General features: G+C 41.1%; 61 protein-coding genes (1 of these 61 only partly in view). 38 read left to right on the top strand and 23 right to left on the bottom strand.

Translation table 11 applies throughout. The annotated features are described in order from the left end of the window. From F0361_RS14220 to F0361_RS14185, 8 genes are all read right to left on the bottom strand, one after another. The coding region (locus tag F0361_RS14220; protein WP_154919516.1) for a TonB-dependent receptor at window positions 1–1,437 on the bottom strand (1,437 nt) is incomplete at its 3' end. Between the two features lie 62 nt (window positions 1,438–1,499). Continuing rightward, window positions 1,500–1,802 (bottom strand): hypothetical protein, encoded by a 303-nt coding sequence (locus tag F0361_RS14215; protein WP_154919514.1) that lies wholly within the window; start codon window positions 1,800–1,802, stop codon window positions 1,500–1,502. Window positions 1,803–1,848: 46 nt separating this feature from the next. After that, the gene (locus tag F0361_RS14210) at window positions 1,849–2,169 is read right to left on the bottom strand and encodes a DUF6787 family protein (RefSeq protein WP_154919512.1); all 321 of its coding nucleotides are present in this window, start codon (window positions 2,167–2,169) and stop codon (window positions 1,849–1,851) included. Window positions 2,170–2,199: 30 nt separating this feature from the next. After that, window positions 2,200–2,667 carry a DUF6146 family protein gene (locus tag F0361_RS14205; protein WP_170258007.1) on the bottom strand — a complete coding sequence of 156 codons (468 nt, stop codon included), beginning with the start codon at window positions 2,665–2,667 and terminating at the stop codon, window positions 2,200–2,202. Between the two features lie 67 nt (window positions 2,668–2,734). Next, the gene (locus F0361_RS14200) at window positions 2,735–3,367 is read right to left on the bottom strand and encodes a DUF937 domain-containing protein (protein ID WP_154919510.1); all 633 of its coding nucleotides are present in this window, start codon (window positions 3,365–3,367) and stop codon (window positions 2,735–2,737) included. A 66-nt stretch (window positions 3,368–3,433) separates the two neighbouring features. Continuing rightward, complete coding sequence (locus F0361_RS14195; protein ID WP_154919508.1) at window positions 3,434–4,384, bottom strand: D-2-hydroxyacid dehydrogenase; 951 nt, start codon at window positions 4,382–4,384, stop codon at window positions 3,434–3,436. 187 nt (window positions 4,385–4,571) lie between these two features. Next, complete coding sequence (serC, locus tag F0361_RS14190; RefSeq protein ID WP_154919506.1) at window positions 4,572–5,636, bottom strand: 3-phosphoserine/phosphohydroxythreonine transaminase; 1,065 nt, start codon at window positions 5,634–5,636, stop codon at window positions 4,572–4,574. Window positions 5,637–5,697: 61 nt separating this feature from the next. Continuing rightward, window positions 5,698–6,771, bottom strand: a complete 1,074-nt coding sequence (locus F0361_RS14185) for an acyl-CoA reductase (RefSeq protein ID WP_154919504.1) — start codon at window positions 6,769–6,771, stop codon at window positions 5,698–5,700. A gap of 128 nt (window positions 6,772–6,899) precedes the next feature. Between F0361_RS14185 and F0361_RS14180 the strand changes: the two genes are divergently transcribed. The 6 genes from F0361_RS14180 (at window position 6,900) to F0361_RS14155 (ending at window position 14,982) form a co-directional block, all read left to right on the top strand. Next, window positions 6,900–7,253, top strand: coding sequence for a 4Fe-4S dicluster domain-containing protein (locus F0361_RS14180; protein WP_154919502.1), 354 nt, complete (start codon window positions 6,900–6,902; stop codon window positions 7,251–7,253). Window positions 7,254–7,513: 260 nt separating this feature from the next. Further along, on the top strand, window positions 7,514–8,608 hold the full coding sequence (gene ychF / locus F0361_RS14175) for a redox-regulated ATPase YchF (protein WP_154919500.1): 1,095 nt from the start codon (window positions 7,514–7,516) through the stop codon (window positions 8,606–8,608). A 297-nt stretch (window positions 8,609–8,905) separates the two neighbouring features. Continuing rightward, entirely contained in the window at window positions 8,906–10,768 is a 1,863-nt protein-coding gene (locus F0361_RS14170; RefSeq protein ID WP_154919499.1) for a DNA topoisomerase IV subunit B, read from the top strand. A 23-nt stretch (window positions 10,769–10,791) separates the two neighbouring features. Next, window positions 10,792–13,482, top strand: coding sequence for a DNA gyrase/topoisomerase IV subunit A (locus tag F0361_RS14165; protein WP_154919497.1), 2,691 nt, complete (start codon window positions 10,792–10,794; stop codon window positions 13,480–13,482). A gap of 12 nt (window positions 13,483–13,494) precedes the next feature. Then, on the top strand, window positions 13,495–13,929 hold the full coding sequence (gene mscL, locus F0361_RS14160; protein ID WP_138258112.1) for a large-conductance mechanosensitive channel protein MscL: 435 nt from the start codon (window positions 13,495–13,497) through the stop codon (window positions 13,927–13,929). A 96-nt stretch (window positions 13,930–14,025) separates the two neighbouring features. Next, window positions 14,026–14,982 (top strand): sterol desaturase family protein, encoded by a 957-nt coding sequence (locus F0361_RS14155; protein ID WP_154919495.1) that lies wholly within the window; start codon window positions 14,026–14,028, stop codon window positions 14,980–14,982. 12 nt (window positions 14,983–14,994) lie between these two features. Here the strand turns inward: F0361_RS14155 and F0361_RS14150 are convergent, their stop codons facing one another. Together F0361_RS14150 and F0361_RS14145 are read right to left on the bottom strand one after the other, a co-directional pair. Then, a complete protein-coding gene (locus tag F0361_RS14150) occupies window positions 14,995–16,461 on the bottom strand; it encodes a Gfo/Idh/MocA family protein (RefSeq protein WP_154919493.1) in 1,467 nt (488 codons plus the stop codon). Between the two features lie 313 nt (window positions 16,462–16,774). Further along, window positions 16,775–17,203 (bottom strand): hypothetical protein, encoded by a 429-nt coding sequence (locus F0361_RS14145; RefSeq protein WP_246160898.1) that lies wholly within the window; start codon window positions 17,201–17,203, stop codon window positions 16,775–16,777. Between the two features lie 147 nt (window positions 17,204–17,350). Here F0361_RS14145 and F0361_RS14140 point away from each other — a divergent pair, with 147 nt between their 5' ends. From F0361_RS14140 to F0361_RS14130, 3 genes are all read left to right on the top strand, one after another. After that, window positions 17,351–18,460, top strand: coding sequence for a M14 family metallopeptidase (locus tag F0361_RS14140; protein WP_154919491.1), 1,110 nt, complete (start codon window positions 17,351–17,353; stop codon window positions 18,458–18,460). A 106-nt stretch (window positions 18,461–18,566) separates the two neighbouring features. Further along, window positions 18,567–19,046: an Lrp/AsnC family transcriptional regulator gene (locus tag F0361_RS14135; protein WP_027066901.1), complete on the top strand. Its 480-nt coding sequence runs from the start codon at window positions 18,567–18,569 to the stop codon at window positions 19,044–19,046. Window positions 19,047–19,120: 74 nt separating this feature from the next. Next, the gene (locus tag F0361_RS14130; RefSeq protein WP_138258116.1) at window positions 19,121–19,636 is read left to right on the top strand and encodes a DinB family protein; all 516 of its coding nucleotides are present in this window, start codon (window positions 19,121–19,123) and stop codon (window positions 19,634–19,636) included. Window position 19,637: 1 nt separating this feature from the next. On the opposite strand, the gene F0361_RS14125 is transcribed toward F0361_RS14130, so the two are convergent. Then, a complete protein-coding gene (locus F0361_RS14125) occupies window positions 19,638–19,976 on the bottom strand; it encodes a hypothetical protein (RefSeq protein ID WP_154919489.1) in 339 nt (112 codons plus the stop codon). Between the two features lie 110 nt (window positions 19,977–20,086). Then, window positions 20,087–21,148, bottom strand: a complete 1,062-nt coding sequence (aroB, locus tag F0361_RS14120; protein ID WP_154919487.1) for a 3-dehydroquinate synthase — start codon at window positions 21,146–21,148, stop codon at window positions 20,087–20,089. Window positions 21,149–21,267: 119 nt separating this feature from the next. Between aroB and F0361_RS14115 the strand changes: the two genes are divergently transcribed. Beyond that, a complete protein-coding gene (locus F0361_RS14115; RefSeq protein WP_154919485.1) occupies window positions 21,268–22,434 on the top strand; it encodes a proline dehydrogenase family protein in 1,167 nt (388 codons plus the stop codon). Here the strand turns inward: F0361_RS14115 and F0361_RS14110 are convergent, their stop codons facing one another. The 6 genes from F0361_RS14110 to porX form a co-directional block, all read right to left on the bottom strand. Continuing rightward, on the bottom strand, window positions 22,435–22,824 hold the full coding sequence (locus F0361_RS14110) for a DUF4258 domain-containing protein (RefSeq protein ID WP_317131740.1): 390 nt from the start codon (window positions 22,822–22,824) through the stop codon (window positions 22,435–22,437). 64 nt (window positions 22,825–22,888) lie between these two features. Continuing rightward, a complete protein-coding gene (locus F0361_RS14105; RefSeq protein ID WP_154919482.1) occupies window positions 22,889–24,088 on the bottom strand; it encodes an alanine dehydrogenase in 1,200 nt (399 codons plus the stop codon). Between the two features lie 96 nt (window positions 24,089–24,184). Continuing rightward, on the bottom strand, window positions 24,185–24,469 hold the full coding sequence (locus F0361_RS18900) for a hypothetical protein (protein ID WP_246160897.1): 285 nt from the start codon (window positions 24,467–24,469) through the stop codon (window positions 24,185–24,187). Between the two features lie 481 nt (window positions 24,470–24,950). Next, window positions 24,951–25,091, bottom strand: a complete 141-nt coding sequence (locus F0361_RS18735) for a hypothetical protein (protein ID WP_161598241.1) — start codon at window positions 25,089–25,091, stop codon at window positions 24,951–24,953. Window positions 25,092–25,310: 219 nt separating this feature from the next. Beyond that, entirely contained in the window at window positions 25,311–25,721 is a 411-nt protein-coding gene (gene tsaE, locus F0361_RS14095) for a tRNA (adenosine(37)-N6)-threonylcarbamoyltransferase complex ATPase subunit type 1 TsaE (protein WP_154919478.1), read from the bottom strand. Between the two features lie 5 nt (window positions 25,722–25,726). Further along, window positions 25,727–27,271, bottom strand: a complete 1,545-nt coding sequence (gene porX / locus F0361_RS14090) for a T9SS response regulator signal transducer PorX (protein WP_154919476.1) — start codon at window positions 27,269–27,271, stop codon at window positions 25,727–25,729. Window positions 27,272–27,513: 242 nt separating this feature from the next. Between porX and F0361_RS14085 the strand changes: the two genes are divergently transcribed. From F0361_RS14085 to hisIE, 21 genes are all read left to right on the top strand, one after another. After that, on the top strand, window positions 27,514–28,746 hold the full coding sequence (locus tag F0361_RS14085; RefSeq protein WP_154919474.1) for an HD domain-containing protein: 1,233 nt from the start codon (window positions 27,514–27,516) through the stop codon (window positions 28,744–28,746). 23 nt (window positions 28,747–28,769) lie between these two features. Beyond that, window positions 28,770–29,792: a UDP-3-O-(3-hydroxymyristoyl)glucosamine N-acyltransferase gene (gene lpxD / locus F0361_RS14080; RefSeq protein WP_138258124.1), complete on the top strand. Its 1,023-nt coding sequence runs from the start codon at window positions 28,770–28,772 to the stop codon at window positions 29,790–29,792. Continuing rightward, a complete protein-coding gene (locus F0361_RS14075; protein ID WP_154919473.1) occupies window positions 29,789–31,186 on the top strand; it encodes a bifunctional UDP-3-O-[3-hydroxymyristoyl] N-acetylglucosamine deacetylase/3-hydroxyacyl-ACP dehydratase in 1,398 nt (465 codons plus the stop codon). The genes lpxD and F0361_RS14075 overlap by 4 nt, the downstream gene beginning before the upstream one ends. Before the next feature lie 10 nt (window positions 31,187–31,196). Continuing rightward, window positions 31,197–31,982: an acyl-ACP--UDP-N-acetylglucosamine O-acyltransferase gene (lpxA, locus tag F0361_RS14070; RefSeq protein ID WP_138258126.1), complete on the top strand. Its 786-nt coding sequence runs from the start codon at window positions 31,197–31,199 to the stop codon at window positions 31,980–31,982. Between the two features lie 69 nt (window positions 31,983–32,051). Next, entirely contained in the window at window positions 32,052–32,618 is a 567-nt protein-coding gene (efp, locus tag F0361_RS14065) for an elongation factor P (RefSeq protein ID WP_154919470.1), read from the top strand. 10 nt (window positions 32,619–32,628) lie between these two features. Next, window positions 32,629–33,564, top strand: a complete 936-nt coding sequence (locus tag F0361_RS14060; RefSeq protein ID WP_154919468.1) for a UDP-3-O-(3-hydroxymyristoyl)glucosamine N-acyltransferase — start codon at window positions 32,629–32,631, stop codon at window positions 33,562–33,564. A gap of 160 nt (window positions 33,565–33,724) precedes the next feature. Next, complete coding sequence (sucD, locus tag F0361_RS14055) at window positions 33,725–34,597, top strand: succinate--CoA ligase subunit alpha (protein WP_138258129.1); 873 nt, start codon at window positions 33,725–33,727, stop codon at window positions 34,595–34,597. Window positions 34,598–34,875: 278 nt separating this feature from the next. After that, window positions 34,876–35,625 carry a 3-oxoacyl-[acyl-carrier-protein] reductase gene (gene fabG / locus F0361_RS14050; protein WP_154919466.1) on the top strand — a complete coding sequence of 250 codons (750 nt, stop codon included), beginning with the start codon at window positions 34,876–34,878 and terminating at the stop codon, window positions 35,623–35,625. Between the two features lie 49 nt (window positions 35,626–35,674). Then, the gene (locus F0361_RS14045; protein ID WP_154919464.1) at window positions 35,675–37,699 is read left to right on the top strand and encodes a vWA domain-containing protein; all 2,025 of its coding nucleotides are present in this window, start codon (window positions 35,675–35,677) and stop codon (window positions 37,697–37,699) included. A gap of 10 nt (window positions 37,700–37,709) precedes the next feature. Continuing rightward, window positions 37,710–38,525 carry a prohibitin family protein gene (locus F0361_RS14040; protein ID WP_154919461.1) on the top strand — a complete coding sequence of 272 codons (816 nt, stop codon included), beginning with the start codon at window positions 37,710–37,712 and terminating at the stop codon, window positions 38,523–38,525. Window positions 38,526–38,792: 267 nt separating this feature from the next. Beyond that, window positions 38,793–39,650, top strand: coding sequence for an ATP phosphoribosyltransferase (gene hisG, locus F0361_RS14035; protein WP_154919459.1), 858 nt, complete (start codon window positions 38,793–38,795; stop codon window positions 39,648–39,650). A 93-nt stretch (window positions 39,651–39,743) separates the two neighbouring features. After that, the gene (hisD, locus tag F0361_RS14030) at window positions 39,744–41,036 is read left to right on the top strand and encodes a histidinol dehydrogenase (RefSeq protein ID WP_154919457.1); all 1,293 of its coding nucleotides are present in this window, start codon (window positions 39,744–39,746) and stop codon (window positions 41,034–41,036) included. A 22-nt stretch (window positions 41,037–41,058) separates the two neighbouring features. Beyond that, window positions 41,059–42,105 (top strand): histidinol-phosphate transaminase, encoded by a 1,047-nt coding sequence (gene hisC / locus F0361_RS14025; protein ID WP_154919455.1) that lies wholly within the window; start codon window positions 41,059–41,061, stop codon window positions 42,103–42,105. Between the two features lie 182 nt (window positions 42,106–42,287). Further along, window positions 42,288–43,469 carry a bifunctional histidinol-phosphatase/imidazoleglycerol-phosphate dehydratase HisB gene (gene hisB / locus F0361_RS14020; RefSeq protein WP_154919452.1) on the top strand — a complete coding sequence of 394 codons (1,182 nt, stop codon included), beginning with the start codon at window positions 42,288–42,290 and terminating at the stop codon, window positions 43,467–43,469. Further along, on the top strand, window positions 43,466–44,059 hold the full coding sequence (hisH, locus tag F0361_RS14015; RefSeq protein ID WP_154919450.1) for an imidazole glycerol phosphate synthase subunit HisH: 594 nt from the start codon (window positions 43,466–43,468) through the stop codon (window positions 44,057–44,059). The genes hisB and hisH overlap by 4 nt, the downstream gene beginning before the upstream one ends. Next, window positions 44,056–44,838, top strand: a complete 783-nt coding sequence (gene hisA, locus F0361_RS14010; RefSeq protein ID WP_154919449.1) for a 1-(5-phosphoribosyl)-5-[(5-phosphoribosylamino)methylideneamino]imidazole-4-carboxamide isomerase — start codon at window positions 44,056–44,058, stop codon at window positions 44,836–44,838. The genes hisH and hisA overlap by 4 nt, the downstream gene beginning before the upstream one ends. Then, a complete protein-coding gene (locus F0361_RS14005; RefSeq protein WP_154919447.1) occupies window positions 44,831–45,370 on the top strand; it encodes a DinB family protein in 540 nt (179 codons plus the stop codon). Before hisA ends, F0361_RS14005 begins: the two co-directional genes overlap by 8 nt. Before the next feature lie 40 nt (window positions 45,371–45,410). Further along, window positions 45,411–45,671: a four helix bundle protein gene (locus F0361_RS14000; protein WP_154920278.1), complete on the top strand. Its 261-nt coding sequence runs from the start codon at window positions 45,411–45,413 to the stop codon at window positions 45,669–45,671. A gap of 130 nt (window positions 45,672–45,801) precedes the next feature. Continuing rightward, a complete protein-coding gene (gene hisF / locus F0361_RS13995; RefSeq protein ID WP_154919445.1) occupies window positions 45,802–46,557 on the top strand; it encodes an imidazole glycerol phosphate synthase subunit HisF in 756 nt (251 codons plus the stop codon). A gap of 6 nt (window positions 46,558–46,563) precedes the next feature. Then, window positions 46,564–47,259 carry an aspartate/glutamate racemase family protein gene (locus tag F0361_RS13990; RefSeq protein ID WP_154919443.1) on the top strand — a complete coding sequence of 232 codons (696 nt, stop codon included), beginning with the start codon at window positions 46,564–46,566 and terminating at the stop codon, window positions 47,257–47,259. Between the two features lie 9 nt (window positions 47,260–47,268). Next, a complete protein-coding gene (gene hisIE / locus F0361_RS13985; protein ID WP_154919441.1) occupies window positions 47,269–47,868 on the top strand; it encodes a bifunctional phosphoribosyl-AMP cyclohydrolase/phosphoribosyl-ATP diphosphatase HisIE in 600 nt (199 codons plus the stop codon). A 38-nt stretch (window positions 47,869–47,906) separates the two neighbouring features. On the opposite strand, the gene F0361_RS13980 is transcribed toward hisIE, so the two are convergent. Both F0361_RS13980 and F0361_RS13975 read right to left on the bottom strand, forming a co-directional pair. Next, on the bottom strand, window positions 47,907–48,626 hold the full coding sequence (locus F0361_RS13980) for a 3-keto-disaccharide hydrolase (protein ID WP_154919439.1): 720 nt from the start codon (window positions 48,624–48,626) through the stop codon (window positions 47,907–47,909). 23 nt (window positions 48,627–48,649) lie between these two features. After that, a complete protein-coding gene (locus F0361_RS13975; RefSeq protein WP_154919437.1) occupies window positions 48,650–49,192 on the bottom strand; it encodes a pyridoxamine 5'-phosphate oxidase family protein in 543 nt (180 codons plus the stop codon). A 495-nt stretch (window positions 49,193–49,687) separates the two neighbouring features. Between F0361_RS13975 and F0361_RS13970 the strand changes: the two genes are divergently transcribed. Further along, window positions 49,688–50,293, top strand: coding sequence for an MCP four helix bundle domain-containing protein (locus F0361_RS13970; protein ID WP_154919435.1), 606 nt, complete (start codon window positions 49,688–49,690; stop codon window positions 50,291–50,293). Between the two features lie 142 nt (window positions 50,294–50,435). Here the strand turns inward: F0361_RS13970 and F0361_RS13965 are convergent, their stop codons facing one another. The 3 genes from F0361_RS13965 to F0361_RS13955 form a co-directional block, all read right to left on the bottom strand. Further along, window positions 50,436–50,894 carry a GNAT family N-acetyltransferase gene (locus F0361_RS13965; protein WP_154919433.1) on the bottom strand — a complete coding sequence of 153 codons (459 nt, stop codon included), beginning with the start codon at window positions 50,892–50,894 and terminating at the stop codon, window positions 50,436–50,438. Between the two features lie 7 nt (window positions 50,895–50,901). After that, window positions 50,902–51,807 (bottom strand): bifunctional metallophosphatase/5'-nucleotidase, encoded by a 906-nt coding sequence (locus tag F0361_RS13960; RefSeq protein ID WP_154919431.1) that lies wholly within the window; start codon window positions 51,805–51,807, stop codon window positions 50,902–50,904. Between the two features lie 151 nt (window positions 51,808–51,958). Further along, window positions 51,959–52,675 (bottom strand): 5'-nucleotidase C-terminal domain-containing protein, encoded by a 717-nt coding sequence (locus tag F0361_RS13955; RefSeq protein WP_246160896.1) that lies wholly within the window; start codon window positions 52,673–52,675, stop codon window positions 51,959–51,961. 114 nt (window positions 52,676–52,789) lie between these two features. On the opposite strand from F0361_RS13955, the gene F0361_RS13950 reads away from it, so the two are divergent. From F0361_RS13950 to porD, 6 genes are all read left to right on the top strand, one after another. After that, window positions 52,790–53,323 (top strand): DUF6913 domain-containing protein, encoded by a 534-nt coding sequence (locus F0361_RS13950; protein WP_154919427.1) that lies wholly within the window; start codon window positions 52,790–52,792, stop codon window positions 53,321–53,323. A gap of 3 nt (window positions 53,324–53,326) precedes the next feature. Beyond that, window positions 53,327–54,217: a 4-hydroxy-tetrahydrodipicolinate synthase gene (dapA, locus tag F0361_RS13945; protein WP_154919424.1), complete on the top strand. Its 891-nt coding sequence runs from the start codon at window positions 53,327–53,329 to the stop codon at window positions 54,215–54,217. A 124-nt stretch (window positions 54,218–54,341) separates the two neighbouring features. Then, window positions 54,342–55,166 (top strand): outer membrane protein assembly factor BamD, encoded by an 825-nt coding sequence (locus F0361_RS13940; RefSeq protein WP_246160895.1) that lies wholly within the window; start codon window positions 54,342–54,344, stop codon window positions 55,164–55,166. 12 nt (window positions 55,167–55,178) lie between these two features. Beyond that, the gene (locus F0361_RS13935) at window positions 55,179–55,511 is read left to right on the top strand and encodes a DNA-directed RNA polymerase subunit omega (protein WP_211361175.1); all 333 of its coding nucleotides are present in this window, start codon (window positions 55,179–55,181) and stop codon (window positions 55,509–55,511) included. 5 nt (window positions 55,512–55,516) lie between these two features. After that, entirely contained in the window at window positions 55,517–56,722 is a 1,206-nt protein-coding gene (coaBC, locus tag F0361_RS13930; protein WP_154919418.1) for a bifunctional phosphopantothenoylcysteine decarboxylase/phosphopantothenate--cysteine ligase CoaBC, read from the top strand. Beyond that, window positions 56,715–57,415, top strand: partial view of a type IX secretion system protein PorD gene (gene porD, locus F0361_RS13925; protein ID WP_138258153.1) — the 5' portion only. Its footprint extends 187 nt past the window's final position; 701 of the gene's 888 nt are visible here — the first part of the coding sequence; its start codon is at window positions 56,715–56,717; its stop codon lies off the right edge, out of view. Before coaBC ends, porD begins: the two co-directional genes overlap by 8 nt.

Below are 57,415 nucleotides of genomic sequence, written 5' to 3'. Positions count from 1 at the left end.
ACGCAAACCTGCATCTACTGTCCAAGACTCATTCAAGCTATATTCGGCCACGCTATAGGCACCTAAATCATACTTGTCGTAATCAGGAATAAGTCTTCTAACGCCCGTGTCTGGATTGGCAAAGTTGTTCTGATACCTTCCCATAAGGCCTACCTTAATGTCCAAACCTCGCTTCGCATCAAATTTGATATCCGTTAATAGGGAATGCGTCGTTAATTGTAAATCCAAAGATGCTTTATCGGCATCATCTCCAACCCGAATATCATATTCAAACCTTCGGTTTTTCTGAAAATCATACTGTAGCGTCCATTTACCAAATCCTTCCATTCTGCGATAGTAATTTAGTTTGCCAAGATGGTGTGAAACCTCTTGGTTGGGTCTTGATATGGTATAGGTAAAATCATTGATGACGTTGGGCTGTTCACTGTTTATGGATTGAATCAAATCATCTACGTTGCCAATGTGAGAAGCTCTTAGGATTCCTATTTCAGTATCGAAATAAGAGTAATAAGCTTCCCAACCTTGAATAAAGTCTCGTTTTCCTACATTTAAGGAAATTCCCATTTCACGTATACCTGTATTGGATAAAACATAATCTGATGCTTCCAAATCACCTAAACGCTTAAAAGATCCTTGTCCAGTTATGTAAAGTCCTGATTCATAGGATCTGGTAAGTGAGCTGGTTATATTACCTCCACGACCATTGGAGAAAAGGTTCATTTGGGTTTTTCCAAGAAGGGAATCCCTTCTAACAATGGGTGAGGGGTTTAAAACAATAACACCCCCAACGGCATCTCCTCCGTATTCAAGTGCTGCCGCACCTTTAATAACGCTTATTTCCTGGTTTGCATTGATATCCACGTTGGGAGCGTGTTCATCTCCCCACTCCATGTCCTGCATGCGCACGTTGTTGTTGAGTATCAAGACCCTACTGCCGTTCAACCCTTGAATTACAGGTTTTACAATGTTACCGCCAGTGTTTAGGGTAGATACGCCGGTAATCCTCTTCAATGCGTCTCCCAAGCTACCACCGCTACTACGTTCGATATCCTTTTGGGACAAACGATCTTCCTGACCGGAATTCGTATTTTTAGGAATATTACCAACTACCTTAACCTCTTCCAGTTCCTCCAAATGATGTTCCAAAAAAACCTTCTCAAACGTATCTCCCTTGATTGTTATGATCACAAACTTCGTTGTACATGACGGATGTGAAATCTCCAATTCCAGGACACCATCGCATAGGTTCCTAAAACTGAACTTTCCATCTTCCTTGGAAAGGGTAGTCCTATCCTTGCCGGTTATGGAAACGCTAGCCCCGTCCAAAGGGCGATTGTCATGAAAATCGTAGACCTCTCCAACCAAAATGGAATTACAATCCTGGGCACTTACCCTAAAGCCCGTAAATACAAAAAGTAGTATTAAATAATACCTCATTAAATGATGTTTACGCTAAATAATATCGGTATCTATAGTACACCGATTTGAAAGGACGGAAATTAGCGCAAACTTGGGGGAGGTCTCCCAAAAAGTGTATAAGGTAATATAGGGGACAGCAAAAGTGTAGTGGTCTCTGCTGTAATTTTTCGGTCGATATGAGTCAGCACCAGTGCCGTCAGAATTAGCACCGAAACAGTGCTAAACGCTACTTGCTGATTTTGAAAGGAAAAGTAACAGGTTTCACAGTTCTCAATAGTATCGGAACCATCCTGATGGGTATAAATATGAAAGGAAGACACCTTAAATAGCATCAAGGCGAACAAGACAAAAGCCGCTATATGTGTAAATATCCTACTTCCCATGGCAGCAAAACTAGCAAATGCTACCCTAATAATTGTTAAATAAAACTTAACCCTTAAACAAAAAACCCAATCCCATTCTTTTTAACATCTTTTTTTCAAAGGTCCAAAAGAACTTGAACTGTCCAAACAACCACCCGTAGGCCACCAAAAGTACTTGATAAAAGGGGAATATGAGAAGTATACGTAACGTCCAATAGACAATTGGACTCCACCAAGTATCCGGAAAATTGTCTTGCTCTAGTCCAATTACATCCAAAAATGGTTTTGCCACATACACCGATGACGAACCGGTAATCGCGAAAACGATAAATATTATTATGAGTTGAAAATTAGTGTGTACGCCCCAACGCTCCTTTAGCTTCTGCATTTTTGTTGTTTTGCAGGGCAAAGATAAACCCTAAATCCTAGGTAAAAAAGGCCCTAGTCTTTGATTGTATTTGCGTTGAAAGTAAATAAAGTAATTATAGAGTTTATAATTGACCTCATAGCCGTAATCAATATTATTTTCATAGTTGATCTGCAATTCGTACAGATTTGGATTGAATTGCGCAGGTTGCAGCACCCTTCGATTCCATTCCATGACCATTAAAATATTCCTGTTTTCCAAAAAGGACTGGGAATAATATCCTTCCGGTCTTGCTATGGATTTTAGCCATGTGTAGAAACCGGGGTCAATGATAATAATTTCATATTCCGTTTCTTCATTGGCAATTCTCACCGTGTCCCCCTCGGTTGACTCGAACGCCTGCCTTTCTTGCTCGGAAATGGAAAGTGCCTCCTTGGAGCCTCCACAGTGCGCCAGTAAAAGGCCGAGCGAGAGAACGCCCATGATTTTTAACAATGCATTCAGTATTTTCCTTTTCATAATCATTAAGATACAAAAAAGCCGTTTGAACAATCAAACGGCTTCGTTAAATAAGGTTAAAAATAGCTTATTTGCCAAAAAGACCTCCCAAGAGACCTCCCAGTCCACCTTTCTTTTTATTGCTGCCCATAACCATTCCTGCAACGTCATCCAAAATGCTTCCGTCACCATCGGCATCCAACAATGTGGTAATTAAACTTTGGTTTTGTTGAGGTTGTCCGCCCAGCATACTTCCCAAAAGGGCGTTCATACTATTTGAATCGTTAACACGGTTTTGAGAGGTTTCCCTACCCAAATAGCCCATAACGATAGGTGCAGCTATCTTAAGGATTTGACTTACCGTTCCTGCGTCCAATCCGGATTTCTGGCTTAGGGCATTTTCTACCTGCGGCTGCTTACCACCAAAAACATGGCCTAAAATCCCAGCTCCATCGTTCATTACGGAATCATCTACCCCACCTTGGAACAATCCTCCCAAATTGTCCAAAATACTTCCATCGTGCTTGCTGTTCAAAGCGCTCATCAAACCTTCCGCGCCACTTGGAGATTTTACATTTTTTTTCATAGCGCCCAAAATTAGGGGCATGGCCATGCTCAACACATCCGCCGTTTTACTTTCTGGTTGATTGGTCTGTCCTGCAACACCACTAATAACCTGTTTGCCAATTGGGCTATTCAATAAATCTAATAATCCTGCCATTTTATAGTTAATTTAATGTTCTGCCGGTAATGTACAAAAAGAGTTCAAAAAAGTCGCAATAAAGCACTATTTAAAATGTGAAATTATCTGCTCCGCCAACTCAATCCCAATCCTGTCCTGTGCTTCGTTAGTGGCACCTCCAATGTGTGGTGTCAAGGATATTTTAGGATGCATCAATATCCTGATTTCGGGTCGTGGTTCCGATTCGTACACATCCATCCCGGCAAAGGAAACCTTATCACTCTCCAAGGCGTCCACAAGTGCGACTTCATCAATTACACCTCCTCTGGCTGCATTGATAATTCCAACGCCATCTTTCATCAGGTCGAATTCGTTCTTGCCCAAAACATAGTTTTTCTGTGCGGGAACATGGACCGTTATGAAGTCCGATATCCTTAACAATTCTTCCTTATCCGTTTTTTTTAGATGGAAAGTGACGGATTGTCCGTCAAAAAAGGACAATGTTAGGGAAACATCATCCAACAATGGGTCAAAGAAGACCACTTTCATTCCGGCACCAAGGGCCAATTTTGCAACGGCCTGTCCAATCCTTCCAAATCCAATGATACCCAAAGTCTTACCGGCAAGTTCCTTTCCGTTTCCGTAGGATTTTTTTAGTTGCTTGAACTTGCTATCGCCTTCCAAAGGCATGTTTCTATTGGCATCATATAAAAACCGGACACCTCCGTACAAATGGGCAAATACCAGCTCCGCTACCGACAATGAGGATGCCGAGGGCGTATTGATTACCTGGATACCTTTTTTGTGGGCATATTCCACATCGATGTTGTCCATGCCTACGCCACCACGGCCAACGAGCTTTAGGTTGGGACATGCATCGATCAGATCTTTGTTGACCTTTGTGGCACTTCGTACTAAAAGTCCCATTACCTCGTTTTTATTTATAAAATGGCCCAGTTGTTCTTGGGCCACATTGGTAGTAATTACGTCAAATCCATTCTTCTCAAGAAGCGAAATGCCCTTCTGGGATATTCCGTCGTTCGCCAATATTTTCATCTGTTTATATTTAATATTATTAAAAGGTCAGATGCAATTCACCAATAACCATCAAGGTGGGTATCAAGACTTGTTATGGCTCATTTCATACGTTAATTATGTGGTCAATAGCCTGATTATTAAATATTCAATCTGGAATAAGTATTTTACTTACCATAACAACTCCCTCGATGAGGGTTTCATTTTGTTATGCTTTCCGTTCCATTTCGCTCATTACGTCCACCAGGACTCCAACACTTTCCAAGGAAAGGGCATTGTACATACTGGCCCTATATCCACCAACCGAGCGATGCCCGTTCAAACCGTTGATTCCGGCTTCTTTCAGCATGGCGTCAAACGTATCCTTAAGACCTTCTTCCGCCAAATTAAAGGTGGCGTTCATATTGGAACGGTCATTTTTGTTGGCATACCCCTCGAAAACGGGATTCAAATCGATTTCCGAATACAGTAACTGGGCCTTTTTCTCGTTGATTTCCTCAATGGCGGCGATGCCTCCCATATTCTTTAGCCATTCCAAGGTGAGCATGGACGTGTAGACGGCAAAAACGGGTGGGGTGTTGTACATGCTTTCCTTATCGATATGTAATTGATAGTTCAGCATGGATGGAATTTTCCGAGACACCTTGCCCAATATTTCCTCTTTGATAACGACCAATGTGGTACCGGCAGGGCCCATATTCTTTTGTGCGCCGGCATATATCAAATCGAATTTAGAAAAATCCAGCACCCGTGAGAAAATATCGGAACTCATATCGCAGACCAACGGAGCATCGGTCGTAGGAAATTTTTTAAACTGTGTTCCAAAAATGGTATTGTTGGATGTAAGGTGTAAATAATCCAAACCAGAAGGAACCGCATATCCCTTTGGTATGTAGTTGAAATTTTCGTCCTTAGAAGACCCGACTTCCACTACCTCCCCAAAAAGTTTGGCCTCCTTGATGGCCTTATCGCTCCAAGTTCCAGTATTTAAATAGCCCGCCTTCGTTTCCAAAAGATTGTAGGCCACCATTAAAAACTCCATACTGGCACCCCCTTGTAAAAATAGGGCCTGATACCCCTTTCCCTCTAGATTTAATAATTCCAACACAAGGGAACGGGCACGTTCCATTACGGCCACAAAATCCTTACTTCGGTGAGAAATTTCTATTAAGGACAGGCCAGATCCGTTAAAATCCATAACGGCCTCAGAGGCTTTAAGGAGTACTTCCCTAGGAAGGACACAGGGACCGGCACTAAAATTATGTTTTTGCATTTTTCAATTGATTAAGGGGATAAAGGTCAGAAATTTCTATTGATTTAAGATAAAGATGGATTTAATTCTTGAGGGATGTTTTTAACAGGAATTCAACAGTATCCACTCCATCCGCATAATCCCAGAGTGCGGGTTTTTGGGATTCTCCAAAGGCGATATGGCCTGGACGGGGTTTGGAAGAAACGATGCACTGGATTTTATCGGCATCCCTCGTCAAGGTAGTTTCTAGAGACTCCCAAGTTTCATAATATTCGTAAAAAAGAGTCGCAATGGGAGAGGCATAGCCGTCATCTTCCTTCAATAGTAGGAAACCGTTGTCCAAAAACTTGAATTCGCTCATAAGGTACACGGCCTTGTTGTAATCATAGTTGTTGGCGTATTTATTCTCGTGTATAATAGGATTAATGGGATAAATGGCTTTGTAGAGCCGGTCAAAATCGAACCCATGGGGGACAAAGATTTTGGATACGCTTCTACATCCTAAGCCATAATACAGGAAAATATCCTCACCTAATAGCGAAAGTGTTTCGGGTGTTTCGTCGCCCTGGATTATTGCAACCGAATTTCTGTTTCTTCGGATAATATTTGGCTTCTTACCGAAATAGTACTCAAAATAGCGGGCGGTATTGTTGCTTCCCGTAGCGATGACCACATCATAATCGGTCAGGATTTCATCTGAAAATGAAATACGGTCTGAAAGTAAGGGCGCAACCGATACCAGATATTCTGCCAAAAAGGGTATCAAAAGCCTATCGTTGCTGGATAACTTTACCAAGGCGCGGTTTCCGGTTACCAGCACGGATAAAAAATCATGGAACCCTACCAAGGGAATGTTTCCGGCCATAATGATGGCAACTGTTAAGGGACTCGAATTTTGAATATCATACCGATCTAGCCATTTTTGTAAGTTATCGGCTTGCAACGCGTTGGACCACTGTTCAAAGGCGAATAAGATGTTCGCCTCAGTGAACCAGCCGTTATGACTGGTAGCTCTATCTACCACGGCCTCCAGTTTGTGGAACCAAGTTACCTGGTCTCCTTTAATTTCATTGTTCCCTTTGGTAAATCGGCAAAAATCACCCAAAAATTCTCCGAGTTTAACAAAAGCTTTTATGCTTTCTGGTTGTTCTGCCATTATATTTGTATACAAGTTTACTAGGGTTTACTTTTGTGCAAAAGTAAGATTCTCAATTGAAAAAGTGTGGGGCAGAAGTACCCAAAGGTGGTTTTAATTTTGAATCGAAATTAAATAAAAATTGAATTATGGCTATTATTATAACAGACGAATGTATAAACTGTGGGGCCTGCGAACCGGAATGCCCCAATACGGCAATTTATGAAGGAGCCGATGAGTGGCGCTATGGAGATGGCACGTCATTGAAGGGAGACGTGGTTTTGCCCAATGGTAAGGCCGTGAACGCAGAGGATGCCCAAGAACCTATTAGCGATGAAGTCTATTACATTGCACCCGATAAGTGTACGGAATGTATGGGCTTTCATGAAGAGCCGCAATGCGCGGCCGTATGTCCTGTGGATTGTTGTGTGCCCGATGAGGACCACGTGGAATCAGAGGAGATCCTGTTGGCGAAACAGGCTTTCATGCATCCGGAAGGTTAGCGAATGGACCGCTTTGCTTCCAAAAAGTAGAAAATAGACTTTTCCCGAACCTCGTTCGGGTTTTTTTATTTCATGCGTTTAAAATTTAGGTTAATAGCTTGATTTTTAAGCATTTCCTTTTGTGAAGGTATTTTACTTACCATAACAAATCCCTCTATGTGGGTTTCATAGGAATAATAACAGCGTAAAAGCTATCTTTGCGCCCCGAAATAAAAGTCTATCATCTAATATTTAGTATCTAGTATCTAACTTTTAAAATAATGAAAGCAGGAATCGTAGGATTGCCCAATGTGGGAAAATCGACCCTATTTAATTGTTTGTCCAATGCGAAGGCACAAAGTGCCAATTTTCCGTTTTGTACCATAGAGCCCAATATTGGTGTGGTAAACGTCCCTGACACACGGTTGGAAAAACTGGAGGAGTTGGTAAAACCGGAACGTGTGGTGCCTGCGACCGTGGAGATTGTGGACATTGCCGGTTTGGTAAAAGGAGCCAGCAAGGGTGAAGGTTTGGGAAACCAGTTTTTGGGAAATATCCGTGAGACCGATGCTATCCTACACGTATTAAGATGTTTTGATAACGACAACATCGTCCATGTTGATGGAAGTGTAAATCCGATCCGGGATAAGGAAACCATTGACATGGAACTTCAATTAAAGGATTTGGAGACGGTGGACAAAAAATTGGACAAGGTAAAAAGAGCGGCCAAAACAGGAAATAAGGAAGCACAAAAGGAAGAGGCGGTTTTAATGGCGATTAAAAATGGCCTGGAATCCGGGGTTTCAGTTAGGGCCATCGAAATATCCAAAGAAGATAGGACGGAATTCGTGAAACCACTACAGTTCATAACAGACAAGCCCGTAATGTATGTGTGCAATGTGGATGAGGAGTCGGCATCTACAGGAAATGCCTACGTAGAAAAGGTAAAGGAGGCAGTTGCCAACGAAAATGCCGAAGTGATTTTTTTGGCCGTAGGTACAGAGGCCGATATAACCGAGTTAGAGACGTACGAAGAACGGCAAATGTTCCTGGAAGACCTAGGTTTGAAAGAGCCGGGATCTGCAAAATTGATACGGGGTGCATACCGACTCCTAAATCTTGAAACCTACTTTACCGCCGGTGTAAAGGAGGTGCGTGCTTGGACTATTCCAGTAGGAGCGACGGCTCCCCAAGCAGCCGGAGTCATTCATACCGACTTTGAAAAAGGTTTCATCCGCGCCGAAGTAATCGCCTTTGACGATTATGTAAAATTCGGCAGTGAGGCCAAGGTGAAGGAAGCAGGTAAAATGCGTGTGGAAGGCAAGGAATATATCGTTAAGGATGGCGATGTAATGCACTTTAGATTCAACGTATAGGCCACCTAACTCCAAAACCGGGAATCCCTTTTTATAAAACTTGCTTTAAATTGGTTTCATTGGCTGTTCTACTCAATATGAATACTTCAATTTACACCAATACATCACATTTCAGGATAAAAAATTGGATTGTGGGCATGTTGAAAATCATGGGCTTTATAATTTTCCCTTTGGAGGACAGGTAGCTACTATATCAACAATACGGGGCCATCTATTGTTAATTACTTTACTGCTAAGGGGTTTTATCTTTATGCGAGTCATGCTATCTTTAGCCACGCTTTCATAAATTTTAGTTAAATGTCCCAAGAATCGCAGTATACCGAAGATAACATACGCTCGCTCGACTGGAAAGAACACATCCGATTGCGGCCTGGGATGTACATCGGAAAATTGGGGGACGGCTCTTCGGCAGACGACGGAATCTATATTCTGCTCAAGGAAGTTATCGATAACTGTATTGATGAGTTCGTTATGGGCGCCGGAAAGACCATTGAGATTACTATTAAGGACAAAACCGTGAAAGTGAGGGATTACGGTAGGGGCATACCTTTGGGAAAGGTGGTGGACGTTGTTTCCAAAATGAACACCGGCGGTAAGTATGACAGTCGGGCATTCAAGAAATCCGTAGGTTTGAACGGTGTCGGTACAAAGGCTGTGAATGCCCTTTCCAGTTTTTTTGAGGTCCAGTCCTCAAGGGACAATCAGGTAAAGACCGCACAGTTCAGTTTTGGGAATTTGGATAAGGAGGAAGGCCCTGAGGATACTTCAAAAAGAAAGGGAACCAAGGTTACTTTCGTTCCGGACGAAAGTATTTTCAAAAATTACAAGTACCGAAACGAGTATGTGGAGCGCATGCTCAAAAACTATGTATACCTAAATCCAGGGTTGACCATCGTTTTTAATGGGGAGAAATTCCATTCGGAAAACGGGCTAAAGGACCTGTTGGAGGACAATAACAATATGGATGACATGTTGTACCCCGTTATCCATTTGAAAGGGGACGATATAGAGGTCGCGATTACACATAGCAAGACCCAGTATAGCGAGGAATACCATTCCTTTGTCAACGGACAGCACACCACCCAAGGAGGTACCCACCAAGCGGCTTTTAGGGAAGCCATCGTAAAGACGATTCGTGATTTCTATGGGAAGAACTATGATGCTTCGGATGTGCGCAAATCGATTATTTCGGCCATCTCCATCAAGGTGATGGAACCCGTCTTTGAAAGTCAGACCAAAACGAAATTGGGCTCCACGGAAATGGGGGGCGATTTTCCAACGGTTAGAACCTATATAAACGACTTTTTAGGTACGCAGTTGGATAATTATCTACACAAAAATCCCGAGACCGCTGATAAACTCCAGCGTAAGATTATTATGGCGGAGAAGGAACGGAAGGAACTTTCCGGAATTCGAAAATTGGCCAGGGACCGAGCCAAAAAAGCCAGCCTACACAATAAAAAATTACGGGATTGCAGGGTGCATCTGGGGGACATGAAAAATGAGCGAAGGTTGGAAAGCACCCTATTTATTACGGAGGGGGATTCGGCTTCCGGTTCTATAACAAAATCCCGGGACGTAAATACCCAAGCCGTTTTCAGTCTTCGTGGCAAGCCATTGAATTCCTACGGCATGTCCAAAAAAATCGTTTATGAGAACGAGGAGTTCAACTTGCTTCAAGCTGCACTGAATATCGAGGAATCCATGGAGGACCTTCGGTATAACAATATTGTAATCGCTACGGATGCCGATGTGGACGGGATGCACATCAGGTTATTGCTCATCACTTTTTTCCTGCAGTTTTTTCCCGAATTGATCAAGGAAAATCATCTGTACATTCTCCAAACCCCATTGTTCAGGGTTCGGAACAAGAAAGAGACCATATATTGCTATAGTGACGAGGAGCGTCAATTGGCCATTCAAAAACTTTCCGGCAAACCTGAAATAACGCGGTTCAAGGGTTTGGGCGAAATTTCCCCAGATGAATTCCAACATTTTATTGGGGACGACATACGGTTGGAACCGGTAATGTTGGACAAGGCCATGTCCATAGAGGAATTGCTGAATTTTTACATGGGCAAAAATACGCCGGATAGACAGGAATTCATCATAGAAAACTTAAAAGTGGAGATTGACCTTGTGGAGGAAAATCAAAAATAAATTAGAAATACGATTGCTTCTGAATGGAAGAAAATGAAGATTTGAACGACGGTCAGAACGATAATCTATCTGAAGGTCAACAACCAAACAAAGACGAATCGTCCGAGGCCCTAACGAGGGTTACCGGTATGTATAAGGATTGGTTTTTGGACTACGCTTCTTATGTTATTTTGGAACGTGCCGTTCCCGCCATTGAGGACGGATTTAAGCCTGTTCAAAGGCGAATCATGCATTCGCTCAAGGAATTGGATGACGGTAGGTATAACAAGGTCGCCAATGTTGTGGGCCATACGATGCAGTATCACCCCCACGGGGATGCCAGCATCGCCGATGCCATGGTGCAATTGGGGCAAAAGGATCTATTGATCGATACCCAAGGAAACTGGGGTAATATTCTTACTGGAGATAGTGCCGCAGCATCAAGATACATAGAGGCCAGATTGTCCAAATTTGCCTTGGAGGTCGTTTACAGTCCTAAGATCACCGAGTGGCAATTAAGTTATGACGGTAGAAAAAAAGAACCTGTAAACCTACCGGTAAAATTTCCGCTTTTGTTGGCCCAAGGGGCGGAAGGTATTGCTGTGGGGCTTTCGACCAAAATCCTGCCGCATAATTTCATCGAGCTGATAGATGCCTCCATAAAACACCTAAAAGGAAAGCGTTTTACGTTGGTTCCAGATTTTCCGACCGCCGGGATTATCGATGTAAGCAATTACAATGACGGATTACGTGGAGGGAAGATTCGGGTGCGGGCCAGAATCTCCCAATTGGATAAAAATACTCTGGTTATCAATGAAATACCTTACGGAACCAATACCTCTACGTTAATCGATTCCATCCTGAAGGCGAATGACAAGGGGAAGATCAAGATCAAGAAAATCGAGGACAATACCGCTGCAGAAGTAGAGATTTTGGTCCACCTGCCATCCGGGATTTCGCCCGATAAGACCATAGATGCACTGTATGCCTTTACGGCCTGCGAATCCTCCATTTCTCCTTTAGGCTGTATTATTGAGGATAATAAACCATTGTTTATCGGAGTAACGGAAATGCTGAAACGTTCTACGGATGCTACGGTAGAACTGTTGCGGCAGGAATTGGAAATCCAGCTTTCTGAGTTGGAGGAACAATGGCACTTCGCTTCGCTTGAAAGAATCTTTATAGAAAATCGGATTTATCGGGATATCGAGGAAGAGGAAACTTGGGAAGGCGTCATCACTGCCATTGACAAAGGCTTAAAACCCCATACCACGCATTTGAGGCGTCCCGTTACGGAAGAGGACATCGTTCGCCTGACCGAAATCAGGATCAAACGGATTTCCAAATTCGATTTGGACAAGGCCCAACAACATTTGGAAAGCCTAGAGGACAAAATCGCCCAAGTGAAGCACCATTTGGAACATTTGATCGAATTTGCCATAGACTACTTTAAAAACCTAAAGGAGACCTATGGTAAAGGCAAGGAGCGAAAATCCGAGATACGCATTTTCGATGATATCGAGGCCACAAAGGTGGTTATTAGAAATACCAAACTCTATGTTAATAGGGAGGAAGGTTTTGTGGGGACTTCATTAAAGCGCGACGAATATGTGACGGACTGCAGCGATATTGACGATATCATAGTATTTACTAGGGATGGTTCCATGCAGGTAACCAAGGTAGACGCCAAGACTTTTGTGGGTAAGAACATTATCCACGTAGCCGTTTTTAAGAAAAAGGACAAGCGCACTATTTATAACATGATTTATAAAGATGGTAAAGGAGGCCCCTCCTATATTAAAAGGTTCAATGTCACTTCCATTACAAGGGACAAAAGCTATGATTTGACGGCAGGCACCCCAAATTCACAGGTATTATATTTTTCAGCCAATCCTAATGGGGAAGCCGAAGTGGTTACCGTGAATCTGAGGCAAGCTGGAAGCATCAAAAAATTGAAGTGGGATATCGATTTTGCCGATGTGCTTATTAAAGGCAGAAGCTCCAAAGGGAATGTGGTGACCAAATATACCGTGAAGCGTATAGAGCTCAAGGAAAAGGGCGTTTCAACGTTAAAACCCAGAAAGATCTGGTTTGATGATGTCGTCCGAAGATTGAATGTTGACGGTAGGGGAGAACTCATAGGGGAATTTAAGGGAGATGATCTTTTGCTGATTATTACACAAAAAGGGGTCGTGAAAACCATTCAGCCCGTATTGACTTCCCATTTTGACGAGGATATGATCGTTCTGGAAAAATACAATCCCAACAAACCAATCTCGGCCATTTATTGGGAGGGTGAAAAGGAACGTTTTTATGTGAAAAGGTTCCATGTTGAAAACGAAAATAAGGAGGAAACCTTCATTACTGATCACTCAAAGTCGTATTTGGAAATCGTTTCAACCGATTGGCTTCCGGTGGTAGAAGTTGAATTCCCCAAACCCAGGGGCAAGGATCCAAAGGAAAACCTGAGGGTGGAACTGGAGGATTTTATAGCAGTTAAGGGAATCAAGGCTATGGGCAATCAACTGACACCTGAGAAAGTAAAAAATATCAACCTGTTGGATCCGCTGCCTTATGAGGAAAAGGAACCCGAAGATGCCGAGGATATTGAAGTGGTGGATGAGGAAAATATTTCTCCAGAAGAAAATGGAAATTATGGCTCAGGGCCTACAAGTAAGTACGACAGTGATGAAAAGGACGGCGAGCAGGGTGAAGGTCAAACTACTTTATTTTAATTTAGGTAATACATGAAAAGTCTGTTCAAAGAGTTCAAGGATTTTGCAGTTAAAGGCAATATGATAGACATGGCCATTGGTATCATCATTGGTACCGCCTTTAATGAAGTGGTAAATACCTTGGTCAAGAAGGTCATTATGCCGCCTTTATCATTGATGACAGATGATGTTAATCTTAGTAATAAGAAATGGATTTTACGGGAAGCAACTGAAGCCATGGAAGAAGTAGCAATTGGTTATGGGGAATTTATTGAAGTTATCCTAGATTTCGGAATCATAGCCTTTACCATCTTTGTAATGCTCAAGTTCATAAATAGGTTCAAGGAAAAATCTGAAGATCCCGCCAATGCGGAGGTGGTGACTCCAAAAAACATCGAGCTGCTGTCAAATTTGGAAAGTTTAATGAAAGAGCAGAATACCATCCTAAAAAATCAACAGCAACGCTAATTTTTTGAATTATTTATAGTTTTATAGAAATGAATTATTTTAATTCGGCTTCATAAGAACCTTTTCTAATTATATTTGGCGAAATCACGGAATTAAATGGATTTAACGAACCCCCTCATTTACGGAGTACCCTGTTTTATTGCTTTCATATTATTGGAACTTACCTATAGTCACACCCATGGTGACGAGGATTTATATGTCTGGAAGGATTTAATGGCTAGCGGGGCGATGGGAATCGGATCCGCCATACTGGGTCCGTTGATCAAGGTTACCGTATTGATTGTGGTTTTCAATTTTACCTATGAACTATTCAACCCTATGGTGGATGGGGTTAGAATGAATATCATGGGATATAAATCCTTTGGCTATGAATGGTATATTTTCCTACTGTGCCAACTGGCTGATGATTTTACGTACTATTGGTTCCACAGGGCCAATCATGAAATTAGGATACTTTGGGCAGCCCACATTGTGCATCATTCTTCGGATCATTTTAATTTGGGTACCGCCATTAGAAATGGATGGTTCACTTTATTGTACAAACCCTTTTTCTATATGTGGATGCCGGCCATAGGATTTCCTGTGGAAGTGGTGATATTTTGTTTGGCGATAGAATCTTTTTGGCAATTTCAGCTACACAGCAAGTATGTACCCAAAATGGGTTGGATAGAAAAGATTTTCAATACCCATACGATGCATCAGGTGCACCATTCGCAGAATGTAGAGTATTTGGATAAAAACCACGGGGGGTTCCTCAACATATTTGATAAAATATTCGGGACTTGGAAGGAATTGGATGATGATATAGAGGTGAAATTCGGGGTGATTCACGCACCAAATTCCTATAATCCCCTAGTTATTTTAACGCATGAGTTCAAGGATATATGGAACGATGTGAAGAAAGCGGACAAATGGTCCCATAAGTTCATGTATATATTTGGACCTCCAGGTTGGAGCCATGATGGCAGTACCTTAACGGTAAAGCAACAACAGCGTCTTTTTAACGAACATAAAAGCGCCAACCCAGAGGTTGTCTTTAATAGACCTAATTGATAGTTCAAAAATCTATACTTCCCACCCATCCCTGTAGGTCCTACCTACAAATTGATTGGCTTCCTCCAAGTTGGTGATTCTCATATTTTCACCGTCCCATAATAATTTTTTGCGGGCATAGAAGTCCATTTGGCCTTTTTCATTTTCTTTTCTAAGCATGTAGCTTCGTATGGCGAGATTCCCCATAAGTACGGTTTCCGTCATTGGGCCCGCATAATCAAAGGAAGATGTTAAGGCCAAGTGTTCCTCACTTCCAAATCCCGCTTTACAAGCGTCTACCCATTTTCGCTGGTGCCCATACTCAGGTTCTAAATTTTCTTCCACTTCTGGACCAAATTCCGTAGTGCCATCGTTTAGATACAGTTTTGGCATCAATGGTGAACTGTCGTTGATATTGGTGGATATGATTCCCTTTTCTCCAATAATCAGAACGCCATTGGCACTGTTTTTCCCTCCTATATCATCATTTGCCGGAATGATATCTGGATGGGCCGGCCTGATGCCTCCATCACTCCAGGTCATTTCAATGGGCGACTTGGTTTTCTCCGTTGCATCAAAATTCAATGTGATGAATGAGGATGGAGGACAACCTTCTGGATAATAATCCGGTGTCCACATCTGTGTATAAACAGAACCGACACTACACTCAGCGGCCGTTGGATACTTCAAGTTTAGGGTCCTAAAAGGAATATCCACCAAATGGCAACCAACATCACCCAATGCACCTGTACCAAAATCCCACCAACCTCGCCAATTGAACGGATGCAAATTAGGAATGAAAGGTCTCTCTTCGGCTGGTCCCAACCATAGGTCCCAATTGAGATCCTTTGGTTTAAGACTGGCATCGGCCTTGGGCATCTGGATTCCTTGGGGCCATACGGGTCTGTTTGTCCATATCTGTACTTTGCTGATAGCACCTATTTTATCGTCGTCTATCCATTTTTGGACCATTCCCAATAGAGGATTGGAACCACCTTGATTACCCATTTGGCTAACAATTTTGTTCTCCCTGGCCATTTGCGTGAGCTTTCTGGCTTCCTTTATATTATGGGTCATCGGCTTTTGAACATACACATGGATACCTCTTTCCATGGCATATTTGGCGGCAGGTCCATGTACGTGATCCGGGGTCGAAATGGTAACTGCGTCTATATTCTTTTTCTTATCAAGCATCACCCTAAAGTCATCGTAAAGTTTTGCTTTTGGAAAAGCTTCAACAGCCTTGGACGCAGAACCGGAAAAATCTACATCGCAAAGGGCCACTACACGTTCCCTACCATTAACTGATGCGTTAGTGATATCGCTAAATCCCTTACCTCCAGAGCCAATGGCCGCTAAGTTGAGCTGATCACTTGGGGCTATGAACCCAGGCCCTCCAAGAACGTTCCTTGGGACAATGAATATGGAAGAGGCCATGGCACTTTTCTTTACAAAACTTCTTCGGCTAATTGATTGATTTTGTTTACTTGATTTTTTCATTTTATTTAAAAGGTTGATTTTATGAATTTCGTAATGGAATTTCAATGTACTAATTAAATTCGGTGTGAATCCAGCAAAATTTCAAACAATTGATAAAACTGCTTAAAATTCAAGAATTTGATTTGATAAAATCCGGGATGATGGGATTCGTAACCTATGTAAACCTAAAAAAATAATGAATTGGTGAAATAGTGTATTGGTGAGATAGTGAAACAGTTAGTTTGTGAAATGGTAAAATAATTAAAAAGGAACCGGTAATCTTTTGTTGAAATTTTGCACTTGAACTTGATTCTTGCACTTGAGTTTAAACTTTTTACCTTAACCTGATTGCCGTACCAGTTTTTACGACGACTTTTCGATTAGGGTCCTTAACAGCATTTTTATATTCAAAGGTGTAAGAACTATCGGTCGTTTTGATGATTTTATAGTGGATGCCTACTTTGCTCTTCAAGTCCTGAAGTACAAACTCACAATCATTGATCCATCGAATGGATGCACTATCAACTTTGTTCTCATAATAATCCACACTGAAATTTTCACCTCGTATAAACCGCCCTTGTTTCAGAGAATCCCCAATTTGATAATCGAATAAAAATTCCCCTGTTTTAAATGCCTGACAATCCCTACTTGGACCATAACAGGAGACCAAAGCAATGAACAAAATAAAAACAAAAAGTACTCTTTTAAACATGGGTGCAAAATAACCAAAATCGTCCTTTTTATTCACGAAGAATTGAAGCATGCCTACAAAAACTTTTGTTAAATTTTTTCAAGGAGTTTTGCCTTTCACGAATTGTCCATTAGCTATAAACATATAGGTAGGGGGCGGTAGTAAATTTGGGATTTCTAAGATAGTTTGTATTATTTTCGTTGAGCGAAATTAAAAATTATGCCGGACAAAGACGACTATCTAAATTTCAAGGTAACATCCGTTCAAGGTAGGTACGTAACCAATCAACATATCGAAGCATTCCTAAATGGTCTGGGCAATTCGTTTAATTTAAAGGTTTTGGGACGTTCCGTAAAAGATAGGCCAATTTATGGAGTTAGAGTTGGTCAAGGGCCAAAGCGTATATTGATGTGGTCACAAATGCATGGTAATGAATCTACCACTACCAAAGCAGTACTTGATCTTCTAAACCTATTAAAGCAAAGCCCCTCACTGGTCGGGGATTTTCTGGGGAAGGTTACTTTACAGATTATTCCAATTCTCAATCCGGATGGCGCTAAGGCCTACACCAGGTCAAATGCCAACCAAATTGACTTAAATAGGGACGCACAGGATAGGTCGCAGCCAGAAAGTAGGGTTCTTCGCAAAGTCTTTGAAGAATTCAAACCGGACTATTGTTTTAACCTTCACGATCAACGGACCATTTTTAACGTAGGCAGCACAATAAGTCCAGCCACTGTGTCCTTTTTGGCGCCATCATTTGACGAGGCTCGAAATAATTCCGATTCAAGAGGCATCGCCATGAAAATTATAGTGGCCATGAATGAGGAACTACAAAAATCGGTTCCAGGTCAGGTAGGTCGGTTTGACGATTCTTTCAATCCTAATTGTGTCGGGGATGCTTTTCAAATGGAAGGAATACCTACGATACTTTTTGAAGCCGGTCATTTCCCTGGTGATTATCAACGGGAGAGAACGCGGGATTTGATTTTTCAGGCACTATACAAAGCTATTTATACAATTGCTAATGACAAAATGGATTCGTACCCATTAGAAAATTATTTTAAAATACCGGAAAACAATAAGCTATTTGTCGATATTCTTGTTGAAAATGCCCATATATTGGATGAATCCTTACAGGAAGGGGAATGCATTTCCTTACTATACAAGGAAGTTTTAGAGGATAACAATGTGAAATTTGTACCTACGATAACTGAAAAGGGACATAAACGAAATATTTATTTTGGACATGTAACCAAAGATTGTTTAATCAAACAAGATTTGAATTGGCTAAATACCAAGAAAATCATGGATTTGATCAAACAATAAAATTATTTTTGGTTAAGTTTAGACTCATTACGATTTTCGTACAAAAACGTAATATTTATTATAATTCTTTTTAATATTTTTTATTTTTGCATAAAATAAATCAACCATGGGTAAAGTAAAATTAGACGAAATTGATCATCAAATTCTGGATATGTTGATTGACAACACCAGAACTCCTTTTACCGATATTGCTAAAAAACTACTGATTTCCGCCGGTACCGTTCACGTCAGGGTAAAAAAAATGGAGGAAGCAGGAATCATTAAGGGCTCCTCACTCACGTTGGATTATGTAAAGCTTGGATATGCTTTTATAGCCTATGTGGGCATATTCCTTGAAAAAACACATCAAACCAAATTTGTCTTGGAACGTTTGAATCAAATCCCAAACGTGACCATTGCCCATATCACTACGGGCAAGTTTAATATCTTTTGTAAGATTAGGGCGAAGGATACCACACACGCAAAAAACATCATTTTCAAAATCGATGATATTGATGGCATCAGCAGAACGGAGACCATGATTTCGTTGGAAGAAAGTTTTAACGACAAGAAACGATTGATGCATACCATTTTTAATGAATTATAGTATTTATTTGACACTTATTCCAAGCCCGATCAAGAACTGATTGGGCTTTTTTGACCAAACTATCGGCACATATTATGAAGAAATCAGAAATTCCAAACTTAGGTTCCTCCAATTTTTACGATACCTATATCAACACCCTGGAAGATGTCAACCTCATGGATTCGTTTTACGAGGGAAAAGAGTGGTTTCTGGATTATGTTAAGGAACTTCCTTTGGAAAAATTAGGTTATGCCTATGCCGATACTAAATGGACCGTTGCGGAGGTGTTGATTCATATCATTGATACGGAACGCATTTTTCAGTATAGGGCATTTAGATTCTCAAGAAATGACAAAGTTGAGTTGCCCGGTTTTGATCAGGATGCATACATTTTGGAAAGCAATAGCCTTAATAGGACCAAGGAGGAAATACTTGAAGAGTATTTAGCCGTCCGTAATGCGACTATAACACTTTTTAAAAATCTTGGAAATACCCAGTTGGGCAGGGTTGGTACTGCCAGTGGAATTCCTTGGAGTGTTGCGGCATTGGGTTTTGCCATTAGCGGACACCAAAAACATCACGCCAATATCCTGTTGGAAAAATATGCGTAGACTAGTCTAAGTCTGAGTAATCCTCGTCTTCGGATTCGTATTTCATCTCCAATTCAGGGATAATTTGTTCATCTTCCTCAATAGCATCAGCCGCAGTTTTTCTGTCCAATTCCTTTTCTATGATATCTTCAAAATTGGCGATAAAGTTGGAGAGACTTTTACTTATTTTCACTAAGTATAAGGTGTCTTCCGTTCTCAGTTCTACCGCTTCCACAAATTCACCACTTGCATTTTTGAATACGATAATGTCCTCATCCCCATATCCATAAGGGTATTTTTCAATTAATAAAGTGGCTAGATGATGGTCTAACTTTTTGTAATCAATGAGTCGTCTGGTCATAATAGTTTAGGTTGGTTACTGTGATACTTAATTCTTGAACCTAAACTAATTATTTAATGCATTGATATATCTAAAGAGTTGTGAAACAGTAGTTTTAGTATATGTAGAATTTATTCCATGTAGTATGCAAAAGCTTCCTGAAATAATTCGGGTGAAATGGTTACATCTATCTGGGTTTCTCCGATTCCTTTTAAAAGGACAAAATTGATATTTCCATGGGAGTTCTTTTTATCATATTTCAACAGTTCCAGAATGGCGTCAATATCCTTGGCCGTGAATGACACTTTCTCATAATACTTCAAAAAAGTGGATTTTATATCTTCTAATTGTGACAAAGGTAATCCAGTAAGCTTGTGGGAAAGGTAGCCCTCGGTAATCATGCCTATGGCAATGGCCTCACCGTGCAACAAGGTCTCCTTGTTCTCGTTTTCCAAAAAGTAGGATTCAATGGCGTGGCCCAAAGTATGTCCGTAGTTCAATACCTTACGGATGTTTTGTTCGGTAGGGTCCTGTAAGACAATATCATTTTTGAGCGCCACGGATGGCAAAATATGATCTCTTAGTTCATAAAGGGAACTTACCTGCTTTAAGGATTCCCAGTAATCGGCATTTCGTATGAGACCGTGCTTGAGCATTTCCGCAAAACCGCTTGTAATTTGTCGTTCGTTTAAGGATTCTAAAAAGTCGGATACAATTAATACCATTTCAGGCTGATTGATAACCCCTATTTGATTTTTCAAAGGCCCAAGATCTACACCTGTTTTTCCTCCAACGGACGCGTCCACCATAGACAAGAGGGTCGTGGGGACATTTATGAACTTTATCCCCCGCTTGAAAGTCGAGGCCACAAATCCACCCAAATCGGTAAGAACGCCACCTCCTAAGTTGATGAGCAAACTTTTACGATCGGCACCAAGTTCTGATAGTGCTTCCCAAACCCCCACACAGGTTTCAATAGTCTTATTGACCTCTCCCGATTCAATTTCAATAATCTCAAAATTATAGTCCCCTGCAATTTCCGACATAAACTGGGACAGGCACAATTCATGGGTGTTCTCGTCCACCAAAATAAAAATGGTTGAGTAATTGTGCGAGGACAAATGGGAATTTAGGGCTTCAAATGCATTGCTTTCAAAATGGACCGAATATGAATCTGATACTATGGACTGCATGGGATTGGAATTACGAATACACCAAAAATCTTTTATTTAAGAGCGCAAAATAAAGGTTATTTTACTCAATAGAATAGAAATCCTGTCTTTATCTTTGGAGCCTTAAAAATTGTATGCGTATGGACGCTATTTTTGAGAATACTGCAACTGCATTTTCTCTAAAATCAGATTCTGAATTAGAAAGGGCCTATTTTCTTTTTAAGATGATTGCCAACGAGCCCTTGGTCAAAATTGGAACGGCAATGACCAATTTTGCCATCAAGGCGCATCTACCCGTAGAAGGGCTCATTAGGGCCACCGTGTTCGATCATTTTTGTGGGGGCGTCAACGAGGCGGATTGTATGCCTGTGGTGGATAAAATGTTCGAAAAAGGAGTATGTTCCGTATTGGATTATTCCGTGGAAGGAAAGGATGAGGAAGACCCGTTGGACAATGCCACGGAGATGATCCTAAAAATCTTGGATTTTGTAAAGGAAAAGGATGCCATACCGTTTGCCGTTTTCAAACCAACCGGATTTGGAAGGTTTGTCCTGTATCAAAAAATAAGTGAAGGCGGAAAATTAACGGAAAAGGAGGAGGCCGAGTGGCAACGGGTCATCAATAGGTTTGACAAAGTGTGCAAAAAGGCGCATGACCTGGATGTTTCCTTGTTAATAGACGGAGAGGAGAGTTGGATGCAGGATGCTGCCGACCAACTTGCCGAAGATATGATGCGCAAGTACAACAAGAAGAAAGCCATAGTTTTCAATACGCTGCAGACCTACAGATGGGACAGATTGCCCTATTTAAGGGATTTGCACGAAAGGGCACAAAAGGACGGTTTCAAGATTGGAATCAAGGTGGTGCGCGGGGCCTACATGGAAAAGGAAAATGAACGGGCAAGGGAGAAAGGGTACCCAAGCCCCATTTGTGAGTCAAAAGCGGCCACCGATGAAAACTTTGATGCCACCATTGCCTATATGCTGGAAAACCTGGAGGGTATGTCGATTTTTTCAGGTACCCATAATGAAAATAGTTGTTATAAACTTATGGAATTGATGCGGGAAAAAGGAGTGGAGAAAAACCATAAGGACATTTGGTTTGGACAGCTCTATGGTATGAGCGATCATATTTCTTTCAACCTCGCGGCACACGGATATAATGTGGCCAAGTACCTACCTTTTGGCCCCGTGAGGGATGTTATGCCGTATCTCATCAGAAGGGCAGAGGAAAATACGTCCGTTGCAGGGCAAACCAGTAGGGAGCTTTCCTTGCTGAAGAAGGAACGAAAACGAAGAAAAATCTAGTTACTCGATCGAGACCGACTCAATACTGGCTTTCTCGCTACAGTTTTTGACCCAAGCGGACAGTTGCTGGTCTTTTTGTTTTCCTTCGATAAAATAGGTTTTGCAAGGAGTACTTTTTGTGTCGCTCTTTGAGAAATCCACGTTGCCTTCGTTCAAAAGAAAAACAATATCCAAGGTATCCAATTCCTTTTCGGAAAGTTGACGCTGAACGGCGTCCGAGTAGTACAAGGATTTGGACCGAATGTCCTTTAAGGTTCTACAATTGGGGAAGTAACAGAAACTGACTCCTGTTTCGTCCGATTTCTTTCGTAAAAACATGGCCAAGAAAATAATTCCGATGGCAAATCCGCCCAAATAAAATCCCAATCGCTTTAAAAAAGACATGGTCATGGATACAATTAGATGAGCAAAATTAGCGGTTTACTGCCAATACCGAAAGCTTGGAGTCCTATTTCTAAAAAATAAGAAAGTTGATGTCGCTGTAGGAAAGGTCGAACCAATCCCCAACGGATTTATTTGTTAGGATGCCGTGGTACATATAAAGACCGTTTCGCAGCCCTTTGTCAAAACGCAGGGAATTTTCAAGTCCGCCGTCCTCACCAATTTTTAAGAGATATGGGGTGAAAATATTACTGATGGATACAGAGGCCGTTTTAGGATATCGAGATGGAATGTTGGGTACACCATAATGTAAAACCCCACTCTTTTCAATGGTAGGTTTATTGTGGTTCGTGATTTCACTGGTTTCAAAACACCCGCCGGTATCAATGCTTACGTCAATGATCACTGCACCTTTTTTCATATGTTCCACCATGGTCTTGGTTACAATGACCGGAGACCGACCTTTACCTCGGGTGGCTCCTATGGCGACATCGCATCGCTTTAAGGATTTGAGCAGGTTTTTAGGTTGTATGGTAGAGGTGTAGACTGTCTGTTTTAAATTGGTCTGGATATTCCTGAGCCTGGTTATGGAATTGTCGAAAATCTTCACGTTGGCACCTAGTCCAATGGCCGATCTTGCCGCGTATTCCCCAACGGTTCCGGCACCAATGATGACCACCTCTGCCGGTGGAACCCCACTTATATTCCCGAACATGAGTCCGTTTCCCTTATTGGTGGCCGCCATTAATTCCGCGGCAATGAGTACGGAGGCAGTTCCGGCAATTTCACTTAAGGAGCGCACGGCGGGATATTTGCCATCCTCGTCACGAATGTATTCAAAAGCAATGGCCGTTATCCGTTTTTTGGCCAACTCCTCAAAATAACTTTTGTTCTGGGTTTTTATTTGTAAGGCCGATATTACCGTAGTCTGCGGATGGATCAAGGCTATTTCCGATAGAGTAGGTGGCTCCACTTTAAGCAACAGCGGACATGAAAGGACCTTTTTCGTATCGCGGGTTATTTCTCCTCCGGCATCTACGTAATCTTTATCGGAGAAATTGGCACCCTCCCCGGCACCCGATTCCAAAAGTACCCTATGACCATTAGTAGTAATGGCATTTACCGCATCTGGAGTGAGGCAGATCCGTTTTTCCTGATATTGATTTTCTTTGGGAATACCTATAAAGAGTTCCCCTTTTTGCCGTAGGACCTCAAGAGTTTCCTCTTGGGGTATTAATTGCTGTTTACTAAATGGAGAGCTTGGTTGGTTCATAGAGGCATATCTAAAAAAGGATGAATACGTCCTAAATCAAATGTACGATTTTTAGATAAATGGAATTCGTAATAATATAACTGAAAGACCTGATGGTCAAAACCTGAAATGGAACCAGTTTTGCAGTTTGTCCTGGAAGATTTTTAGGCCTTGCTCTATATTGTCTGTGGAAAGTTTTCGGTTTATTTCTTCGGAGAGCGACTCGGGTTTTAAATCTTCCGCTATGTCATTTTCATGGGAAGCTTTTGAGGTATACCCATCTTTACTATTTTTTTCCTTAAGCTCCTCCAATTCCGCCTCCATGGCTTCCAAATCGATACCATGTACGTATTTGTCATAGAGTTTGACCCTAATAAAATAAACAAAAGGAATAATGACCATACATATGGGTATTAACCACCAAATGTTTTCAGTATCGACAATATCATCTTCAGAAAAAATTAATTCGAAAAGCTGGAATGCATAAGTTGCTATGGGAATAATTAAAATATGATACCACCAATCTTTAGAAGAAAAGAACCAAATTACTAATAAAATCAGGGGTATTATTTTACCCATATAAAACCACACATTTGTAGCTACACTATCAAATCCATTATTTCCAATTGAAATTCCTAAAAATGAAATAGGGCCGGACGGATTCTCAGAATTTGGCCCAGGTAAAAAATCATAAAGTTTAAAAAAGAAAGGTACCAGAGCAATTATCACCACTACAAAAGACTCAATGATAATCTTTTTTTTTGCCCTTTTTTTACTGCTATTATTCCTTATCATCTAAACAATACTATTCATATAATGTTTAAACAACAAAAAAAGGGCAAATATATTGCCCTTTAACAGTTAAATAGTTTCTAATCAACTATTATTTCCTCTTCAGCACAACAGATTTTTTATCAATTCCTAATTGCTGACCATTTTCATCTAGAGTTATAATTGGTGCCGCAATTGCTATAAGAAAAGCACCTAACGCCACTGAAGCTAAGAACGTTCTTTTGTTTTTCATTTTCACTAGGGGTTTTAGTTAGTAATCAAATTGTTCTACTGCAAACGTAAGAAATAATGGACAAAAAAAATGCATTTAAACGTTAAAATTGTGCATTTCGTCGTGAAAAATATACATTTTATCGATATACATGTATTTCATCGAAAAAATACAATAATTCCCTTTGCTAAACGATGTTGATTTTATTTGAAAATGGAGGTAATTGTGCGAATGACTTGATCAAACCATGGATATCTTTCTAGTTATTGTATCCAAAATTTCAATTTTTAAGGCCAATACGTTGTCCGGCAAAAGGGATAGGATTTTTTCCGGCCATTCCATAAAAATATAGGCATTGGTGTTAAAATAGTCTTCCAAGCCAAAATCCAAGGCTTCCATTTCATCCTTCAATCGATAAAAATCAAAATGGTAGGCGATTGGATTCCCCTCGCCATCAGCATATTCATTGACCAGTCCAAACGTGGGGCTACTTACTTCGTCAACGGCACCCAATTCCTTTACGAGGGCCTTGATCAGGGTCGTTTTTCCGGCACCCATGGGAGCGTAAAAGGCGAATATGTTTGTAGAAAATTCCGCTAGGATGGCATTTGCCGTTTTCTGAAGTTCCTTTTCGGTATAAATAAGTTCCATGAAGACTATTTTGGCTCCAAAACTACAAAAGGTACAATCATTTCTTCCAAGGAAACCCCTCCATGTTGATAGGTGTTACGGTAATAACTTACGTAATGATTAAAGTTATTGGGATAGGCAAAGAACATATCGTTCTTCGCAAATATAAAGGAACTGCTCACATTGATATTAGGCAGAAAAATGCTTTTAGGGTCTTTGGCGGCGAATACATCCTTTTCCTCGTAGCTAAGACTTCTGCCTGTTTTGTAGCGCAAGTTTAAGCTGGTGTCCCGATCCCCAATGACCTTAGAAGGGGATTTTACATTGATAGTGCCATGGTCCGTCGTAATGATTAATTTCATTCCCAAGCTCTGTGCTTGTTGGATAATTTCCAACAACGGGGAGTTTTTGAACCAACTTTGGGTAAGGGACCTATAGGCCTTATCGTTTGAGGCCAATTCCTTAATGACTTCCATTTCTGTTTTGCTATGTGAGAGCATATCCACAAAATTGTAAACAATCACCGTAAGGTCATTATCTTTTTGGGATTTGAAGTTTTGGGACAATTGCTTTCCCTGTTTCAAACTGCTTATCTTATGGTATTCCCATTTCAAATCGAGTCCCAATCGCTTCAATTGCGCCTCTAAAAATTTATCCTCGTACAGATTTTTCCCTCCTTCATCCGTGTCGTTCTTCCACCAATCCGGATATTTTTTCTCCATGTCCAAAGGTGTCAATCCTGAAAAAATCGCATTTCGGGCATACTGAGTAGCGGTTGGCAAAATACTGTAATAGGATTTTTCCTTGGTCTTTTTGTAGAACGAACCTACTGTATCCTCAAAGGAGTACCACTGATCGTATCGCAAATTGTCCACTACGATCAACAGTGTCTTTTCATCCTTAATTTCGGGGGCTACCCAATTTTTAAAAAGGGTATGGGATAGTACCGGGGCATCGCCTCCGTGGAACCAATCTTCATAATTTTTATCGATGAACTTCCCAAATTGGTTGTTAGCTTCCACTTTTTGGGATTCCAGGATTTCGAACATTCCACTGTCCTCTATTTGTTCGAGTTGAAGCTCCCAATAAATCAATTTTTTATAGAGTTCTACCCATTCCTCATACGAATTCACCATGGATAGGTTCATGGCAATTTTCCGGAATTCCTGCTGATAGTTACTGGTGGTCTTTTCCGATACCAATCTGGAATGGTCCAGACTCTTTTTAAGGGACAACAAAATTTGATTCGGGTTCACCGGTTTTATGAGGTAATCGGCAATTTTGGAGCCTATGGCCTCTTCCATAATAAATTCCTCTTCGCTCTTGGTAATCATCACCACGGGCAATGAGGAATCAATAATCTTGATTTCGCTCAAGGTTTCCAATCCTGAAATACCCGGCATGTTCTCGTCCAAAAAAACAATGTCCACCCGTGTTTTTTCCAATTCTTCCAAGGCTTCCTGTCCACTCTGACAAGTAATTACTTCGTAATTTTTATTTTGAAGGAAGAGAATGTGTGGCTTTAATAGGTCCACTTCATCGTCAACCCAAAGTATTTTTATTTTGTTCATCAAGTATTCTAAGTCGTTATTGGTTTTTCGCTATTCGCTGTTGGCCGTTGGCTGTTCGTTGTTCGTTGTTCATTGTTAAAGAAACTCCTTATCTCTTTTAATTTTTTACATTTTCACTAATAAGTATCTCATCTTACATCTAGATTCTCATATCTCAATTAAATCATCTCAATTCTAAACACAAGGTATTACCTTATTAATTTACATAACTTTGAAAATTGGATGCAACTTCTAATGTTTAAATGAAACCCAAAAAATTCACCATATTCAATGATCCAATTTACGGATTTATTAGGATTCCCAGCGATTTGATTTTTGACCTGATAGCCCATCCGTATTTTCAACGCTTGCGTAGAATATCGCAAATGGGACTTTCTTATATGGTTTATCCAGGTGCGCACCATACCAGGTTCCACCATGCTTTAGGTAGCATGTACCTGATGCAAAAATCGATTCGGGTACTACGATTTAAAGGTGTAGCTATTTCGGAGGCGGAAGAAAAAGGACTTCTGGGAGCGATTCTTTTGCACGATATTGGTCATGGTCCGTTTTCTCATGCTATGGAACATAGTATCGTAAACGGGGTTAGCCACGAGCAAATTTCGCTTCAATTCATGCAAGAACTAAACAAGGTTTTCAACGGAGAATTGGACGAGGCAATTTCCATTTTTACACGGAAACATCCTAAAAGGTTTTTGAATCAGCTGGTTTCAAGTCAGTTGGATATGGATCGATTGGACTACCTCAAAAGGGATAGTTTTTATACGGGCGTATCCGAAGGAAATACCAATGCAGACCGACTCATCACCATGTTAAATGTGGTGGACGGTGGTAATCTCGTAGTGGAAGAGAAGGGTATTTATTCCGTGGAAAAGTTTTTGATGGCCCGCCGATTTATGTATTGGCAAGTATATTTGCACAAGACTGGGGTGGTGGCGGAGCAAATTCTGATCAGTATTCTAAAGAGGGCGCGTTTCTTGATCAAAAATGGCCGGCAATTACAAGGGAGCAACTCTTTACTTTTCTTTCTACAAAATGATATTAATCGGGATAGATTTGACGCTCAAATGCTGGAGCGGTTCTCAAAGTTGGACGATATCGACATTTTATCCGCAGTAAAGAATTGGCAGGAAGAGGATGATAAGGTGCTCTCTACACTTTGCAAAATGTTGATAAATAGAAAGCTGCTGCACATCAAAGTTAAAAAAGAGCCCATCAAAAAGGGAAAATTGACCCGAAGGAAGGAGAAGGTTGCCAAGATGTTCGGGTTATCCACGGAGGATGAAATCTCCTATTTTATATTCACCGGGGAAATTGAGAACAGGGCCTATAATCAAGAAAGCCAAAACATCCACATTTTACGAAAAAATGGGAAAATCGTAGATGTAGCCAAACTTTCGGACCACTTGAATATTACGGCACTGTCAAAAACGGTGACCAAATATTATATCTGTTACCCCAAAGATGCCGTATAACAATTTTTCTTACATTTGTGCCCATGGTGTTTACAGCAGGTCAAATTGCAGGTATTTTAGAGGGTGAAGTCCATGGAAATCCAGAGATAGCCGTTCACAAATTGGCCAAGATCGAGGAAGGAGAAAAGGGCTCTTTGACCTTTTTGGCCAACCCAAAATACACTTCCCATATTTACAAGACCAAAGCTTCCATCACCATAGTAAACAAGGATTTTATTCCGGAGCAGGATTTGGAAACGACCCTTATCAAAGTGGAGGATGCCTATAAGTCCTTTTCCAAATTACTGGAATATTACAATCAGGTCAAGAATAACAAAACGGGCATTGAGCAACCTGTTTATAAATCGGATTCCGCCACATTTGGTGACGATTTGTATTTGGGGGCGTTTTCCTATATTGGAAGTAATGTAACCATTGGAAATAACGTCAAGATTTACCCCAATGTCTATATTGGGGATAACGTGCGAATAGGCAATAACGTTGTGGTTTTTGCGGGGGCCAAAATTTATTCTGAAAGTATCATTGGAAACAATTGCGTCGTGCATAGCGGTGTGATCATTGGTGCCGATGGCTTCGGGTTCACCCCCAATTCCGAAGGAGAATTCAGCAAGGTTCCCCAAACGGGAAATGTGATTTTAGAGGATAATGTAGATGTGGGGGCCGGTACCACCATCGATAGGGCAACTTTGGGTTCCACCATCCTGAGAAAAGGTGTGAAACTAGACAATCAAATTCAGATTGCCCATAACGTTGAAATTGGGGAACATACGGTAATTGCCGCCCAAACAGGGGTTGCGGGCTCTACAAAAATTGGGAAGCACTGTATGATAGGCGGTCAAGTGGGTATCGTAGGCCATATCGTTATTGGCAATAATGTAAAAATACAGGCGCAATCCGGAATAGGAAGAAATGTAAAGGACAACGAAGTCCTACAAGGATCACCGGCACTGAATTATGGCGACTTTAACAAGTCGTACGTGCATTTTAAAAACTTACCTAAAATAATGAACAGAATCGACAACTTGGAAAATAAGGATCGACGATGAATACGAATGATAAACAACGCACCATTGCCAAGGAAGTTTCCCTTGCCGGAGTAGGTCTGCATACCGGGGAGAACGTGACCATAAAGTTTGTTCCCGCACCTGAAGACCATGGCTATAAATTTAAGCGTGTAGATCTTGAAGGTGAACCTATTATAGAAGCCGATGCCAATTACGTGGTAAATACCCAGCGAGGTACTAATTTGGAAAAGAACGGCGTAAAAATCCATACTTCGGAGCATGTACTGGCCGCACTGGTAGGTTTGGAAATCGATAATGTACTGATCGAGCTGGACTCACCCGAGCCGCCCATTATGGACGGCTCCGCAAAGTTTTTTGTAGAAGCTTTGGAAAGCGCGGGTATTGTTGAGCAAGAAGCAATGCGGGAAGAGTATGTCGTTAAGGATGTGCTAAGCTATAAAGATGAAGCAAGCGGAAGTGAAATCACCATTATTCCTGCGGATGAATATCAGGTGACCACCATGGTGGATTTTGGCACTAAGGTATTGGGCACGCAAAATGCCACCTTGGACAAACTTTCCGATTTTAAGGTGGAGATTTCCGCAGCGCGTACCTTTAGTTTTCTGCACGAGCTTGAAATGCTTTTGGAGAATGGCCTTATCAAAGGCGGAGATCTGAACAATGCGATCGTATATGTTGACAAGGAGATATCCGAGGCGACGATGAAAAAACTGGAAAAGGCCTTTAATAAAAAGAAGCTATCCGTAAAACCGAACGGGATTTTGGATAACCTCACCTTGCATCAGCCCAATGAGGCCGCCCGTCATAAACTCTTGGACGTTGTAGGGGATTTGGCACTGGCCGGAACCCGAATTCGTGGAAAGGTAATAGCCAACAAGCCCGGTCATTTTGTTAACACCCAATTTGCAAAAAAGCTTTCCAAAATCATAAAGCTTGAAAAAAGAAATAACGTACCTAAATATGATTTGAGTCAACCGCCTCTGATGGATGTGACCCAAATTATGAAAATGTTACCGCATAGACCTCCTTTCTTATTGGTAGACAGAATATTGGAACTCTCTGATTCGCACGTTGTGGGTATGAAAAACGTAACTATGAACGAACCTTTCTTCGTAGGACATTTCCCAGGTGCTCCAGTAATGCCGGGTGTTTTACAAGTGGAAGCTATGGCCCAAACAGGTGGGATTTTGGTGTTGAGTACCGTACCGGATCCAGAAAACTATTTGACTTTTTTCATGAAAATGGACAACGTAAAGTTCAAAAGACAGGTGCTTCCCGGTGATACTTTAATATTCAAATGTGATTTGATTTCGCCCATTAGAAGGGGAATATGCCACATGCAGGCCTATGCCTATGCAAATGATAAATTGGTCTCTGAGGCGGAACTGATGGCCCAAATCGTAAAATCAAAATAATAAGGACAGTATGAATCAGCCGCTGGCATATGTGCATCCAGGCGCCAAGATTGCAAAGAATGTGGTAATAGAGCCCTTTACCACAATTCATAACAACGTAACCATTGGGGAGGGCACTTGGATCGGTTCCAATGTCACGATCATGGAAGGTGCTAGAATCGGGAAAAACTGCAATATTTTTCCTGGTGCCGTAATATCCGCACCCCCTCAGGATTTAAAGTACAAGGGCGAGGAAACGACCGTGGTCATTGGAAACGGAACGACCATCCGTGAGTGTGCAACAATACATAAAGGTACATCGGATCGTATGAAAACGGTGGTGGGCAAAAATTGTCTTATCATGGCCTATTGCCATATCGCCCATGATTGTTTGGTGGGCAACAATTGTATTTTCTCCAACAACTCTACCTTGGCCGGACATGTGACCATTGGTGACAATGTTATTTTGGCCGGATTAGTCGCAGTGCACCAATTTGTATCGGTTGGGCAGCATGCCTTTGTAACTGGAGGATCTCTGGTTAGAAAAGACGTACCCCCTTACGTGAAAGCCGCCCGGGAACCACTTTCCTATGTCGGGATTAATTCCGTCGGTTTACGAAGGAGGGGCTATGAATCGGATAAAATCAGGGAGATTCAGAATATATATCGCATTCTATATCAGAAGAATTTCAACAATACCCAGGCCGTCCAAATTTTGGAGGCCGAAATGGAGGCGACTCCAGAGCGTGACGAAATTCTGCAGTTCATAAGGGATTCGCAACGTGGAATTATGAAAGGGTATTTCAGTAATAGTTAATTACCTTACTTTTGCAAACTTTTGGTTTATCCAGATAAATTATCAAAAATCATTTTAAGAATATAACAAATGGCATCTACATCAGATATTAGAAAAGGATTGTGCATCAGATATAACAATGATATCTATAAAATCATCGAATTTTTGCATGTGAAACCGGGAAAGGGACCGGCGTTTGTTAGAACCAAACTAAAAAGTGTCTCTACCGGGAAGGTATTGGACAACACGTTTTCTGCAGGACACAAAATTGAGGATGTACGTGTGGAAACACGATCGTACCAATTTCTGTATGAGGAAGGGGAGACCTACCACTTTATGAATACGGAGGACTACAACCAGATTACCCTAGCAGAGAGTGCTTTGGATGCGCCCGGACTTTTAAAGGAGGGCGAAGTGGTTAAGATTATGTTCAATACGGAGGATGCCATGCCCCTGTCCGTTGAAATGCCGGCAAGTGTAGTTTTGGAAGTAACCTATGCGGAGCCGGGGGTAAAAGGAAATACCGCCACCAATGCCACAAAACCAGCCAAAGTGGAAACTGGTGCAGAGGTTAACGTACCGTTGTTCATCAACGAGGGCGATAAAATTAAGATCGACACCTCCAGCGGATCATACATGGAGCGTGTAAAAGAATAAAACTAGGTACTTGAAATTTCCGACTACTTTTTCCTTAAAACAGATTTCCGAAATCATTCAATCCGATTTTGTTGGTGATCCGGATTTTCCCGTGTTGGGCATGAACGAGATCCATGTAGTGGAAGCAGGGGACATTGTATTTGTAGACCATCCAAAGTATTACGACAAGGCCTTACATTCCAAGGCGACCGTAATTCTTATCAATAAAAAGGTAGATTGCCCAATGGGCAAGGCCCTTTTGATTTCGGATGACCCATTTAGGGATTTCAACAAACTAACCCAGTATTTCAGTCCCTTTGTAGCTTCGATCAGAGCGATATCCAATTCGGCCAACATCGGAAAAAATACCATAATACAACCCAATGTATTTATAGGGAACAATGTTACCATTGGGGACAATTGTGTAGTTCATGCCAATGTGAGTATTTATGATAATTGCATCATTGGAAATGGGGTTACGATCCATGCGGGATCCGTCCTTGGCGCCGATGCTTTTTATTATAAAAACAGGCCTGAAGGCTTTGATAAATTGTTGTCCGGAGGAAGGGTCGTTCTTGAGGACAATGTGGACTTGGGCGCCCTCTGTACCATAGACCGTGGCGTTACCGGGGATACTACCATAGGTGCGGGATCAAAATTGGACAATCAAGTCCATGTAGGACACGATACGGTTATTGGCAAGAAATGTTTGATCGCTTCCCAAACTGGTATTGCCGGTTGTGTGGTAATTGAGGATGAAGTCACCCTATGGGGGCAAGTGGGTACCAATAGTGGCATCACCATAGGGAAAAAGGCCGTCATCATGGGCCAAACGGGCGTTACAAAGTCGGTTCCTGGAGGTAAAAGCTATTTTGGTACGCCTATTGAAGAATCTCGCGAGAAGCTGAAGCAATTGGCATACACAAAAAAAATACCGGAAATAATAAAAAAACTGGACAATAAATAAGAAGCGGAATACTTTAGTATTCTTTGACAAACATATATTTTTGCAGCAGAATTATACCTCGGGTCAAACCAACGGGTAATTCGTTAGGAACTAATTTTAATTTCGAGGCAAGCCAACCGGTGATTAACCCTTGGCTGTGCCAATAAAAATCAACAGCAATATGAGCGTTTTAGTAAACAAGGATTCCAAAATTATTGTACAAGGATTTACAGGAAGCGAGGGCACCTTTCATGCCGAACAAATGATTGAGTATGGTACCAATATCGTTGGTGGTGTTACTCCGGGAAAAGGCGGCCAAGAGCATTTGGGAAAACCTGTTTTTAATACCGTTAGTGAAGCTGTTGAAAAAGTTGGGGCAGATACCTCTATCATTTTCGTTCCGCCCGCTTTTGCGGCGGATGCGATTATGGAAGCTGCGGATGCAGGCATTAAAGTGATTATTACCATTACCGAAGGAATTCCGGTAGCGGATATGGTGATCGCTTCCAACTATATCAAGGACAGAAATTGTAGGTTGATCGGTCCAAACTGCCCTGGAGTCATCACACCGGGAGAGGCCAAGGTAGGTATCATGCCAGGTTTCGTTTTTAAGAAAGGAAACATTGGCATTGTATCTAAATCTGGTACATTGACATACGAAGCTGCCGATCAGGTCGTACGACAAGGCTTGGGAATCACTACGGCGATCGGTATTGGTGGTGATCCTATTATTGGTACAACTACTAAAGAAGCCGTAGAACTTTTGATCAATGACCCTGAAACCGAGTGTGTAGTGATGATCGGTGAGATTGGCGGTCAATTGGAAGCTGATGCTGCAAAATGGTATAAGGAAAGCGGAAGTAAAAAACCTATCGTTGGATTTATTGCTGGGGAAACGGCTCCTGCAGGAAGGACTATGGGACATGCCGGGGCCATTGTAGGAGGTAGCGATGATACGGCACAAGCCAAAAAGAAAATCATGAGGGAGCACGGAATCCATGTGGTAGATTCTCCCGCCGAAATAGGTGCCAAGGTGAAAGAAGTAATGTCCTAGGACATGCCAAAATCTATGGACACCTAGATTTAATCCGCTAAATTCTTTAATTGAAATCAATTCAGTGGTTTTATTGAGCATAGTATTTTTTTAAATCTCGATTATCGAGTAAAATCCCGTTGTTACGGGATTTTTTTTAGTCTATATACTTATATTTGATAATCGACCCTAGAAATAGTAACTACATGAAAGCCTCATTGAGGGATTTGTTATGGAAAGTCAAATACCTCAAAAAAGGAAATGTTCAAGAATCAAACTATTAACCTAATTTTAAACGTGTGAAACTGTTAGAAGGAAAAAATGTAATAATTACCGGTGCCAGCCGAGGTATAGGAAAGGGAATCGCCAAGGTATTTGCAGAAAATGGGGCCAATGTGGCGTTTACGTATAGTTCTAGCGAGGCACCCGCCTTGGGGTTGGAGAAGGAACTTAATGCCCTTGGCGTAAAGGCAAAAGCCTACAAAAGTAATGCTGCAAGCTACGCCGAAGCGGAAAGCCTGGTTGCTGAAGTTTTAAAAGACTTCAATGGAGTTATCGATGTACTGATAAACAATGCGGGAATCACAAAGGATAATCTTTTAATGCGTATGTCTGAGGAAGATTTCGATTCCGTTATGGACATCAATTTGAAGTCGGTCTTTAACATGACAAAGGCCACACAACGTACCTTCCTAAAACAACGCAAGGGCTCAATCATAAACATGAGTAGCGTGGTTGGTGTAAAAGGCAATGCCGGACAGACCAATTATGCGGCCTCCAAGGCCGGTATGATCGGTTTTACAAAATCGGTTGCACTGGAACTCGGATCTCGAAATATTCGCTGCAATGCCATTGCACCGGGTTTCATAGAAACGGAAATGACAGAGAAGCTGGATGAAAAAACGGTCCAAAGCTGGAGGGACGGCATCCCTCTAAAGCGTGGTGGCACTGCGCAAGACATTGCCAATGCCTGTCTGTTCTTTGCCTCTGACCTATCGGCTTACGTTACGGGACAGGTGCTCAATGTGGATGGCGGGATGCTGACATAAGCACCCAATATTTCCCGACTTCCAAAAGTCATCTCAACAAATTCAATTAATGCAAACTGAAACAGTTTTCCTTGTTATTTTAGCCGCAATGGTGGCTATTTTGGTAGCACTGTTTCAGTATTTTTATAGGAAAAAGAAAAGGACTCGGTTGACCCTTTTTCTGGCCTTCTTTCGCTTTTTAGGTGTATTTGGTATTTTGTTGCTCCTCATTAATCCCCAATTTGCCAAATCTACCTATACCATTGAAAATCCGGTATTGAATATATTGGTCGATAATTCCGCATCCATGCAGGAACATGGAACTGAAGTAAATACCATTCTGGAAGCCTTGAACAATTCCGAAAACCTTCAAAATAGGTTTACCATAAACAGATTCTCCTTTGGAATCGATTTGAAACCTTTGGACAGTCTTTCGTTTTCCGATATGTTTACCAACATAGGGGAACCCCTTTCCGATATAAATGAAGCCTACCGAAGAAAACAGGGTGCCATGCTACTTATTTCCGATGGGAATCAGAACGTAGGTAGGGACTACACCTATGAGAGTAGCGCAAAGAAGCCCGTGTATACCATCACGGTAGGCGATACCACGGCGTATGAAGATTTGGGTATCGGACCAATAAATACAAACACCTATGCTTTCCTGAACAATAAATTCCCGGTTGAAACCTATGTGCGATATCAGGGTAGCGGCACTATTACTACTCGGGTCCAAATAAAGGTAGGTGAGAGGACTATTTTTTCCGAAACCGTTGAACTATCGGAATCCAACAATTTAAAAAACATCAATACGCTGATAGATGCTACTACTGTAGGCCTAAAAAGGATAAACGTAAGCACGTCCCAATTGCCTTCGGAAAGAAATATTGCAAACAATAGCCGTGAAACAACGGTGGAAGTGATCGACGAAAAAACAAATGTGGGCATCGTTTCTGAAATTCTGCATCCGGATTTGGGAGCTTTAAAAAAAGCGATTGAAAGTAACGAACAACGAAAAGTGACATTCTTAAAACCAAATGCTCCAGCCGGAACTTTAGAGGAAATGGATATTTTTCTGCTGTATGAACTCAATAGAAGTTTCAATGCCATCTTTCAATTCATAAAAAACAAAAAATCCAATCATTTGATCATAACCGGGGTCAACACCGACTTTAATTTTCTCAATCAGGTTCAGGACGATTTTGAGGTTGAACTGGGTTATCCGGAACAGGAGGTGTTTGGGAGGACCAATGCCGCTTTTTCCAATTTTGATATTTCCGATTTTGATACCGACGATTTTCCCCCATTAACGAGCGATGCAGGTCCCATTACAATGAAGGTACCCCATGATGTATTACTGGATTCTGAAATCAGGGGCGTGAACATAAATTCACCCTTGCTTACTGTAATGGAACAGGAATCGTGGAAGAAGGGAATTTTAGCAGGTGCCGATATTTGGAGATGGCGTGCTCAGACTTATCGTTCCACCGGCGATTTCACGAATTTCGATAGCTTTATGGGCAAACTTGTTCGGTATTTAACGGCAAGTGCACAGCGAGACCGACTCAACCTGGAGTATTCCAATACCTTTGAGGGCAGCAATAGGGCGATCATTACCGCCACGTATTTTGACCAGGCATATATATTTGACCCAAATGCAACCCTGAATATAACCATTATAAACACTGAAAACGGGAATTCCTCCAGTAGGACCATGGCCATAAGAAGCGGATACTACGAAGCGGATTTGAGCGATTTGGAACCGGGCTCCTATGAATTTACAGTAAATGTGGAAGGGGAGGGAATCTCAAAAAATGGGAGCTTTGCAATTTCTGATTTTGATCTTGAAAAACAATTCGTTTCCAGTGACCACAAAAAAATGGACCTGCTCGCCAATAACACAAATGGCGCTTCCTATTTTCCGGACCAAATTGAAAGTCTAATTGAAGAACTCGGCACCAATAACAACTACATTCCCACACAAAAAAGCATTGAAAATATCGTATCTTTGATAGACTACAGGATACTCTTGGCCATAATCATAGTGGCGTTTAGTACGGAGTGGTTCCTAAGAAAATATAACGGACTAATTTAAACAGATAGAGATGGACAAATTACCAAAAATTGCCCTTCCGGCAATATTTATTTTTATAGTGCTAGTTATTTTAATTTCAAAATCCGCCGTGACCATAGGTTCTGGGGAGGCAGGGGTGCTTTATAAAACCTTTGGAAATGGAGTGGTAACGGATAAGCCCCCAATGGGGGAAGGATTTCATTTGGTAGCACCTTGGAACAAGGTATATATCTACGAGGTCAGACAACAGGAAGTCTTTGAAAAAATGAACGTCCTTTCCAGCAATGGTCTGGATATAAAGCTGGATGCATCGGCCTGGTTTCAACCAAAATACAATGAGTTGGGCAAGTTGCACCAAGAAAAGGGCGAAGATTATGTACAACGTGTTTTGTTACCCACGATCCGTTCCGCGGCGCGTTCCGTAGTTGGTCGCTATACACCGGAGCAATTGTATTCCAGTAAAAGGGACGCCATTCAAATGGAGATTTTTGAGGAGACCAAAAAGATTGTGGACGACGAATACATTCAGCTCAATGAAATATTGGTACGGGATGTTACCTTGCCACCGACTATCAAGGACGCCATAGAGCGTAAACTGAAACAGGAACAGGAATCCTTGGAATATGAATTCCGATTGATTACCGCCGAAAAAGAGGCTGAGCGCCAAAGAATTGAAGCCCAAGGTAAGGCCGATGCCAATAAAATACTAAGTGCATCCTTGACCGATAAGATTTTGCAGGATAAAGGTATCGATGCTACCTTAAAAATGTCAGAATCCCCAAATTCAAAAGTAGTGGTCATTGGAAGTGGAGGGGACGGATTGCCTTTGATTTTGGGAAATAACTAAAATACCTAAGCATTTCGCTTTTTGAACTAAATCTCGAATATCGAGTAAATTGTTATTTTTCGGAAATATTCTTTTCCATAAAAAAATTAAATTTTACTTTTACACAGTAATGAAGAAAAACAATACACATCATCATTTTTATACTTGCGCTCAAGCGAGGTAAAAATGTATTGTAGTATTACAGACATATTTTAAAACCCGTTTGAGAAATCAAGCGGGTTTTGTTTTTGGTTTCAATAGCATCAACAAAAAAATAAAGAAACGAGCATGACAAAAATTAGGATTGCGATTCAAAAATCGGGAAGATTGAACGAGGATTCCCTTCAAATTTTAAAGGATTGTGGCATTTCCATAGATAATGGCAAGGACCAATTGAAGGCATCCAGTAGAAACTTTCCCATGGAGGTTTTTTACTTGCGCAATGGCGACATTCCCCAATATTTGAGGGATGGAGTGGTGGATATAGCCATAATCGGGGAAAATGTTTTGATTGAAAAAGGAGAGGATATTTCGATTGCGGAAAAATTGGGCTTTTCCAAGTGTAAGGTCTCGTTGGCGGTTCCAAAATCGGTTAAATATAAATCCGTTCACGATTTTGAAGGAAAACGTATCGCTACCTCGTATCCAAATACCGTGAACAATTATTTAAGGGAAAAAGGGGTCAAGGCGGAATTACACATTATCAACGGGTCTGTGGAAATAGCACCGAATATTGGGCTAGCGGATGCAATATGTGACATTGTCTCCAGCGGTAGCACTTTGTTCAAGAACAATTTGAAGGAAGTGGAGGTAATGCTTACCAGTGAAGCGGTATTGGCCGTTTCGCCAAAGATATCGGAGGAGCGCACCGCTTTGTTGAAACGACTTCAATTTAGGATTCAGTCGGTTTTGCGAGCCCGAAAATCAAAATACGTGCTGTTGAACGCCCCAAATGATAGGTTAAATGATATATTAAAACTACTTCCCGGGATGCGCAGTCCAACGGTGCTACCTTTGGCGGAAGAAGGATGGAGTTCCGTGCATACGGTTATCGATAAGGATACCTTTTGGGAAGTGATCGACGAATTGAAAAAGGTGGGTGCCGAAGGTATTTTGGTATGCCCAATCGAGAAAATGGTTTTGTGAAACGGCTATTGGATGTTGGCATTTTGCTCGTAATTATAAAATATAATGAATTTCCGAAAGCTAAAAATCAGTTGCTAATTTGAGATTGAAAGTATGAACAAAATTTATAGCCCAAGTAAAGAATCTTGGGACAAGTTGCTAAAAAGACCCACCCAAACTATATCTGATATCGAGGATACGGTAAATAGGGTCTTCTCAGAAGTGAAGGATGGTGGGGATTCCGTTTTGAAGAAGTATACGGTAACCTTTGATGGGGTAGTGCTGGATAGTTTATTGGTATCTGAACAGGAAATAAAGGATGCAGCAGGTTCGGTATCCCAAAAGCTACAGCAAGCCATTCAATTGGCAAAAAGCAATATCGAGAAGTTTCATAGGGCCCAAAAGACCCAAAAGGTTTCTGTAACAACCGCTCCTGGTGTGGAATGTTGGCAGGAAAAGAGACCCATTCAAAAAGTCGGGTTATACATTCCTGGGGGAACGGCCCCTTTATTTTCTACTATTTTGATGTTGGCGGTACCGGCGAATTTGGCGGGATGTAAAGAAATTGTTTTATGTACGCCACCGGACAAGCAAGGTAATGTCAATCCTGCGATATTATATACAGCGGGATTATGTGGCGTGACAAAAATCCTGAAAGTTGGGGGTATCCAGGCGATTGCAGGAATGACCTTTGGTACGGAATCCGTTCCCAGAGTCTATAAAATTTTCGGACCCGGAAATCAATATGTAACCGTCGCAAAGCAAATTGCCACAAAGCATGGCGTGGCCATCGATATGCCCGCAGGACCTAGTGAACTTTTGGTTTTTGCCGATGATTCAGCAAATCCCGCTTTCGTTGCATCCGATTTATTGAGTCAGGCCGAACACGGTACGGACAGTCAGGTACTATTGGTTTCAACCTCAAAAGAAATGATAAACCAAGTAGAAACAGAACTTGAAAATCAGCTCAAAGAATTACCACGAAAGGACATCGCCGAAATGGCCATTGAAAATAGTAAATCGATTTATGTGGAAGATGGGCAAACGGCCGTAGAATTGATCAATGCGTACGGGCCGGAACATTACATTATCTGTGCCAAGGACGAAGATTATTTTATTGACAACGTGGCAAATGCCGGATCCGTATTTGTTGGAAATTATACCCCGGAAAGTGCGGGCGACTATGCATCCGGAACCAACCATACACTTCCCACCAATGGTTATGCGAAACAGTATAGTGGCGTAAATCTGGACAGTTTTATGAAAAGTATGACCTTTCAAAAAATAAGCCCGGAAGGCATTCTGAATATAGGCGAGGCCATTGAGCTTATGGCGGAGGCGGAAGGTTTGCAGGCACATAAGAATGCGGTCACCTTACGGTTGAAAGAACTAAAAAATGTCATTTAGATCAAGGTCGAGAAATATTGATATGCAAAAATTTGAACTGAATAAATTGATCAGGGAAAACGTAAAGGGCTTAAAACCTTATTCCTCGGCTCGGGACGAATATGTTTCGGATGGTTCGGAAATGATTTTCTTGGACGCCAATGAAAATCCGTTTCAAAATGGCGTCAATCGCTATCCGGATCCACAGCAGCGGAGTTTGAAGTCGGTACTGGCCGCGCAAAAGGGAATCTCAGAAGCCAATATTTTATTGGGCAATGGCAGTGATGAAGTGCTCGATTTGCTTTTCCGGGCCTTTTGTGAACCAAAAGTGGATAATATTATTACACTGCCGCCAACGTATGGCATGTACAAGGTTTTGGCTGATATTAATGTAGTGGAAAATAGGGAAGTACTATTGTTGGAGAATTTCCAACCGGATGTGAACACGATTTTAAATACGATGGATACCCAAACCAAAATGATTTTCATCTGTTCGCCCAACAACCCCACAGGGAATAGTTTCGCTGCGGAAAGCATTGAATTTTTGTTGCAGTCCTTTCAAGGTTTGGTGGTCATTGACGAAGCCTATATAGATTTTTCATTGGAGGATAGTTGGGTATCCAAATTATCGGACTATCCCAATTTGATTGTAACACAGACTTTGTCAAAGGCCTACGGCATGGCCGGTATCCGTTTGGGAATATGTATGGCATCCGAAGAAATAATATCGGTATTAAACAAAATAAAACCGCCTTATAATGTCAATGAACTGACCCAACAAAGGGCATTGCAAAGGGTAATGAATCGGGAGGAAATTAACCAAGAAGTCGAGAATATCCTTAAAGAAAGAAAGGCATTGGAACAAACGTTGAAAACCATTCAATTTGTTGAACAAGTTTATTCTACCGATGCCAATTTTATTCTGGCCAAAGTGGATAATGCATCCCTAAGATATGACCAATTGCTAAAAAAAGGCATTGTCATTCGCAATAGAACAACGCAACCGCTCTGTGAAAACACCTTGAGATTTACTGTTGGGACGCATAGGGAAAATGAATTTTTGATAAAGGCCTTAAACGAATTACCATGAAACCCTCATCGAGGGATTTGTTATGGCAATCCAGTCCCCGTACAAATGTAAATGCTTAAAAATTAAACTATTGACCTAATTTTGAACCTGTGAAACCCTCATCGAGGGCTTTGCTATCATAAGTTAAAAATCTCTATTAAAGTAAATGTTTAAAATCAACCTGTTAACCTAATTTTAAACGAATGAAATCGGAAAAAGCTAAAAATAGTTTCCCCATTGGGGGCGGAGGGGGCCGCAAAGTCCTATTTATCGATAGGGACGGTACCCTTATTAAGGAAACGGTAGACGAGCAGATAGACGCCTTTGAAAAAATGGTTTTCTATCCAAAGGCGTTTACCTTTCTAGGAAAAATAGCCAAGGAGCTGGATTATGAACTGGTCATGATTACCAATCAGGATGGCTTGGGAACCGATTCCTTCCCGGAAGAAACCTTCTGGCCCGTTCATAATTTCATTCTTAAATCCTTTGAGAATGAAGGCGTGGTATTCGATAAAGTATTCTTGGACCGCACCTTTCCCCATGAAAACGCCTATACTAGAAAACCGGGCACCGGACTCCTTACAGAATATTTCTCTGACGAATATGACCTTGAAAATTCCTTTGTTATTGGCGACCGATTAACAGATATGGAACTCGCTAAGAATTTGGGTGCCAAAGGCATCTACATCAATGACGAAACACATCTGGGCACTTCCGAAATTACGGTGAAAAGAGAAGAGCTGGATGCATTTATTGCATTGGAAAGCAACGATTGGCAAAAAATCTTTGAGTTCTTAAAACTGAAGGAAAGAACGGCTTCTACACATCGTAAAACCAACGAAACGGACATCCTTATCGAATTAAATTTGGATGGGACGGGAAAAAGCGACATCCATACCGGATTGGCCTTTTTTGACCATATGTTGGACCAATTGGCGCGACATGGGCAGATGGACCTAAAGATTAAAGTCGACGGCGATTTGGAAGTGGACGAGCACCATACGATAGAAGACACAGGAATTGCCTTAGGAGAAGTATTTTATGCAGCATTGGGAACTAAATTGGGCATTGAACGATACGGATTTTGCCTGCCCATGGACGATTGCTTGGCACAGGTCGCTATCGACTTTGGCGGAAGAAACTGGTTGGTCTGGGATGCCGATTTCAAACGGGAAAAAATTGGGGACATGCCCACCGAAATGTTCCATCATTTCTTTAAATCATTTTCGGATGGTGCCAAGGCAAACCTAAATATCAAGGCAGAAGGAACCAATGAGCACCACAAGATAGAGGCTATTTTCAAGGCCTTTGCAAAGAGTATAAAAATGGCGGTAAAGCGGGACGCTGAAAAAATGTTCCTACCATCTACGAAAGGTGTATTATGAAAATTGTTATTATAAATTATGGTGCGGGAAACATCCAAAGTATCAAATTTGCGATAAAACGTTTAGGGTATGATGCTGTATTAAGCAATGCTGCAGACGAAATACGAAATGCGGAAAAAATAATATTTCCTGGTGTTGGAGAAGCCAGTAGCGCTATGAAAAAATTAAGGGAAAGTGGGTTGGATAAATTGATTCCCACCCTTAAACAACCAGTTTTGGGTATCTGCTTGGGAATGCAGTTGATGTGTAAAGGTTCGGAAGAAGGTAATACCAAAGGACTGGGCATCTTTGATGTCGATGTTGTAAAGTTTGGCCCACACACACCTGAAAGGAGCTTAAAAATTCCACAAATTGGCTGGAACAAGATATATGATTTGAAGGGTGACTTGTTTCAAGGTCTTACTGAAGATTATGTGTATCTGGTTCATAGTTTTTACGCATCCTTATGTGGGGATACTATTGCGATTACGGATTACGGTCTACCCTACAGTGCGGCCCTTCAAAAAGATAATTTTTATGGGACCCAATTCCATCCTGAAAAATCGGGGGAATATGGCTCGGCAATATTGGAGAATTTTTTATCGGTATGACAAAGGTAACTACGGATGGTATTTCCCCTTTGGGGGATAGGGGGCTTCGAATCATACCGGCCATCGACATAATAGAAGGGAAGTGTGTACGCCTCTCCAAAGGAGATTATGATACCAAGAAAATATATAACGAAAATCCTTTGGAAGTCGCCAAGGAGTTTGAGGCCCATGGTATAAAATACCTTCACCTAGTGGATTTGGACGGGGCAAAATCCAAGCATATCGTTAACCATAAGGTACTGGAACAGATTGCATCCAAAACAAGCTTGAAAATAGATTTTGGCGGTGGATTAAAAACCGATGAGGATTTGAAAATTGCCTTTGAAAGTGGTGCCAGTCAAATTACAGGTGGAAGCATAGCGGTAAAAAATAGGGAAGTATTTCTTGGTTGGCTGAATGCACATGGGGCAGAAAGGATAATTCTTGGGGCCGATGCGATGGAAGAAAAAGTGGCCGTTTCTGGATGGCAGGAAGAATCGACCGAAGACCTGATTCCTTTTATTCAGGAATATCAGAAAGAAGGGATTTCCTATGTTATTTGTACCGATATATCAAAAGACGGAATGTTACAAGGCCCCTCGTTTCAACTGTATGAAAAAATAGTAAAGGAAACATCGGGGAAATCTCTAAAACTAATTGCGTCGGGGGGGATTTCCTGTTTTGAAGAACTTTCCCGGTTGGCGCAAATTGGTTGTGAGGGAGTCATTATCGGCAAGGCCATATATGAAAATAGGATTACCTTGAAACAATTGGAAACTTATATTATGAACCATGGATAAAGAAGCACGATTCATAGAGGAGCTGGTCAAGAATGCCCTCTATCGAATGGATGAAAGTACCCGGATGATTAAAACAAGTATGGAATCCATCAACGATGCGGAGGTCTGGCAAAAACCGAACGACTCCTTGAATAGCATTGGAAATTTAATTCTCCATATTTGTGGCAACATGACCCAATACATTATTTCTTCCTTGGGCGAGATGGAAGATGAGCGCAATAGGGACGGTGAATTTCAAACCAAAGGGGGACTTAACAAGGAGGAATTGATTAAAAAACTGGAGAGAACGGTGGATACCTCGAAGAGGGTCATTTTTGATGCCAAGCCGGAGCAATTGGTCAAGATTCGTTCCGTTCAAGGGTTTTCCTTTTCAGGAGTAGGGGTCATAATGCATGCTGTGGAGCATTATTCCTATCATACCGGACAAATCGCGTTTTGGGTAAAGCTTTTGAGGAACAAGGATTTAGGTTTTTATGATGGTCTAGATTTAACAGTTTTGAATGACGAATTCAGAATAAAGTATAAAAGCTGAACATATAAATCAATGAAGGGTTTAAAAATTAGAACTCAAAATTTTTTCCTTTGAATGTTGGGAACTTTGTAAGCTAATTCCTAAATCAAGGGAATTTGATGCTTGGGTAAGACAATTGATTCGTAGTTCCAGCTCAGTCGGCGCAAATTATAGAGCTGCTTGTAGAGCAAAATCCGACAAAGATTTTATTAATAAACTGAAGATTTTGGAAGAAGAATTGGATGAAAGTATGTTTTGGCTTGAAATGTTTCAAAAAACTGAAATTAATGAAAAAAATAATTTGAATGTTCTTTTAAAGTAAGCCAACGAACTACTTGCCATAACGGTTAGTTCAATCATGACCGTTCGAAAACGATTAAATCAAATTTCTTAACCATGAATATGAGAAAATTAATATTCTAAATTTTAAATCCGTAATTCTAAATTAAAAAGTGTTAGCAAAAAGAATCATACCCTGTTTAGATATAAAGGACGGCAGAACAGTAAAGGGCGTCAATTTTGTGGACTTAAGGGATGCCGGTGATCCGGTGGAACTTGCAGAAATCTATAGCAAGGAAGGCGCGGATGAACTGGTCTTCCTGGATATTTCGGCTACAGAACAAAAAAGAAAGACCTTGGCGGATTTGGTGTATCACGTAGCTGAAAAGGTAAACATACCTTTTACCGTTGGAGGTGGTATTTCCTCAGTAGAGGATGTGGATATTTTACTGCAAAACGGTGCGGACAAGGTTTCCATAAACTCCTCGGCGGTAAAGAATCCGAAATTAATCAATGATTTGGTAGCTAAATTTGGATCTCAATGTATTGTGGTGGCCATCGATGCCAAACAAATTGATGGAGAATGGATTGTGCATTTGGTGGGAGGCAGGGTACCTACGGAACGGAAACTATTTGAATGGGCCAAAGAAGTTGAAGCACGGGGTGCCGGTGAGATATTGTTTACATCCATGGACCACGATGGTACAAAGGACGGTTTTGCAAACCGAGCCTTGGCCAAATTGTCCGACGAACTTACTATTCCAATTATAGCATCGGGCGGGGCAGGAAATATTCAGCACTTTACGGACACCTTTAAGGAAGGTAAAGCAGATGCCGCCCTGGCCGCCAGTGTGTTCCATTTTAAGGAAATTAAAATAAGGGATTTAAAAAAGGAACTTCAAAAAGAAGGCGTTACCGTTAGGATATAGAGATAGATGAAAAAAATCGGACTTATTGGAGGTATAACGTGGCAGTCCACCCAACTGTATTATCAGTACCTAAACGAGATAGTGAATTCAAAATTGGGAGGTTCCCATTCGTGTAAATTGGTGATGGAGTCGGTAGACTTCCATGAAATCTCCAAAAAGCAAAGTGCCGGGGATTGGGAATCCTTGAACAAGGAATTTGCCAATATCGGCAGAAGGTTGGAGCAAACCGGAGCAGAAATGATTCTCATCGGTGCGAATACCATGCACCTATGTGCGGATAGTATAAAGAAGGTAACCAACATACCCTTACTCCATATTGCCGAAGCTACTGGGCAAGCCGTTGTTTCCAAAGGAATTGACACGGTGCTTTTGTTGGGAACCAAATTTACCATGGGGCTTGATTTTTATAAAGATATCCTCAAAACGCAGTTTGGAATAACAACTATGATACCCAAAGAGTCAGACCAAGAATTGGTCCATAACATTATCTATACAGAGCTTTCCAAAGGAATTATTTCGCCTGAATCCAGGGAAGTTTACCTCAGAATTATCGATGCTGGAGTAAAAGCAGGGGCAAAAGGAGTTATTTTAGGTTGTACCGAAATACCTTTGTTGATCCAACAGGAACATTGCAATATTCCTACCTTTGACACTACATTAATTCATTCAAATGCGGCCGTGAAATTTGCCTTGGCCGAATAACGACTTACGATGGAAGTAGATTTTACAAAAAATACAGACGGACTTGTTCCAGCCATTATACAGGATGCACGAACAAAAAATGTGCTCATGTTAGGCTATATGAACGAAAAGGCTCTGGAGAAAACCCAAGAAAGTGGGAAGGTTACTTTTTATAGCCGAACAAAGGAGCGCTTGTGGACCAAAGGCGAGGAAAGTGGTAACTTTTTAAAGGTGGTTGCCATAAAAACTGATTGCGATAACGATACGCTGTTGATTTCCGTACATCCAGTAGGGCCAACCTGTCATACAGGAAGTGATACCTGTTGGAACGAGGAAAACAATTCCAATTTTGGATTCTTTTCAGAATTGGAAAATACAATTGCCCAACGGAGAAAAGCCGCTAAAGGCGATACTTCTTATGTTGCATCCCTTTTTGAAAAAGGCATCAACAAAATTGCCCAAAAAGTAGGGGAGGAGGCCGTGGAAACGGTCATAGAAGCCATGGATAACAAAGATGATTTGTTTCTTTATGAAAGTGCCGACCTACTTTTTCATTATTTGATCCTATTACAGGCCAAGGGGTTCAGTCTTAAGGATATCGAAGCCGAGTTAATGAAACGAAAAAAGTAAGGAGTACCGTTTTTTATATGTAATTGATTCAATAAATACTATTCGATTTCCCTAGCTCTGATGTTTTTGAAGTAAACACGTTGGCCGTGATGCTGAAACATGATGTGACCTTCCTGGTGGGAGTGAAAATCGGGATTTTCCTTAAACTTGCTTTCGTTCAACAATTTTTTCATTTCGGGACTGTTCATCTCAAATTCTATGACTTTGTTCCCGTTTAGCCAGTGCTCAACGTGTCCGTTATTGTGAACAAGTCTTGCTCTGTTAAAATCGCCGATTGGTTTTAGTTCCTTGGCAACAGGTTTAATCAAATCGTACAAGGAACCAGCAGATCGTACGGCAAGCGTATCGTAAAAATTTTCATCGTCCAGGATTTGCAGTTCATAGTTGTCCAACCAGTTTGGACTATTGCCATTTCCAGCTTCCATGGACAGATCTTCCTGCATGTGAAAGAAAACCCCTGAATTTGCGGCGGTATCAACGGCCCATTCATACTCCAGTTCAAAATTCCTAAAACGCTGCTTGGTAACGAGGTCCCTATTTGTGGTATCAGGATTGGCAATCAAGGCCCCGTTTTCCACATACCAAATACCTTCTGGAAAGTCTTCAATACCATAACCCCTAAGGGCATCGGTAGAATTTCCATCAAAAATAATGACCCAATCATTATTCGTGGATGCCTCAAGTTTTGGTTTTGGCTTTTCCTCACCGCAAGCACCAAGAAGTAAAACGGTTAAACAACTACCAAGAATTTTTTTCATGACTTTCTTTATTTTCTAATCAGTTAATTTAAAATATTGGTTTCAAAACCATCAATACTCCGTGTGTTTTTATGCTTCCAATACTCCTTAATTTTTTCCTCTCCCTGATTTTCGGCCCAATCGTTCAGGGTATTTCGTTCTTCTTTATAATCCATCAAAGGTACAGCAAAACCGCAGGAAACCTGAACAAGGTCTACATCCATTTCTATAATCTGTCTGGCACCGGCATTTTTTGGAAAAAGTTCGATGTATACTTGAAACGCTTCATCTCTTTTGTGGTAAATCTTCGCATTTCCATATAACCTTAAAATCTTTGGTTTCCCATCAAAGGCACAAAACATAAGGGTCATCCTGGCGTTTTTTAATAAATGGGCCGCCGTTTCGTTTCCGCTGCCCGTAAGATTTAACCAAATCACCTTGTTTTCAGTAATGACTTTTAGACTATCGGTTCCTTTTGGGGAAACATTGACCCTCCCTTCACAAGCTGCAGTTCCAACAAAGAATATATGTTGGTTTTCTATGAATGTCCTTTGTTCCACATCAATACTGGCAAACTTCTTACCCATAACAATCCATTTTTAACTTTAATATTACCTTATTAAGTCCAACATAGTATTTTAAATCCGTCTTTTAGGTTGTAGCCATTTCCCGGAATTCAATAGTTTAACGACTTACCAATCTAAATTTCATAAGAATTTAGTCCCTAGATTTGAGAACCAGTTTTCCATCGGCTAAGGTCAATAAAAAGTAAACCTTGGACCAGAAATATATTCCAATTCCCATGCTTTTCCAACGGTTCCTCGGTAGGGGCATTTTTAATACTTGCACAAACGAATATAAAAATTCCTAAAATAAACATTCAAAATAGAGGTCTTCTGGTTATTATTGGCACTTCTCCTTTTATTTGATAAACATAGGTTCAAATTATCAAATTTTATCTGGGTGGAAGAATACCATTCCACCAATAGAGATTAACAGTTGCTAAATTCCTTAGAATTCAAGGTATATGAAATTGTATAAGGTTTTCGTATTTTTAATGGGTTTCTAAAAACAATCAGAACATGACGATACTGAACAAGATAAAATGGGTATTAGGAATCTTAATGATTTTTGTATTGATTCTTGCAACGAATCTAATCGATAGAAACAATTTTCTAAGGGTAAAGGATTCTGTCATTACTATATATGAAGATCGCCTCGTTGTCAACGATATCATATTTGAGTTTTCCCAATACGTTCATGAAAAGGAAATCGCCATGATGGGAAAGGATTCTACTTTTTATGGGAATAGGAACTTGGAGATCAATGACAAAATTCAAACTTTGGTTCGACGATATTCCGAAACGAAACTGACCAAGGAGGAGGAAAGAATTTTCAACGATTTCAGGGAAAATTTGGAGGAATTGGAGTCGCAAGAAGTGGCTTACGTTCAAAATGATATGGCAGAGGGCGCAACTTTAGAGAGCAAAATCGATCGTGTAAAGGAAAACCTTCACGATCTTTCCAAAATCCAATTAAGTGAAGGGGGTAGACAAATGAACATTAGCAAGAAAGCCGTGGACTCCGTTGATCTGTTCACACGACTAGAAATTTATGTGTTGATTTTCCTTGCTATTATAGTACAGGTCATCATACTCTACGACCCAAAAAAATCTTCGGAAGATTAAGATCCGGATTAAACCACCTCGGGGCAAGCGCACTAGGAATTCTTCCAAAAGGAAGTTTTAATTTGTAAGTCTGCCCGACTAGCGTTAAGGCGTACAAGTCTCGGGATATCAATCCCCTTGGTATATCCAATAAATTTTACTTTTAAAATCCGATTTTCTTTTTGAAACAAACGCTGTTTTCAATGCCCTCATAGGGAGGATAGTTTGCGGTGACTTCATACCCACTCTTTTTATACAGACTGATGGCCTCCGGTTGCCGGAGCCCGGTTTCCAAAACGCACTGTGTATTTCCCAACTCCAATGCCCACGCCTCCAAAGCTTCCAATACTTTTGAAGCAATGCCCTTGGATCTATGTTCAGGTAGCACGTACATACGTTTGATTTCCACACTATGGTCAGCGAACTTCTTAAAAGCACCACAACCTATTGCAGCACCATCCTTGAAATAAACAATGCAGTGCTGTAATTGGGTTATGCCGTTAAATTGGGAATAGAAAAGGGTGTCCTCCCCATCGCGATTGGCAAGATCTGCATCCAATAATTGCACCAGTTTTTTAAAGGCCTGATTGCCGGACTCCGTTCGTAATAGTTCTTCTTTCATTCTAATCCTATACTGAAATGGTAACACCTTCCGCACTACCGCCGGCTTCATCGAAATAAAAATCGACCCTACCTACATTGACGCCAAAGCAACCTACTTGATTAACCAAAATTTCACGTCCCTTTGCATTGGTAACCACGGTAGGCCTTTCCAAAAATGTATGTGTATGGCCACCAATAATCAAATCCGTATACTTGGTACGTTTCCCCAATTTCAGGTCATCAGGTCTATTTTCATTTTCATAGCTGTATCCTAAATGGGAAAGGCAAATAATGATATCGCATTTTTCGGTTTCCTTTAAAAGAGCTTCAATGTCCGTTGCCACTTCGTAGGGGTCCAAGTATTCCGTTTCCTTATAAAGTTTTTTGGTCACCAAACCCGCCAAATTGATGCCTAGGCCATAAATACCAACCTTTATACCATCTTTAATGTACGTTTTATAGGGCTTGGTATATCCGTTCAAGACTGTATTCGTGAAATCATAATTGGCGATGAGAAAATCGAAACTTGCATAGGGTAATTGCGCCAAAAGCCCGTCAATTCCATTATCAAAATCGTGATTGCCAATGGTGGCGGCGTCATATTGCAGCATACTCATTAGCTTAAACTCGAGTTCACCGCCATAAAAATTAAAATACGGGGTTCCCTGAAAAATATCGCCAGCGTCCAATAAAAGCGTATTGGGATTTTCCTTTCGTATTTTTTGTACCAACCCCGCACGTCTAGCTAAGCCGCCCAATCCTGGAAAGTCAGCATGATTTTTAGGAAAGGCATCGATGTGGCTATGTACATCATTGGTATGTAGAATGGTCAGATGCTTTTTTGAAGCCTTACAGGAATTCAATAAGACGCCTCCTGCCGATAGCATTACCGAACCCGCTATCGTATGTGTAACAAATTTTCTTCTATCCATTTGTAATTTCAAGTTCAAAAATCATATTCAAAATCAAAAGATTTAAGGTTCTAGCTAGTAGCAAAAATATCAAAAACCAAATCACAAGATCCAAAACGAATTGGGCTTAGCGCACAGCGTCGAACCGATGGCTTAAAGCCAATTGCCCCACTTATTCAATCTTGTAATACCTCAGATCAACTTTTGGCGCAAGCGTATCCACTTTTGTAAAATAATCGATCAAGGCATTTCTAATTTTATAATCAATGTCCGTCACCTCCAAGGCGTCTTTAAAAAAAACCATATCATCACCGCCGGAGACCAGATAGTCGGAAGTAGCCACATAATAACTTTTCTTCTCATCAAATGGTGCCCCCTGAATGGTTAAGGATTTGATACTATCGTCCTTGTTCAAAACCAACTGAATACCTGCAATTGGGTGTGCTCTTTTGGACCGAATAAGATAGGTCAGCATTTCTTTTACGGATTGCCCTTTCAATTCCACGACCACCGTATTGTTTTCAAAGGGCATCACCTCAAAGGCCGTTCGGGCGGAGACCTTTCCCTCGGAAATAATGGAGCGGATGCCTCCATGGTTTAATAACACAAAATCTAAATCCTTTCCCGTTCTGCTTTTAAATATAGGAGCCGCTTGCTCCAAAATGATATCCGCCATAAGGTTACCGGCCGTGGTATTGTAAATTCCGTCCGTTTTGGAAATGTCCAAAGAAGCATATGCCAATGTACTGTCCAACATTTTTTCTACATGATTATGGTAGGGCAGAATAAAATTGGAAATTGAATCCACAACCGCATAGGTACTATCTACAATCAGTTGTTTTCCTTCAAAATTAATGAGTCTGTCCTGAGATTGACGGCAGGCTATCATTCCTATAAATGTTATAAATAAAACAAAATGTTTTATTTTTAAACAACCAAAGTGTTTTAACTTCGTCATACAGTTGAACGGATATTATTTACATTTGTAGAAATGTAAAAATACATGTTTTTAAAAGGAATTAAGGACAGGTTTAAACAGAAATCCGGACTTAAATTTATCAAACAGGAGCTCGAAAAACCGGGATACGTAAGTACCCGTGAAAAGGGGATAAGTTCATTGGGTTGTATTGTGGATTTGGACAAATTCGATAAGACCGATGTGTTCTATCAGTTTTTGGATGATTTTTCCTTAAGGCCAAATGCGGTGAAAATCATAGGCTATAAAAGCTATTATGACAAGAATTCTCCGTATTCCACCCCGATTTTTTCGGATAAAGACTTGGGTTGGAACGGCGAAATCGAAAACAGTTATGCGTTGGAGTTCTTGAACAGGGAATACGATCTATTGGTGAACTATTATGATGAAAACAACCTGTTGCTGAATTTAATGTCCATCAAGACCAAAGCAAGGATTAAAGTAGGATTCGGAACTGTGGGGCCGGATTACAACGACCTGATAATGAACACCCAAATGTCCGATTTTAAAACGTTCAAACTGGAATTGAAAAAGTATTTAGGCGTTTTTAAAGAAATATAGCATATGGAAAAGTTAAAGGGAACAGGTGTGGCGTTGATAACCCCGTTTACGGCGTCGGGTTCTATAGATGTGGAAGCCTTGAAAGAAATAGTTTCCTTTACTATTGAAGGAGGTGTGGACTACCTTGTGGCTTTGGGTACCACGGCAGAATCTGTCACCCTTTCCAAACGCGAAAAGCAATTGGTCAAGGATACCATAATCGAGGCAAACGAGGGTAGGCTTCCATTGGTAATAGGTATAGGGGGGAACAATACCGCTGCTTTGGTAGAAGAACTCCAAACCACGGACCTTAGCCATTTTGATGCGGTACTTTCCGTTTCGCCCTACTACAACAAACCGACTCAGGAAGGAATTTATCAACATTTTAAGGCTTTGGCCGAAGCTTCTCCCTTACCTATAATTCTCTATAACGTGCCGGGTAGAACCGGAAGCAATATGTTGCCAAGTACTACGCTCAGGTTGGCACGGGATTTTGAAAATATCGTTGCCATAAAGGAGGCCTGTGGAAATATGGTACAAGTAATGGAATTGATTGAACAAAGACCTAAAGGCTTCTTGGTGCTTTCTGGGGATGATATTACCGCTTTACCCACTATTTTGGCCGGTGGAGAAGGTGTCATTTCCGTTATAGGTCAAGGTTTGCCCTCCGTATTTTCACAAATGGTAGGTCTTGGAATGGATGGCAACAGTGACGAGGCCTATGAATTGCACTACATGATGCAAGAAGGGATGGGCCTTATTTTTGAGGAAGGCAATCCTGCCGGTATAAAGGCAATTTTTGAGATTCTAGGTATGTGCAGGGCATCGGTACGGTTGCCACTATTGGAAGCATCTTCAGGTCTAAAGAATAAAATAGCCGATTTTATAGCTTCCCTTACCAAGATTCCGGCATAACCCCATCGGCGTTAAATCCATGCCAAATACGACGGGTTTATCCAATAACGGTCCTATTTTTAGCGGGTTAAAAATGTTTTTTAAATCCGTTGATAATCACTAATTTTGCAAAATGTTTTTCAAAATGAGAAAATTTATTGCTTTTGGTCTGTTGTTGGTAGTTTTTCAATCCTGTAGCGAATACCAAAAAGTGCTCAAGAACGAGGATCTGAAGGCAAAATACGACCTTGCCGAAAAATTCTACGATGCAAAGGACTTTAAGCGGGCAAATAGGCTTTTAGAGCAGATTGCGCCTAAATACGTAGGCAAACCCCAAGGTGAGCGGGTAATGTTCTTTTTGGCTAACAGTTATTTTGAGCGCGGGGATTATAACATGGCCGGATATCAATTTGAGCGGTTTATAAAGTCGTATCCAAAAAGCGATAAAATTACCGAAGCATCATTTTTAGGTGCCAAAAGTTACTATGAGCTTTCCCCCACCTATTCCTTGGACCAGACCGATACGGACAAGGCGCTTTTAAAATTACAGAACTTTATTAATACGTATCCAGAGTCGGAATTCTTTGACGATGCCAATGCGATGGCCCAGGAGCTTACACGAAAAAAGGAGAAAAAAGCGTTTGAGATTCTCAAGCAATACAACAAGCTTGGGGAATTTAATTACGATATGCTGAAATCTGCCATTGCAGCGAGCGATAACTTTATTTCGGATTTTCCTGGTTCCATTTACAGGGAGGACGCCTATTTCGTAAAAGTAGATGCCCTTACCCACTTGGCCATCAATAGTTTTGAAAGCCTTCAGGAGGAGCGACTAAGCGAAGCCATGGAAGCCTATAAAATGTTGATGAAGCAATATCCAAGTACAAAATACGAAAAGGAATCTGCCGAGCTCCTGAAGCGGATCAATAACGAATTGCAGAAATTCAATACCATAGAAGAATCAAAATAACTAGTTTTTAGTATGAACATGAACGATTTAAAAAACTCCAAGGCGCCCGTATCAACGGTGACCATCAACCGAAATGAGTTTGATGCCCCTACCAACAATATTTATGAGGCAATTTCCATTGCTTCTAAGCGTGCCATACAAATCAATTCCGAAATTAAGAAAGAATTGCTCGAGAAATTGGAGGAGTTTGCCACCTATAGTGATAGCCTGGAAGAGGTTTTTGAGAACAAGGAACAAATAGAAGTTTCCAAATTCTACGAAAAGCTTCCCAAACCACACGCCTTAGCAGTAGAAGAGTGGTTGAACGATAAAATTTACCACAGAAATACGGAGAAAGACGTATAGAAAAGATGTTGGAAGGCAAAAACATCCTCTTAGGCATAACCGGAGGGATAGCTGCCTATAAGACCACCTTTCTAGTACGTTTATTGATAAAAGCTGGCGCTATGGTTAAGATCGTTCTTACCGAAAGCGCCAGTTGCTTTGTATCCCCGTTGACCCTTGCCACGCTCTCAAAAAATCCCGTAGTTTCCAATTTCGTCAAGACAGAAAACAATACGACCGATTGGAACAACCACGTGGAATTGGGACTCTGGGCGGATATCATGCTTATAGCCCCCGCAACCGCCAATACGCTTTCAAAAATGGCAAGCGGGGCTGCAGACAATATCCTTTTGGCATGTTACCTATCGGCAAAATGCCCCGTTTTTTTTGCTCCTGCGATGGATTTGGACATGTACCAACATCCTACTACAAAAAAGTCTTTCGAGGCACTGGAGTCTTTTGGAAATTTGATGATTCCTGCGGCTTCCGGTGAATTGGCCAGTGGACTGCATGGAGAAGGAAGGATGGCGGAGCCCGAGGCTATCGTACAGTTTCTATTCAATTATTTGTCCGCCGGGCTTCCCTTGAAAAATAAAAAGGTATTGATTACCGCCGGGCCTACCTACGAAGCAATTGATCCCGTGCGTTTCATTGGAAATCATTCTTCGGGATTGATGGGGTTTGAATTGGCGAAGGCTGCATCAGATCTAGGTGCAGAAGTCGTTTTGGTATCCGGACCTTCAAAATATGAAGCAGCCAATGAAAGCATACACTTGATACGGGTTGTCTCCGCCGATGAAATGTATGAAAAGGCCCACAGGCATTTCGCCGATTCTGACATTGTCATGTGTGCGGCCGCTGTGGCCGACTACAAGCCGAAAGTCAAATCGGCCCAAAAAATAAAAAAATCCAATGCCGAATTGCAAATTGACCTTGTTAAAAACAGGGATATTTTGTATTCCTTCGGTCAAGAAAAAAAATCTCAATTTCTGGTCGGTTTCGCCTTGGAAACGGAAAACGAACTGGAAAATGCAAAATCGAAGCTCAAACGTAAGAATTTGGATGCCATCGTTTTGAACTCCATTAACGATCAGGGAGCCGGATTTGGAGGCACCACCAACAAAATTAGCTTTATAGATACCAATTTGGAGATCCAAACGTTTGAATTAAAAACTAAGGCTGCAGTAGCCAAGGATATCCTGAACGAAATCATAAAAAGACGCTATGCGTAAGTTGTTATCGATCCTGTTAATTTTTCTAGGTATTTTATCGCTTCATGCGCAGGAATTGAATTGTACGGTGACTATAAATTCGGATCAGGTTTCACAGACCAACCAACAAATTTTCAAGACCTTGGAACGCTCCTTGAGTGATTTCGTCAATAAAAACAAGTGGACGAACAGAGTTTATAAGGAAAATGAACGGGTAAATGCCCAAATGTTCATAACGATTACGGACTATGAATCGGACCGATTTAGCGGTAACATCCAAATCCAATCCTCACGACCGGTATACAACACTTCCTATGAAAGCCCGGTCTTCAATTATAAGGACAACCAGTTCAACTTTCAATACATAGAATTCCAGCCTTTGGTCTTTAATGAAAATGTATTCGAATCCAACTTAGTGGCCGTGGTCGCTTATTATGTCTATATTATTTTGGGACTTGATGCGGATACGTTTTCCTTGGAAGGCGGTACCGATTTCTATCGAAAGGCCCAAAGTATCGTAACGCAAGCCCAAGGTAGTAATTATAGTGGTTGGACACAAACAACGGATCGTAGCAGATTTGAATTGGTGGACAATTTACTATCCAATACGTATAAAGAATATCGCGTGGCGATGTACAACTATCATAGAAAAGGTTTGGATATTTTGGCCGATAACAACAGTACTGGAAAGCAGATCATTGCAGGTACCATGAA

The sequence above is a fragment of the Maribacter flavus genome (assembly GCF_008386635.1).
GTDB lineage: Bacteria > Bacteroidota > Bacteroidia > Flavobacteriales > Flavobacteriaceae > Maribacter > Maribacter flavus.
Note: the sequence above shows the minus strand (reverse complement) of the source record. Positions and strands in the feature narration are given on the sequence as shown.

What these genes read in the sequence shown, in the direction of transcription:
- F0361_RS14215 (WP_154919514.1), bottom strand. Translation starts at nt 1,802, where the DNA reads ATGGGAAGTAGGATATTTACACATATAGCGGCTTTTGTCTTGTTCGCC.
- F0361_RS14210 (WP_154919512.1), bottom strand. Translation starts at nt 2,169, where the DNA reads ATGCAGAAGCTAAAGGAGCGTTGGGGCGTACACACTAATTTTCAACTC.
- F0361_RS14205 (WP_170258007.1), bottom strand. Translation starts at nt 2,667, where the DNA reads ATGAAAAGGAAAATACTGAATGCATTGTTAAAAATCATGGGCGTTCTC.
- F0361_RS14200 (WP_154919510.1), bottom strand. Translation starts at nt 3,367, where the DNA reads ATGGCAGGATTATTAGATTTATTGAATAGCCCAATTGGCAAACAGGTT.
- F0361_RS14195 (WP_154919508.1), bottom strand. Translation starts at nt 4,384, where the DNA reads ATGAAAATATTGGCGAACGACGGAATATCCCAGAAGGGCATTTCGCTT.
- serC (WP_154919506.1), bottom strand. Translation starts at nt 5,636, where the DNA reads ATGCAAAAACATAATTTTAGTGCCGGTCCCTGTGTCCTTCCTAGGGAA.
- F0361_RS14185 (WP_154919504.1), bottom strand. Translation starts at nt 6,771, where the DNA reads ATGGCAGAACAACCAGAAAGCATAAAAGCTTTTGTTAAACTCGGAGAA.
- F0361_RS14180 (WP_154919502.1), top strand. Translation starts at nt 6,900, where the DNA reads ATGGCTATTATTATAACAGACGAATGTATAAACTGTGGGGCCTGCGAA.
- ychF (WP_154919500.1), top strand. Translation starts at nt 7,514, where the DNA reads ATGAAAGCAGGAATCGTAGGATTGCCCAATGTGGGAAAATCGACCCTA.
- F0361_RS14170 (WP_154919499.1), top strand. Translation starts at nt 8,906, where the DNA reads ATGTCCCAAGAATCGCAGTATACCGAAGATAACATACGCTCGCTCGAC.
- F0361_RS14165 (WP_154919497.1), top strand. Translation starts at nt 10,792, where the DNA reads ATGGAAGAAAATGAAGATTTGAACGACGGTCAGAACGATAATCTATCT.
- mscL (WP_138258112.1), top strand. Translation starts at nt 13,495, where the DNA reads ATGAAAAGTCTGTTCAAAGAGTTCAAGGATTTTGCAGTTAAAGGCAAT.
- F0361_RS14155 (WP_154919495.1), top strand. Translation starts at nt 14,026, where the DNA reads ATGGATTTAACGAACCCCCTCATTTACGGAGTACCCTGTTTTATTGCT.
- F0361_RS14150 (WP_154919493.1), bottom strand. Translation starts at nt 16,461, where the DNA reads ATGAAAAAATCAAGTAAACAAAATCAATCAATTAGCCGAAGAAGTTTT.
- F0361_RS14145 (WP_246160898.1), bottom strand. Translation starts at nt 17,203, where the DNA reads ATGCTTCAATTCTTCGTGAATAAAAAGGACGATTTTGGTTATTTTGCA.
- F0361_RS14140 (WP_154919491.1), top strand. Translation starts at nt 17,351, where the DNA reads ATGCCGGACAAAGACGACTATCTAAATTTCAAGGTAACATCCGTTCAA.
- F0361_RS14135 (WP_027066901.1), top strand. Translation starts at nt 18,567, where the DNA reads ATGGGTAAAGTAAAATTAGACGAAATTGATCATCAAATTCTGGATATG.
- F0361_RS14130 (WP_138258116.1), top strand. Translation starts at nt 19,121, where the DNA reads ATGAAGAAATCAGAAATTCCAAACTTAGGTTCCTCCAATTTTTACGAT.
- F0361_RS14125 (WP_154919489.1), bottom strand. Translation starts at nt 19,976, where the DNA reads ATGACCAGACGACTCATTGATTACAAAAAGTTAGACCATCATCTAGCC.
- aroB (WP_154919487.1), bottom strand. Translation starts at nt 21,148, where the DNA reads ATGCAGTCCATAGTATCAGATTCATATTCGGTCCATTTTGAAAGCAAT.
- F0361_RS14115 (WP_154919485.1), top strand. Translation starts at nt 21,268, where the DNA reads ATGGACGCTATTTTTGAGAATACTGCAACTGCATTTTCTCTAAAATCA.
- F0361_RS14110 (WP_317131740.1), bottom strand. Translation starts at nt 22,824, where the DNA reads ATGACCATGTCTTTTTTAAAGCGATTGGGATTTTATTTGGGCGGATTT.
- F0361_RS14105 (WP_154919482.1), bottom strand. Translation starts at nt 24,088, where the DNA reads ATGAACCAACCAAGCTCTCCATTTAGTAAACAGCAATTAATACCCCAA.
- F0361_RS18900 (WP_246160897.1), bottom strand. Translation starts at nt 24,469, where the DNA reads ATGGTCATTATTCCTTTTGTTTATTTTATTAGGGTCAAACTCTATGAC.
- F0361_RS18735 (WP_161598241.1), bottom strand. Translation starts at nt 25,091, where the DNA reads ATGAAAAACAAAAGAACGTTCTTAGCTTCAGTGGCGTTAGGTGCTTTT.
- tsaE (WP_154919478.1), bottom strand. Translation starts at nt 25,721, where the DNA reads ATGGAACTTATTTATACCGAAAAGGAACTTCAGAAAACGGCAAATGCC.
- porX (WP_154919476.1), bottom strand. Translation starts at nt 27,271, where the DNA reads ATGAACAAAATAAAAATACTTTGGGTTGACGATGAAGTGGACCTATTA.
- F0361_RS14085 (WP_154919474.1), top strand. Translation starts at nt 27,514, where the DNA reads ATGAAACCCAAAAAATTCACCATATTCAATGATCCAATTTACGGATTT.
- lpxD (WP_138258124.1), top strand. Translation starts at nt 28,770, where the DNA reads ATGGTGTTTACAGCAGGTCAAATTGCAGGTATTTTAGAGGGTGAAGTC.
- F0361_RS14075 (WP_154919473.1), top strand. Translation starts at nt 29,789, where the DNA reads ATGAATACGAATGATAAACAACGCACCATTGCCAAGGAAGTTTCCCTT.
- lpxA (WP_138258126.1), top strand. Translation starts at nt 31,197, where the DNA reads ATGAATCAGCCGCTGGCATATGTGCATCCAGGCGCCAAGATTGCAAAG.
- efp (WP_154919470.1), top strand. Translation starts at nt 32,052, where the DNA reads ATGGCATCTACATCAGATATTAGAAAAGGATTGTGCATCAGATATAAC.
- sucD (WP_138258129.1), top strand. Translation starts at nt 33,725, where the DNA reads ATGAGCGTTTTAGTAAACAAGGATTCCAAAATTATTGTACAAGGATTT.
- F0361_RS14045 (WP_154919464.1), top strand. Translation starts at nt 35,675, where the DNA reads ATGCAAACTGAAACAGTTTTCCTTGTTATTTTAGCCGCAATGGTGGCT.
- F0361_RS14040 (WP_154919461.1), top strand. Translation starts at nt 37,710, where the DNA reads ATGGACAAATTACCAAAAATTGCCCTTCCGGCAATATTTATTTTTATA.
- hisG (WP_154919459.1), top strand. Translation starts at nt 38,793, where the DNA reads ATGACAAAAATTAGGATTGCGATTCAAAAATCGGGAAGATTGAACGAG.
- hisD (WP_154919457.1), top strand. Translation starts at nt 39,744, where the DNA reads ATGAACAAAATTTATAGCCCAAGTAAAGAATCTTGGGACAAGTTGCTA.
- hisC (WP_154919455.1), top strand. Translation starts at nt 41,059, where the DNA reads ATGCAAAAATTTGAACTGAATAAATTGATCAGGGAAAACGTAAAGGGC.
- hisB (WP_154919452.1), top strand. Translation starts at nt 42,288, where the DNA reads ATGAAATCGGAAAAAGCTAAAAATAGTTTCCCCATTGGGGGCGGAGGG.
- hisH (WP_154919450.1), top strand. Translation starts at nt 43,466, where the DNA reads ATGAAAATTGTTATTATAAATTATGGTGCGGGAAACATCCAAAGTATC.
- hisA (WP_154919449.1), top strand. Translation starts at nt 44,056, where the DNA reads ATGACAAAGGTAACTACGGATGGTATTTCCCCTTTGGGGGATAGGGGG.
- F0361_RS14005 (WP_154919447.1), top strand. Translation starts at nt 44,831, where the DNA reads ATGGATAAAGAAGCACGATTCATAGAGGAGCTGGTCAAGAATGCCCTC.
- F0361_RS13990 (WP_154919443.1), top strand. Translation starts at nt 46,564, where the DNA reads ATGAAAAAAATCGGACTTATTGGAGGTATAACGTGGCAGTCCACCCAA.
- hisIE (WP_154919441.1), top strand. Translation starts at nt 47,269, where the DNA reads ATGGAAGTAGATTTTACAAAAAATACAGACGGACTTGTTCCAGCCATT.
- F0361_RS13980 (WP_154919439.1), bottom strand. Translation starts at nt 48,626, where the DNA reads ATGAAAAAAATTCTTGGTAGTTGTTTAACCGTTTTACTTCTTGGTGCT.
- F0361_RS13975 (WP_154919437.1), bottom strand. Translation starts at nt 49,192, where the DNA reads ATGGGTAAGAAGTTTGCCAGTATTGATGTGGAACAAAGGACATTCATA.
- F0361_RS13970 (WP_154919435.1), top strand. Translation starts at nt 49,688, where the DNA reads ATGACGATACTGAACAAGATAAAATGGGTATTAGGAATCTTAATGATT.
- F0361_RS13965 (WP_154919433.1), bottom strand. Translation starts at nt 50,894, where the DNA reads ATGAAAGAAGAACTATTACGAACGGAGTCCGGCAATCAGGCCTTTAAA.
- F0361_RS13960 (WP_154919431.1), bottom strand. Translation starts at nt 51,807, where the DNA reads ATGGATAGAAGAAAATTTGTTACACATACGATAGCGGGTTCGGTAATG.
- F0361_RS13955 (WP_246160896.1), bottom strand. Translation starts at nt 52,675, where the DNA reads ATGATAGCCTGCCGTCAATCTCAGGACAGACTCATTAATTTTGAAGGA.
- F0361_RS13950 (WP_154919427.1), top strand. Translation starts at nt 52,790, where the DNA reads ATGTTTTTAAAAGGAATTAAGGACAGGTTTAAACAGAAATCCGGACTT.
- dapA (WP_154919424.1), top strand. Translation starts at nt 53,327, where the DNA reads ATGGAAAAGTTAAAGGGAACAGGTGTGGCGTTGATAACCCCGTTTACG.
- F0361_RS13940 (WP_246160895.1), top strand. Translation starts at nt 54,342, where the DNA reads ATGAGAAAATTTATTGCTTTTGGTCTGTTGTTGGTAGTTTTTCAATCC.
- F0361_RS13935 (WP_211361175.1), top strand. Translation starts at nt 55,179, where the DNA reads ATGAACATGAACGATTTAAAAAACTCCAAGGCGCCCGTATCAACGGTG.
- coaBC (WP_154919418.1), top strand. Translation starts at nt 55,517, where the DNA reads ATGTTGGAAGGCAAAAACATCCTCTTAGGCATAACCGGAGGGATAGCT.